Below are 51,384 nucleotides of genomic sequence, written 5' to 3' on the forward strand. Positions count from 1 at the left end.
CTGTTACAACAGATAGGTCATCCTTCATCCCTTAATGGCCCTAATAGCTTGTATCGTGAATGAAATCAAGGGCGAGCGACAGCGAGGGCTTTGCCTTTACCCTTGATGAAATGAGCGATACAAGCTAGCATCCCTCAAGGGATGAAGAACATCTAAAAAAGTGACAGAATCACTGACGTTTTAATATGACATTTTCACTGACGCTTGACACATTTAAATTGCGATTTGGACAACATTGCCTGATCCTGAAGTCTCGGAATCATCTTTAGAGGATTTTTCCCTTACAATATAGAATTTATATAAAGGTTTTTCCCGTATTTTATGGAAGGAATCTTAGTTCACTTATAAAATCAAGAAACCAGAGATAAGTCGTAGTTATTTTCAATGGGTAAACTTATGAAAGTGAAATAAAGGAGATGGACCCATGTCAACTGGAATGGACCGTTTATTCGCCCTTGATATAGGAACTAGAAGTGTTGTCGGCCTTGTACTGGAGCGAAAAGGGACACAACAATTTAAGGTGCTGGGCTGTGAAATAGAAGAGCATAACGAAAGATCCATGTTGGACGGTCAAATTCATGATGTCATTGCCGTGGCTTCTGTCATCCAAAAAGTAAAGAATCAGCTGGAGAAAAAATTAGGACCCCTTTCGGATGTCGCAGTAGCTGCTGCCGGTCGTTCATTAAAAACGACCCGGTCTGTCATTTCAAAAGATATTAAAGGAAATCCAATTATGAACAAAGATGATGTTCTTACATTGGAACTGTCAGCAGTCCAACAGGCACAAGCCCAATTGGCCAAAGAGGAAGACCTTCTTCCGTCGACCCAATACTATTGTGTGGGTTACAGTGTCGTCAATTATAAGCTAGATGGCGAGATCATCGGAAATCTGATTGATCAAAGGGGTAATGAAGTCAGCATTGAGGTCATTGCCACTTTTTTGCCCAGGGTGGTTGTAGATTCTCTGTTAGCTGCTCTTGAAAGAGCTTCTTTAAAAATGAAGGCATTAACCCTTGAACCGATCGCTGCCATTAATGTGCTGATTCCACCTTCCATGAGAAAGCTGAACATTGCCCTTGTGGATATAGGGGCAGGAACTTCCGATATCGCAATTACTTCCGATGGAACGATAACCGCCTATGGAATGGTTCCTGTCGCCGGAGATGAAATTACAGAGTCTATCAGTCAAGCTTATTTATTAGACTTTCCCGTTGCCGAGAAATTAAAAAGGCAAATACAATCCAAGGATGTTCTGAAGTTTGTTGACATCCTTGGAATGGAACATCATTTAAAAAAAGATGAGATGCTTTCTGCCATTGAAAAAGATGTTCTTGCATTGGCCAAGCAAATCTGCCAAAAGATCATAGAGTTAAATGGAAAGGCTCCCCAGGCGGTCATGTTGGTGGGAGGAGGCAGTCAAACTCCTCTTTTGCCTGGAAAAATGGCCGAGATTTTAGGTCTTCCGGAGAGCAGAGTAGCGGTTAGGGGAGCAGATGCCATCCAATCCATTATCGGCAAACATCGCAAACTGCAAGGACCTGAAGCGATAACACCGATAGGAATCGCCGTTGCCGCTGAAAAACATCCGATCAAGTATATGACTTATCATGTGAATGGGGCCCAAATCCGTGTCTTTGATTTAAGGCCGATTACCGTTGGTGAAGCTCTGCTTTATTCCGGATTAGATATGAGAAAGCTCCATGGAAAACCGGGGATGGCTTTGAGTATAACCGTAAATGGAAAAATTCGAATTATCCCAGGTGAACACGGAACACCGCCGGTTATCGAGAAAAACGGAGTGGCTGCTTCTTTGGATGAGACCGTTCAAAACGGGGATCAAATGACCGTGGAACCTGGTCGAGATGGAAAAGATGCTTCTGCGACCTTAAAAGATTTTATTACTGAAATTGACACCTTAGACGTTTTTCTCGATGATAAGCCGGTATCGGTTCCGCCTCTCTTTTTGGTAAACGGAAGCAGACAAGAACTCTCCTATTCTTTGCAGGACAGAGATGAAGTCACCATCACCTTTCCAAACCGCTTATTGGACGTATTGGAACACTTGCAATTATACTCATCGGATATGATGAAGAAAAACTGGATGGTAACGGTAAATGGGAAAACAATAAATCTCTACCACCAGAAGGTTCTTGTTTTGTTAAACGGCAAGGAAGTTCCACTAACCGTCAGAGTCCGTCAAGGGGACCGCATTCACTTGAAAAAAAACCAACAAGTTCCCCTCATTGGAGATATTCTCAAACAGGATGAATGGAACACTGGAGTCATACACATCACGTTTAACGGAGAGCCTTTATCCATTAACAATTCCAACTGCCTTATAAAAATGAATGGTAAAGCCGTTTCTATCGATACCCCCATTGAAGAGGGTGCCAACATAGTTATAGAAACCGTTCAAAAGCCCGCCATTTTCAGTGATGTATTTCGCTATGTAGAAATTGAATCACCTGAAATTCATTCAGGAAAAAAAATGATTACATTGGTCAACCAGCAGCCAGCAAGATTTGATACGGAGATAAAAACAGGGGATGTGTTGGAGCTTCGGTGGGAATGAAGACAGCCTGCTACAAATATGCGGCAGGCTGGGGCTTAGCACCACTTTTCTCGTTTGGCTGGTTGGAACTAATAAATTTACTAACATCGAAATACCCAAATGCTTTGGAGGCTCCGTTCTTTGCTCCCGAAGAGGACTTTGATTACTTCTCACAGAACCCGACTCGCTGACGTGTAAATTCATTAGTTCAATTGGCCTTATTCGTAGCGATTTGCCATCGAGCTAATGTGGGTTAACTTATTGATTTATTCTTTTCTTTGCACGGTTCACACCAATAAACATCCATGCTAAAAGTATCAGTGGCACAGCAAAGGATCCGATTAGACCACCTAATGCAATGATTTGATCTGAACTCATAAAACCACCCTTTCTTTTACCTTCCCCTATCTGATATTTATTATTAATTAAAACATATATTTATTTATCTGTCTATAATTCGGGGAAGGGGACACACGGGTATTTCGAAAAAGTTCAAATTTTTGTCAAAAATTCGAATCACATCGTTTGGCAATTTCTGAAGCAAATCTTGCAACCAACTCATCACATCCTGAACATTAACTCCCATATATTCCGGGAGAAAGGAGTGCAGATATTGTTGAGCCGATACAGCCAACTTCCGGGCGCCAGCAATCTTCCCTCTGTTTAACTGATGCATGATAGCCGCAATTTGAATTAAACCATGATAAAAATCGTTTTCCCTTTCTTTCTGCCACACTTCTTCCAACACTTCGTGGGCTTCCCAGTATTCTCCTATATGATAGTGTTCAAAAAACTTTATATATCCTTCTGGATAAGATGAATCATGAGTCAATGAAAACACCTCCTCAGCCCTATGATACGTCCTTCATATTTTTCTTTTCCAAAAGCGAACCGTTATAACAGCTAACGCGGCGCCAATGGTATCATTCATTAAATCGAAGAGATCGGGACTGCGGGAGGGAACAAAAGATTGATGCCACTCATCGGTGATCCCATATAAAAAGGAGAGAAATACAACCACGAATGGAACCCATTTTTTCTCCCTTTTCGGCCATAGGGCATAGTAAAAAAGAAGCCCTAGTATGAAATAGGCAATGAGATGCCCCCAATCAAATTGCGTAAAAAAGGGGAACATACTTTGTAGTTCCCCGCCTGTCCTAGAGGAAAGATAATAGATGACAGACATCCAAATCACTGATGGAATCCACCTTAACCACATGGCTGCAACCTCCTGAATGATGAACCGTGTATTTCCACCATTAAGTATACCTTTCCCTATGAATAATTTCCATTCACTTTGAAGCATTCACCGCAAACTACAACTTTTTTTGATTTTCCTCTTTCATCTTCCACATGATATCCGCTGAGTGTCGGATGGCCGCAGTAAAGACAATCCAAAGAAAAATCCATGTCATATGCAGCCTTCCAGTTAATCGGTTGAAAAACGGTTCCTATCATGATTTGCTCCACATCATTCCCTCCTTTTATCTTTCAATATGCCCATTTTTCAGAAAAATAGAACACAGCGCCCATTATTGTAAGAAATAGGCAAGTGCCGTTTCCTACATAACAAAATGCCATATGATATACTGTGAGCACTTTAGGCTTACCAATCACAAACTGCACAAAGGAGGAAAAAAATGAGCGGAGGAATTTTTAATGGATTAGATGAGTTTGGTTTAATCCTCGTGCTGTTTATCCTATTAGTGATCGTTGGTGCTTCTGACTAATGTCTCATTAGAAGGAAGGGGGACCTAAGTCCCTCTTCCTTTTTTTTGGGATTTATGCACAATAGCCACTATGCTGCTAAAGATGGGCAAATGCCAAATAGCGAGACATTAGCCTTTCACATAAGATATCAGGTGAAACCACAAGCTAAGGGAGTGAATCTATTGAAACGGAAAAAAACTTATCAAAGTTTCTCCATGGCTTCCCTTCATCCAGCCAATTACTTTGTACCTATTATAAAAGAAGTAAAACATAGTATTGTTTCGATAGAAACCGAGGAATTGGCGGGCTTATCTTCTTTTGATGATCGCTTATTAGAACTTCTCTTTCCAGGTTTAGAACTAAAAAATGCTCCATCCAAAAGCTTTGGGACTGGATTTATCATCCATCCCGCAGGATATATATTAACGTGTTACCATGTCGTTGAAAAAGGGGAAGAAATTCTTGTAAAGCTTGCAAATAAAAGCATCCTGAAAGGGAAACTAGTTTACGTCAATAAAAATCTGGATTTGGCTATGGTGAAAATTCCAACAAAAACATCCCTTCAACCCATCTCATTGGGTGAGTCAAGTTTATCCCAGGTTGGTGAATGGGTTATCGCTGTCGGATCTCCGCTGGGATTGGATAATACAGTGACCACCGGTGTCATTAGTGCAAAGAACCGACCATTGAAAATCGGCAAAAGAATGTATACCGATATAATCCAAACGGATGCGGCGATTAACCCAGGAAACAGCGGTGGACCGTTAATCAATATCTTAGGTGAAGTGATCGGTATCAATGTCGCCATCATCAGACCCTCACAGAGTATTGGTTTTGCTATTCCCATTGATAGCATCAAACCCTACATTCGCCAGTTTTTACCATGAATGATCTTTATTCTGTCAAACGCAAAAACTCCCTCACATCAGATGCCACTATGTCAATGGCACTCTGCCAGAAATCTGGCTTTGTTAAATCTACACCGAGATGGCGGGCTGCGAGGTCTTCCACCTTCATCCGTCCGGTATCTCTTAAGAGAGAAACATATTTCTCTTCAAATGCCGATCCCTCCTGCAATGCTCTGGCATATATACCAGCACTAAACAAGTACCCAAAAGTGTAGGGAAAATTATAGAAAGGAACTTCGGTAATATAGAAGTGAAGTTTAGATGCCCAAAAATAGGGGTGATAGGTTTCTAAAGAATCCCTGTATGCTTTTTTCTGAGCTTCTTCCATGAGCTCGTTCAATCGTTCCACACTGACAAGTCCCTTCTTCCTTTCTTCATAGAAACTTAATTCAAAGATAAACCGAGCATGTATATTCATTAAAAAAGCAATGCTGTTTTGTATTTTATCCTCCAGTAAATTTATTTTTTCTTCAGTAGTTTTTGCATGTTTCACACTCGCATCAGCCACAATCATTTCTGCGAAGGTGGACGCTGTTTCAGCCACATTCATGGCATAGTTCTGAATCATTTGGGGAAGGTCATTCATCACATGTTGATGGTAGGCATGCCCCAATTCATGGGCTAACGTGGATACTCCTGATGCCGTGCCACCGTAAGTCATAAAAATTCGCGATTCTTTTGTCAAAGGAAAACTAGTACAAAACCCTCCTGGGCGTTTTCCTGGACGGTCCTCCGCTTCAATCCAACGCTCTTGGAAGGCTGTCTTGGCAAATTCCGCCATTTTTGGACTAAAACGATGAAATTGATCTACAATCAGTTGGGCCGCCTTATCGTAGCTGATTTTGGGGGATTTTCTGCTTAATGGAGCATCCAGATCATACCAACTACAATGATTAAGCCCAAGCAATTTTGCTTTTCTTTGAAGATAGGATACAAAAATATCCTTGTTTTGATCGATTGTTTTCCACATGGTATTTAAGGTTTGTTCGGTCATCCGATTATAATCCAATGGTTCTTTTAGTATCGAATCCCATTTGCGGTTTTTATATAGATTGATTCGAAATCCAGCCAAGTGGTTCAAAGCATGGGCACATAGTTCCGCATCCTTCCCCCATGCTTCTTCCCATTTTTTAAAGATCTCTTTCCTAACGTCACGATCTCCGTCAGACATTTTATTTTGAGCTTGACCAACAGATAAGTCTACCTTCTTGCCGTCTTGTTCAAATGGAATACTTATTCTACCGACAACGGTATTATATAATTCTTCCCATGCATGATAACCGTCTACAGCTAAATCATTAACCAATTTTTCCTGTTCATGGGGCAGTTTTTCTTTAGCAAGGGTTCGTCTTTCTTCCAACGGAAAAGATATAGGTTTTATATCATTTTGCTCCAATAACTCTTCCCATACATCCTGGGGAATGGATAAAATTTGATGATCTAAACTAGTTACAAGAGATGCAAAAGATGATGAGATCTGCATGAGCCTACCCAATAAAAGTTTTGCCTTTTGATCTTTTACATTTTGTGCAGTTAAACAGGAAACAAAGGCTGAAGCTTCTCTGATCCGCTTCTCCAGATCTTGTATACGATCTAAGTTATTGCTCCATTCCTGAGCTTCCTCCATATTTTGAGGTACTTTTTCTCCTGATATTTTCTGTTGAAACAACAAAAGATCTTCTTCAAGTTGTTCTAAAAATCCCTCTAATTTTTCCGATTCACTTCCACCGGGGAAAATGTTTTCCAATTTCCATGTTGGATTTAATTCGTTTAGCATTCCTTCAACTCCTTTACATTTTTTAAATATATCATTGTATCTCTTTGACAGCCCTATCAATTATTTTATCAATAAATTCCAAATCATGATATGGAATAGTGGTTGAAAAATACATATTCTTCTATAACCTGGTGAACATAAAAAGAAAAACAAACCTTGAATAGTAATAATTACAAACGTATAATAAAAGTGGACAAGTAAATTTTGGAAGGGGGCTTACCATGGGAGACTTTCAAGCACTATCTGATATCTTTACTCGGACCAAGGATCATGTTGTTCAATTTATGGATATGCTTCACCCCGTCATTGACCAGGCAGAGGATGAACATGAACGCTTATATTTTCATCACATCCTTGAAGAGGAAGAACACCGGTTTGACCGGTTAAATGAACTTTTACCCAAGCTTAGAGACTACGTGAATGGACATCATGAACCGCGGGATTATGTCCGTCTCCTTCAAGATATTAATCTGGAGAAATTTGGACTTCATAACTTTTTGGAACACCTTGATTTAGCTTTATTTCATTTTACCGACGAATCTCGTCAGCAATTTTTGAAGAAATTAAGAGATATTACCCACGATGACTATCAATTTGTTAAAGCTGTTTTAGATCATTTAAGTGATGATATCCCTTTTACGACCCAATCGGCAGAGGAAAAAATTCACGAAAAGGAAGAACGGTTGGCACCTGCAACAGAACAAACGGGGTATCGAAAAGGATTAACGATTGGAAGTTTGATTGGAAAATAAAAGGAGGAATGTGACGTGAGTAAAACACATATTTATGGAGATTCTCCTCTCTCAGAGAAGGATTGGCACCGATTGGATGAAACCGTTGTTGATATGGCGAAGAAACAACTAGTTGGACGCCGTTTTATTCCCATATACGGCCCACTTGGACAAGGAATCCAAAGTGTCGCTGTGGATATTTATGATGAGCAAACCGGAGGTTCCCTTGATTTACGGGGGGAAAGTTCTAAAATTACCAACCCAACCAGACGGATTCATTTGACCATTCCATTAATTTATAAGGACTTTATCTTATATTGGAGAGATCTTGAACAGGCAAAAACCCTACATCTCCCTATTGATTTAAGTGCTGCTGCCAATGCTGCTGCCCAGTGTTCCCTTTTGGAAGACTCCTTAATTTTTCATGGCTCCGACGATTTTGGCCTTCCCGGCCTGATGAATGTAAACGGCCGTTTAACTCATATCCGTGGAGATTGGATGGAATCAGGAAATGCATTTCAAGATGTGGTAGATGCAAGAAATAAACTGCTTCAGCATGGACACACAGGGCCCTATGCCATGGTGGTATCACCCGAGTTATACTCCCTTCTTCATCGGGTACACAAAGGAACCAACGTATTGGAGATTGAACACGTTCGGGAGTTGATTACTGAAGGGGTTTACCAATCTCCTGTATTGAAGGCTGGCACTGGTGTGATCATGTCTACCGGATCACATAATATGGACCTGGCCATTGCAGAAGATATGGATACCGCTTATCTTGACCATGAAAATATGAATCATGTATTCCGTGTTTATGAAGCCTTGGTTCTCAGAATTAAACGGCCCACATCCATTTGTACTCTGGAACCGTTAGAAGGCTAATCATCTGCGTTAATAAAGCGGTAGTCAATTTACGTAACATTTAAGCCCTTGCCATGAAGCGAGGGCTTTTACATTAATTACTATGCAATTCTGATGACCTTTCCGTTACAACATTCAACTTTGGAAATTTCCAAGGAATTTGCTGCTTCTTCCCCAATATCTTCGACGATGGCTGCCAATTCCGCTTTAAAGGTTTTGGTATGACATCCTTGGTTCACTTCACATAATCGTTTTAAGTATTTTAACTTCTCCTCAATTTTTTGCTTTTTATAGGAAGAATTTTTCATATCTTTTATATATTTGTGTGTAGGTTGGACAATGATACTGATGTCATCAATGTTTACGATATAGCGTTTTCCTTCTGTTGTGTAGAAACCCAATGTACAATGAATGGTTCCAGTTCCTGAAATGCTAATGATCACAGGATTAGAAAATTCCTCCCCTGATCTCAGCTTAATTTTTTCAGCCTCTATTACTCCACCCAACTTTCTTTCATTGGAAAGAACTGTGTCAATGTCAGGCAAACCGTTTACGTCATATAACATTTCCAACCCTCCACTGATACTAATTATCAATTTCATTTTACAGGAATAAATGCCGAATGGTCAACGATAAAAAGTAAAAAATTAAAAAATAAAAGAAAGGGTTGTCCACCCTTTCCAGATATTAAAATTCAAATTCAGTTTCAGTTAACCGTTTTTTGATTTCACCTATTACCCGCTTTTCTTCTTCAATTCCCTTGGCCTGGAATGTGACGGAAAATCGAACAAAATGTCCGGCATCATCCCAAGGAACAGTAGAGATCAACTTTTCTGTAATCAAATATTGGGAGAAATCCTCTGCCGATTCAAAACGGCGACCTCCTTTAATTCCTTTCGGAATTTCAACATACAGATAAAAGGAACCCTTTGGCTTTTCCACATCAAAGCCGACTTCCCTTAATGCCTCAACCAACATATCATGGCGTCTCGAATATTTGGCGGAAATTTCTTCTGTAATCTCAGGATGTTCCAGTGCGTGAACCGCCGCTTTTTGAATCGCCATAAACTGACCGGAATCATAATTATCCTTTACCGTTGCAAATCCCTTAACAATTAATTCATTCCCTACGACAAATCCCATCCGCCAACCAGTCATGTTGTATGCTTTAGAAAGGGATTGTATCTCTGCCCCCACTTCCTTGGCTCCGTCTACGGACAAAAAGCTTAAGGGTTTTTCACCATCAAAGGTTAACGCAGCATAGGCAGCATCATGAATCACGATCACACGGTTTTCTCTGGCAAAATGAACTACCTTTTCAAAAAATTCCCTCGTAGCGCTCGCCCCGGTAGGATTGTTGGGATAGTTTAAATATAATAGCTTTGCCCGTCTCTTTTGATCTTCTGTGAGGGTATCCAAATCGGGCAGGAAGTTATTTTCCTTTAATAGCGGGAGATTTACCACTTCCCCTCCCAACCATTTGGTATGGGTGCCCATCACAGGATAACCGGGTACTGTCATAATCGTGATATCACCTGGATTGATAAATATTTGAGGAATCATGGCCAGGCCAGGCTTTGAACCAATGGTATGGTTCACTTCCGTTTCCGGGTTAATCCCTTTTACACCAAAAATCTCTTCCATGTATTTGGCTGCGGCCACCTTAAATTCAGGGATGCCATTATCGGCGTAAAACCGGTTTTCAGGTTTCGCAGCCTCTGTCTGCAATGTCTCAACAACACCAGGAAAAGCCATTTCATCCGGTTCACCGACACCCATATCAATCAATTCCACATCAGGGTGAGCCTTCTTGGCTGCCATTTTTGCTCTTTTTATTTTTTCAAACTTATAAAGAACGGTATCTTTTCCAAATTGATTTCCACCAATACGTTCTGCAAACAATTGCTGAATATAACTTTCTTGTGACACAACTTCCAACTCCTTTTTATTTTAACTCCAATAATAAAACAATTTTACAGAAAAAATGGCATTTAGCCAACACCTTAAATTTAACTTGTAGGGTCAAGGATGTTTAGTTCCGCATCAATAGGAAATTCAGTTTTTCCATAATTTATCTTTTATTTTTTCCAGGATCTGATTTCGGTCCAACTTCTCTTGGAAAATTTCATATTCTCCCCGTTTAAAAGGGGGAAGCAGCATAGTCGCCAGATCAATATCGACTTGTCGAAGCTCCCCCTTCTTAAATTTAAGATGGCTAAAATACACCAGTCTGCTTTGAAACGAATCCATGTTTAAAACTTCTGACCAAACTCGAAGTTTTTGATCTATATCTAGATGGGAGCACGATTTGAATAAATGTTCCCCTTCCTCCATTACCCAAAAATATTCAGCAAGCCTACTTGGAATCCTAATTTCTTTTTGTTCCCCCTCAATGAAATGTTTAAAATAGATTTCCGAAGCTTTTTCCAAATATCCTTCCATCTCTAGAACCCCAAATTTTACTCCTCTTTCGATGGCTTTCTCGACAGCTTTATTAGCCCACTCCACCAATTGTTCATCGGAATATTGTGAGTATAACTGGAAATGAGATTTTAAGTAAGAAACATACTTTTCCTTTGTTTGGACTAATTGATCTTCCATTTCATTCACCTCACAATGATTATATGTTCTTTCCCGGATTTATTTCTCCGTTCTGATGATATTATACATGACCTTCTAGTATGTGTCGTTAAGAATAAAACCGCAATTGTGAGATGTGATCTTGGACAAAAAAAGCTTCGATCTAATTGACCGAAGCTTTTTTGTCCTTTGATTTTAATAAGCAAGAAATGTAATTTACGATACGCTGTGAATGATCTTTTTAAGATGATCGATGCCCACACGATTAACAAAACGTGAAAATTTTTCTCGCTTTTTCCCATGCTGCTGGAAATATAGGATTAGCTCTTTCACAACATCTATTAGCTTTTCTTCCGGCACACCGATTGCAAGTAATTGGCCAGTATGAGCGTTTAAGGTCTTAGCTTCTCCCCCTACGTAGACATCAAAAACTTCTTTATTTTTCACAACCCCAATATCCTGCAGTAACGGCTCACCGCAGGCATTGGTACAACCGGTATATCCAACCCTTAAAGCACTGGGAGCTTCCATACCAGCTATAGCTTTATTTAACGCCGCGGCAACATGAAGTCCTTCTTCCTCAGCACCTTGACAAAAACTGCAGGTTTTTAAACTTTTTACGTAAGGACCAACGGGGTAAATTTGTAGACCCGCTTCTTTTAACTTTTTTGTTACTTCTTCCACTTGATCCTCGTTCATTTCTACATACAATTGCTGAAAAGAAGTCAGTTCAATTTTAGCATTTTTTCCAACAATTGAACCTAATAAAGCTAATTGATCAGGCTTAAATAAACTTCCTCCCACTTCAAAACCAGGTGTTACAGCAAATTTTTTCATAGACATAAATCAAACCTCCATTCATTAATACAGTTTGAATACATTTCTGATCTATAAGCGTTCAAGTTTGTACCTATGATACCTTCTCAGAATGAATGGGTATTTCTACCTTTGGTGCCCTTGGGTCAAGAAGCCAACAGGCTGCACGGTGATGTTGGGAGAGAACCCACTGATCAGGATTGTATTGCTCGCACACATCCATGACATATGGACATCTATCAGAAAAGGCACATCCAGATGGTGGATGGGATAAATCCGGAGGGGTCCCTTCAATGGCCCTCAAAGGTTGAGCATCATCATTATCTAATCTAGGTACGGATTGAAGTAGCCCCCAAGTATAAGGATGTTTAGCCCGATAAAAAATATCTTCTACCGTTCCGCTTTCCACCACCTTCCCCGCATACATCACCATAACCCGATGAGCGAAATTGGCCACCACTCCAAGATCATGGGTAATCAATATAATGGACATCCCCAATTTTTTTTGCAAATCCCTTAGCAGATCTATGATTTGAGCCTGGATGGTCACATCCAGCGCTGTTGTTGGCTCATCTGCAATCAATAATTCCGGTTGACATACTAAAGCCATGGCGATCACAATCCGTTGTCTCATCCCTCCACTTAATTGATGAGGATATTGTTTGCATCTTATTTTTGGATTTGGAATTCCAACCATCTCCACCAATTCTACTGCTTTCGCCATCGCTTGGTGCCTTGACATTCCCCTGTGAATGATTAGTCCCTCGGCAATTTGTTCTCCTACTTTCATGGTAGGATTGAGAGAGGTCATTGGATCCTGAAAAATCATCCCCATTTTAGAGCCCCTTAGCTTGGCCATTTCATTTCGGTTTAGCCTGGTTATATCTTTTCCATCAAAAAGGATAGAACCTTTAGTAATACTGGCAATGCCCTTCGGCAGAAGCTGCATAATACTTTTTGCCGTCACAGACTTCCCACATCCTGATTCCCCTACAATGGCCAAAACCTCCTGTCGCTCCAAGTGAAAGGATACCCCTCTCAGTGCATGGACTTTTCGGGAATGGGACTGAAATTTAACATTCAGATCACTAACTTCTAATAACGGAGCCATGTTTTCCCCTCCTTATCTTCTTAATCGGGGGTCTAAAGCATCCCTTAAACCGTCTCCAAGTACATTAAATGCGAACATCGTTAATGAGATAAAAAAAGCCGGGAAAAATAATCGCCATATTTGACCGGTTAAAAGGGTAACCAACCCTTCGGATGTCATCGTTCCCCAACTGGCCAATGGAACAGGAACCCCCAAACCCAAAAAACTTAATGTTGCTTCTGCAAAAATGGCATTTGGAACGGTTAAAGTCATATTTACAATAATAGGGCCCATACAGTTAGGGATCAAGTGTTTAAATAAAATGCGCCGGGATCCAGCACCGAGAGTTTTGGCTGCCAGTACAAATTCATATTCCTTTAATTGAAGAATTTGTCCACGGACCAATCGGGCCATTCCGATCCACCCTGTAGCAGTCATCGCAATAATAATGGTAAATAATCCCGGTTTCAAAACAACCATTAATAAAATCGTTACAAGCAAGTGTGGGAGCCCATATAAAACATCTACAATTCTCATCATCACTTCGTCAGTTTTACCGCCCTTGTATCCGGCTATCCCTCCCCAAATCACTCCAATCAGCAAGTCTATAAGGGCTGCGGCAATTCCAATGAAAAGTGATATTCTTGCTCCCACCCATGTTCTGGCAAACATATCACGCCCCAAATCATCGGTCCCAAACCAATGGGTTGAAGACGGGGCTTCATCTGCCTCCAGCAAACTTTGATCAGAGTAGGAATAAGGGACAAGGTAGGGACCAATTACTGACAGCAGAATTAATCCTATAATGATAAAAAAACCTAACATTGCTAACTTATTTCTCTTTAGTCGAAAAAAAGCATCTTTCCAGTAAGACAGACTGGGTGCAACGGCTGCTTTTGGTTTTTCAGACCCTCTTTCTTTAAAGCGAAATAAGTGATCTGGGATCGTTTGCATGTTAATCCCTCCTTGTCAGCTTGATGCGTGGGTCTATTAAGGTATAAGCAATATCCACTACGAATATAAACAAAACCAGGATGGTACTGTAAAAAACGGCTGTTCCCAGAATAACCGGATAATCCCTGTCTGTAATCCCCATGACGAAGTACCTTCCCATTCCAGGTATACCAAATATTTGTTCAATCACGAAACTTCCCGTCAAAATTCCAGCGGAAATCGGCCCCAAAACGGTTACCACCGGAATTAAGGCATTTCTGAGAACATGGCGGAAAACCAGGCGAAATCCTATCACTCCTTTGGCGATGGCTGTTTGCACATAGTCCATGGAAAGAACCTCTAAAATACTGGATCGGGTTAATCGTGCAATATATGCCATAGGTGCCAATGCCAAAGCAACGGACGGGAGCACCGTATGTTTCCATGTCCCCCAAGTTGCCACTGGAAACCAATCCAGTTTCACCGCAAAATAATTAATAAGAATTGTTGCCATAATAAAGCTGGGTACAGAAATTCCAATGATAGCAAATATCATGGACAGATAATCTAACCATCCGTTATGCCGCATAGCAGCGATGATTCCAAAAAATATGCCAAACACGACAGCAGTGAGAACTGCCTGGATTCCCAGTTGGGCAGATACGGGAAATCCATCGGCAATTAATTGGTTGACTCCCCGGGTTTCCGATTTGATTGACGGCCCCAGGTCAAAAGTGACGATCCCCTTTAAATACTTCACATATTGAACGATCAGAGGATCATCCAGTCCGTAATAGGCACGGAGATTTTTTAAGACCTGCTCGGGAATGCGATTTTCGCTGGTAAAGGGATCTCCAGGTATCGCATTCATCAGCAGAAAAGTAATGGTAACAATTACAAATAAAGTTACAATGATTCCTATAAAACGTTGGATCAAAAATTGTTGCATAAACTCCCTCCTCTTCCTAAAATAACAGGCCTAAAACATAACGGAGCAAGTACAAGATCAAGAGGAAAATAGAGAGGAATGTGATGTCACATCCCTCTCCCACGGAGTTGTTTTCAATCTTTTACTCTACATAAGCTTCACGAAAATCAATGGCCTGTATGGGATAACGATAGATGTTCTTTACATTTTCTTGCTGCAAATACACTTTGGTACCGAAGTACAATGGGGCTAAGGCCATTTCATCAATCAGAACTTTCTCGGCATCTACCATTAGTTGAGCTCTTTTGTTAAGATCCAATTCCACTTCTGCGGCTTTAACCAACCGATCATATTCCGGAATAGATACCCTGCTGTAGTTATAAACATCACCGGTTGTAAATTGTCCCATCAAGTTATGGGCATCATCATAGTCGGCACCAGTACTATAAATCGCTAACTGATAATCTCCACCTTTAACGGTTTGGACAAATACCTTGCGCTCCATTGTTTTTAATTCAACTTCGATCCCAAGATTCTTTTTCCACATTTCTTGCAAAGCCTGACTTAACTTATTGTAAGTATCATTTGTGTAGAAGAGCAGTGACACCTTTGGCAAGCTGGAAATCCCTTTTTCCTTAAGTCCTTCAGCCAATAAAGCTTTAGCGGTTTCCACATCATTATCTTTATAAAGGGCATCTCCGGCCAGTTTCCTGAATTCTCCGGCCCCACTGCTTAACCCATAAGGAATAAAGGCAAGGGCAGGAATTTCTCCTCCCTGGGTCACTTTGTCAACAATTAACTGTCGATTGATTGCTAAACTAAGGGCTGATCTTATCTTTGGATTATCAAATACATCATCTTCGTGGTTAAAGCGTAGGTATACCACTCTGGGCAGAGGTATGGACCCTGCTTTTCCTTCTGCAACCAGTTTGCTCCGAATATTGGTTGGCGGGTTATCCGACACATCTAATTGCCCAGATTGGAACAGTTGATATTCGGTATTTTGATCATTTACCATAATCCATCTTAATTTTTCTAATTTTACTACGTCTTTGGCCCAATAATTTTCATTTGGAATCATCACGATCTCTTGATCGTGCTTCCAGCTTTCCATCTTGAAGGGTCCGTTTGAAACAAAGGTGCTGGCTTCTGCCGCCCAATTTGGATTTGACTCGGCAACATCCTTGTTAATTGGAAGCAATGTAAAGAAAGCGGTTAATCCCAGGAAAAATGAAGTGGGCCGTTCTAAAGTAACTTCTAGCGTATATTCATCAATTGCCCTTAGCCCTAATTGGGAAGGATCTGTGAGTGTTCCTTCATTGTAAGCGACTCCATTTTTAATAAAGAAAAGATTGCTCCCCAATGGGGCAGCCGTTTCAGGTCTTAAAACCCTTTCCCAGGAATAAATGAAATCTTCAGCTGTCACCGGATCGCCATTGGACCATTTTGCATCTTGATTTAAGTAGAAAGTATAAGTGGTTCCGTCATCGGAAATTTTCCATTCCTTAGCAACCCCTGGCACAATGTTGCCGTCTTTATCAAAGCGAACCAATCCTTCAAATAACTGGTTTGCAATATCTCCGGCAATTTGATTGTCAATTAACGCAGGGTCCAGACTGGGGGGCTCGGATAACGCATTAACAGTAATGACTTGCTCCTTTGACATTTGAACAGGAGCCTGGACATTATTCTCTACCTTCTTATTTCCATTGTTATCTGAAGGTGCACTGGTTTCATTTGCTCCCTTTCCGCAACCGGTTAATATCAGCATCAAGCTCATCACGATTAGAAAATAATAGATAAGTTTCTTTTTCATAATAATCCCCCTTTTAAATATTGTAAATAGTATGAATTTTTGGTGTTCATCTCCTCCTTTTTTGCCTGAGATAAACAGCGCCATAGTGTAAAAATGACAGGTCCCATAAAAAAAAGCCACGAATTGAAGAGGCGGCACTACCACCTCCTGTCGCAGCTCCATTCTGATTACTAAAAAACTGTATGGCGCTTATGTTGATTGTTAAAATATAAAATTATTCAAAAACATAATAACAATGTTAAATGTTTCTTGTCAAACTTTTTTACTTTTTCATTTTATTCTGCATAGACTTTATTTGTTTCAGCTGCTTTTGATTTAAATTATATCCCATTTTTTTCGCCATTTCGCGCAATTGATGATCATCAAATGACATATTGGTCATCTGTTTTTTTAAGTATTGGACTCCTCCAAAAAAACCGATGGCAATACCAACAACTCCTGTTACGATGGGAAGCACAATATTAACCCAGCTCATTTTATATCACCTCAAACATTGGTATCATAACGTACTTAGTTTATCAGGTTTTTGCAATAGCGAAAAGACAAACGGCCGCTTTTTTGGCAGCCGCTTTTAACCAATTTTGAGGATTAGTTATTGAACTTTTTTTACTCTATTTTTTCATTCCATTCCCTCAATCACTTCAGATACATCACCATGCCAGTTATGGTACCAAACGGAACCTGTATAACTGCTTACACTTAACATTCCAACGGTCTTTCCATCCTTCTCAACATGAAGAGTATAATATCCATAAAACTGATGGCCATCATCAGTCGCAATTAAATCTTCATCTACCCTTGAAAGGTAATCATTAGCCAGTTGAACCGCTTTATCCATGGAAATCCTTACGTTTTCTTCAGCGTTCGTGTCGCCGCCATTTTGTCCGTACCAGTAGCCTGAACCCATCATACCGCCCATTCCTCCACGACCCATCATGCCGTATTTTTGATTCCACATCATGTTGGGTCCTTGTTCAGGATATATCGCTCCAGTGTATGGGTTTACCAACAGTTCAAATGCACCCCTGCCGGTATCCTGTTCCATCACTGAAACATAGTAGTCGCTATTGGAAAACTTGAAAAGATCCCCAATGACCAAATCACTATTGAAATACTCAATATATTTCTCTACCTTATTAATCAGCTCATCATCACTTAAGGGTTCTCCGGTATAATCTTCATATGAGCCGTACCCACCCATCATGCCATAGCCACCATATCCTCCCATCATTCCGTACCCACCGGAACCGCCCATCATTCCGCCCATACCACCATAGCCATTCCAGTTTTCATCGTTCCAGTCATTCCAACCATTCCATCCATTCATCATGTTACCAAAAAATCCACCCATCATATTTCCAAATCCACCGTAAAATCCTGATGCATACCCCGTTGATCCAAAAATAACCAAACCCGCAACAAGAAGCAAAATTAGTAATACATTCCTGTTTTTCATTGTTCATTTCCTCCTCTTTTAATTTATAGCTGCTTTTTGTGTTTGATGCTTTTCTTATTTATACTATACGGGGTATTTATTAATTTCTTATGAAGGAAATTTGAACAATTGTGAACAAAAAATGAATTCTTTATCTCCGTCTAAACAGGTTACTTGGGCTATTTCGTTTCCTCTCAGATTGTTTTCTCTAATTTTGTTGCTTTACTGATCCTGTTTCAGATATGTCCACCCATCCTTTTGGTATACTTTTCCTTCCTTCAGCAACTTACCTAAAGCCCTTTTAAAGGCCGCTTTACTTAAATTAAATTTTTGCCTGAGCACTTCTGGGCTTGTTTCATCGCTGTATGGCATCATGCCATTCCTTGACTGGAGGTGTTGAAGAATCAATAAAGCATCCCTCCCATAACGTTCTTCCTTTTTGGGGAGAAGGGTAAGATTTACTTTTCCATCAGGTCGTACCCACTTTACCCGAGCCTTCAGTTTTTCCCCTAATCTCACTTTATAACCCTCAGCTTCATCACGATGAAGGAACGCAATGTAACCATCTTCAGTCAATAAAAAAGCTCCTAGATGAAACACATGATAAATGGTACCTGTCACAAATTTATTCACCAAAGAAGGGGGAGCTTCTTTTGACAGAGGCAGAATATTTTCTTCCTTTCCCAATATGCCAAGCATCCTCCCCTGCTTATCATAGGAAATCCCCACAAACAATATGTCACCTGCTCTAGGCCACTGCTCCTTATCCGTAGGCATTTCATCCTTTGAAACCAGCAAATCCTTATGAATTCCTATATCTACATATACCCCGAGCCTGGAATTCACATCAGCAACCGTTAAAAATTTATATTCCCCTTCTGTGATTTTTGGCGTTAACATGGTGGCAGCCAAACGATTCTTGGAATCGTGATATAAAAACACTTCCAGCAGCTGACCCAACTTCACTTGTCCAACTACTTCAGATTGATGAAGAAGAACATCTTCCTCGCCATTGGACAAAAAATAACCGAAAGGAGCTTGCCTTTCTACCTTTAACTTTACTTTATTACCTGCTTTCAATTTCTCCATGAAAAATCTCCTTAAATCAATGTTATAGATGTGGATTTATCCCTTCTATAGTATGTCTTTTCTTAGCAAAAAGCAAAAAAAAGCGGGACTTTCTAATGTCCCAGCCGCTTTTTCTTATTGTTTCCCAGCATTTTATTCAATCTCTGGGCAAACGCGAAATCCTTCCCGGTCATTCCCTGTACATCCCATGTCCTTAGGGTAAGACTCACTTTATTATAGTTGATGGTGATCAAAGGATGATGGTTCATATCCCTGGCCAGTCCGGCAACCTCATTCACAAAATGCATGGCTTCGTCAAAATTTGAAAAATCAAAGACTCTTTCGATTGCATCCATATCCTTCAGTTTCCATCCCGGAATATTTCCCAGATTATATTGGATTTGCTCAGGGGAAAGTCTTGACATGCAACCGCCTCCTTAAGAAAATGTGGTTTATCTACTTATTCCCACTATTTATTCATTTGAAACCTCCGTATAGTTATTCTTATGAATTTTATAAAAAAGCCTGTTGTTCCAGGCTTTTTAGTTTCTATTGAACTTTCTATTGAACTTTATCTTGATCTTTTAAATGTTCTTTCTCTTGATCTCTCTCTTGGTCCATTTGCTCCATCGGATGAACTTGATCCGTTTCTTCAGCAGCTTCCATCGGTTGATACTGCATAACTTTCGGATATTTCGCTTCCATTGAATGACAAAGATATGCGGCATACGCCATTGGATTTTCGTACGTTCTCCTGAACGATGCATGTTCCTTGGCAGATTCGAAGGAATACCGCTGGTCCCTTACATTCACTTCAATAAACCAGGGATACCCAGTCCTATCTATACCCATATCCAATCCTAAATCTGCAATATTTTCATATTCCTGATTTAATGTTTCTGCAATGAGAAGAGATGTTTTTTCTATTTCTTTCAACAGTTCTTCTTTTTTCTCATGAAAGGAGCTCTGCTCCAAGACTTTTTCCAACGGAATGGCCTTGCCTCCTCTGGCAAGATTGGTTACCTTTTTCCTTAAGGCTGCTACTTTAGCCACCATTCCGGCAACCATCCATTTCCCATCCTGGCCCTTCTGGACAGAGACCCGGATATCAAAGGGGGAGCCATTTATTTTTGCCAGCCTTACATCCTGCTGAATAAGACAGTTTCTGCGAAGGGTCCGAAGAAACCGGACCAATTCCCTTTTTGACCAAACTTTTTCAGATCCATCCCAAAAGGAAAGCTTATACGCTTTGTATTCCAATTTCCTGATCCGAATGATTCCTCTTCCCACACTTCCGATCACCGGCTTCAGATAAATGGCGTGATGCTTCTCTATAAGAGAGAAGACATCCTTTGCTTTTCTTAGTGGAATGGTCTCGGGGAGGTAAGGCCTGATTTCTTCATTTCTCAGGAGAACCGTATGAACCATCCATTTGTTTCGATTAATCATCGGATTAAAGAGACAAACATTCTCCATGTTTTGCAAGCGATACAATTTTCGATTCAGGCTTGGATTGGTTGTCAGCATTCTGTTATGAATGACACATGGAATCGGCTTAACCGCTGGAAAATACCCCTGTCCGTCCCCTCGCATAAATCCTTTGACCCGCCCTTTATTCAGATCAATTCCGCCAATGTCAAAGAAGAGCACTTCAAGATCATACTGCCCGGCTAAATCGGTATACCAATTTACCCGCTCAAAAGAAGGTCTTCCCAGCAAAGCACGTCGCAAAATAAACCGGTCCAATAAAACCCCAACAACTACCCTATCCATTTCCATTCTCCTCCTTCAACTTACCTTATCCTATTCAGATAAAAGGAGGGAATAAATAGAACAGGAGCCCAAAATACCGCCTATTCAACCAAATCAGACTATTCTTTGGGATCTAATGCATCCCTTAGACCGTCTCCGACAAAATTAAATGCTAGTACTGTTAATAAAATCATTAGTCCTGGTAAAAATGGATACCACGGAGCTTCCAACATGATTGTAATACTTTGAGCACTTTGTAACATATTTCCCCAACTAGGCGTTGGTGGTTGAATTCCTAAACCTAAATAACTTAATCCAGATTCTGCCAATATTACCCCCCCTACGCCCAAAGTGGCAGAAACAATGATCGGTCCCATAGCATTCGGTAATAAATGACGTACAATGATCCTTGCATCAGACATTCCTATTGTCTTTGCTGCTAAAACGAATTCCCGTTCCTTTAATGAGAGAAATTCACCTCTAACCAAACGCGCTGTGCCTGTCCAACCAAGAATCGCAAATATGATAATAATATTTTTTAAATCAGGTCCTATTATGGATACAACTGTAATCAATAGAAAAATAGAGGGAAAAGATAAAAGAATATCTACAATTCTCATCAATATATTATCAATCCATTTCCCATAATATCCAGCGATTGCCCCAACAACTGTACCGATCAGGATGGATCCTGTTACTGATACGAAGCCTACTAACAATGAAACCCTGCCCCCATAAATTACTCTTGTAAACAAATCTCTTCCAAACTCATCAGTCCCAAAGTAATATTCTGAACTGGGAGGATGCAGTCGTTTTAATAGATTTTGTTGATCAACCTCATAGGGAGTGATGAAATCAGCAAAAAGGGAAAGTAAAATAATAAATACAATAAATATAAGGCTAGAAACAGCCAACTTATTTTTCCGAAATCTGCGCCAGGTCATTTTAGCTAAACTGGTATTTCTAGACTTGTTAACGGGAACTGAATCCGACGGATTGGTTACAGTTTCCAAAGTTTTCCCTCCCCTTTTATTTATAGTTGATCCGTGGATCAAGTAATGCATATAGAATATCAGCGATTAGATTTCCAATGACCACCAATACAGCTGAAATCATAGTTATGCCCATAATAACGGGATAATCTCTCATAAACACAGAATCAATAAACAATAATCCTATCCCGGGCCATCCAAAAACTTTTTCTGTTAATACTGCTCCACCAAAAAAAACAGGAAGGGTTAAACCAAATATTGTTACAAGGGGAATCAATCCATTTCTTAGTCCATGTTTATAAATCACGAGATGCTTTTTCAATCCCTTTGCACGAGCTGTTCTCATATAATCCTGATTTAATACTTCCAACATACTGGCCCGAGTGTATCTTGTTAATCCTGCCATATCTGCCGTACCCAAAGTGATCATAGGAAGAATCAGATGCTGTATTCGATCCCAAATACTAAATGGAGCATTTAATGTCTGGGCACCACCTGCCGGCAGCCAATCAAGATATACAGCAAATGCCATTATTAGCATTAACCCAAGCCAAAAATTAGGAGTTGCTAGTCCCAAAAAGGCAAAAAATGTAGCGGCATTATCAACGAATGTATTCTTCTTTCTAGCGGCTAATACTCCAATTGGTATAGAGAGGACGGCAGCAAAAATAAATGCCGCTCCCATTAATAGAAGGGTATTAGGCAAACGAGCTAGAATTAAATCGCTAACCGGAACATCCCTTACAAAAGAAATGCCAAAATCTCCAGATACAAAATCACCTAGCCAACGTATGTACTGTATATAAAATGGATCATTTAAACCTAATTCCTGTATAACTGCTTCCCGATCCTCTTGTGCGATGGAAGGATCCAATTGTAATTCGATAGGACCTCCGGGAGCCAGATACATGACACCAAAGGAAATGAGGGATATTCCAATCAATAGTGGAATAGCCTGTAAAATTCTTCTAAAAATATAACCTCCCATTCGAATCCCCCCTTACTTTATTAAAGGAGGGCCGGGTAAAGCCAGCCCTCCTCCATAGTGTATTTACTTTTCGATCCACCACTTATGGGGCTGATAAATCTGAGATTTTGGGTGGAAGGTATATCCCTTAAATCCAACTGGGAAGGCACGATTTCCAATAGGATAGTAAAGGAAAGTATAAGGTTGTTCCTCTGAAATAGCTGCTTGAATCTCACCTAGTACCTTTTTCCGTTCGGCCTGATCCAGAATTTTTGTATTCTTCTCCATTAATTTGTCCAGATCTGGACGGTTGAATGATACAAAGTTAAATCCTTCTTCAATCTCTTTCGAATGCCAAAGATCGGTTGGGTCAGGATAGGTGGAAAGGCTCCAGCCCAAGATGATCGCATCAAATTTCTTAGGCATGACATAGTCGTTGATAAATGCACTCCATTCCATCAAGCGTGGCTTTGCCTCAACCCCTACTTCCTTCAACTGCTGTTGAGCAATTTGGGCAATCATCTCACGGGATTTATTCCCTTGGTTTGTCATAAGTTCGAATGAGAACTTTTTTCCGTCCTTTTCTCGAATACCGTCACCATCCGTATCTTTCCAGCCTGCCTCTTCTAAAAGTTGCTTTGCTTTTTCCACATCATATTTGAACTTTGGTACATCCGGATTATAAGCCCAACTTAATGGACTTTCGGGAGTATGGGCTACCTCCCCTTGCCCATTAAGGACAGCATCAATAATTGCTTCCCTATCAAATGCATAAGTTAATGCTTGTCGTACTTTTTTATCCGCAAACAACGGATTAGCACCATTCCATCCAATATAGGTATAGGCAAGATCAAGACCACTAAATACCTGAATCTTTCCTTGCTCCTTCATTTTATTCCAGGTGTTAAATTCTGAGGCCGGGAGTTGACTCATCACATTAATCTCTCCCGATTGCAACTGAGCTAATAACGCATTTTGATCAGGAACAATTTTCCAAGTTATTGAATCTAAATAGGGTTTTCCTTCAAAATAATCGTCAAAACGTACTACTTTTACATATTCCCCTTCTACCCATTTGTCAAATTTAAATGGCCCAGTACCAATAGGGGATTTCGTATTAAATTCATTCTTTTCCAGCTCCTTCACCGGAACATCAGCAAGAATATGTTTGGGTAAGATTGGATAGCCTGGTACACGTTGTACAAAGTCAGCATCTACTTCTTTAATTTTGATTTGCACGGTATATTTGTCCAATGCGACTATACTTTCCACATTTTCAAAATCTGATTTACGGACGCTGACAAAGTCATCACTTAGGGGAAGAGTATAAGTGAATACCACATCGTCAGCAGTTAATTCTTCTCCATCATGCCACTTTACTCCTTGCTTTAGCTTAAACGTCCAAGTAAGACCATCATCTGTTATCTCCCAACTTTCTGCCAAATCGCCCATTGGTTCTAATTTCTCATTAACAGATGTCAATGAATTAAACATAGCAGCAATAATATCTCCGCTGGCTGTGTCACTAGCATAGAGAGCATTAAACGTGGTCGGCGCACCAATTGAACCAATAATTAAATCTCCCCCATACACAGGCTCCTGTTCAGCAGGTTTTTCGGCTCCTTTTGAGCTAGATCCGGTTGTTGTATCTGAAGCTGAACCTGTCGCATTTGAATTACTCTTCGGCTGATTAGTCTCTTCTGAAGATGAACAAGCTGTTAAGAGAATTGAAAACAACAAAATCCCAAATACCAAAACGTATCTTCTTAACTTCATCCCTTTACGTTCCCCCTTTTTTAATTACTCCAGAATTTTTTGAATGAAAAAACAAAAATTCACCTCCCGTATTTATTATAAGACTCTCGGAAATTCATTCCCGTTGTAGACTCTAGCTTTTCAGCCAGGGTCTTTTTTTGTTTCACCCCCAAAACAGAGATGTGAACAAACTTTCCTATTGACATTTTCAAAAACGCCCAACAATCGCCGAGGAGGCATTTTTTACTGCCTATCTCTCTTAAAGAATTGGGGTCTTACACTACTGCAGCAGTTTTACAGCGATTTAATTTTCTGGATCACTCCCGTCGATTTATCCGCGACCGCTTCCTTGATGCGCTCAAGTTACTCCCCGAAAACCAAAGGCCGGAAACCTCGCGACCCTGCAGACATGTTGCGCAGCTTGCTCATCATGACCAAGCTGGGGATGAGCGTTGATGACTGGGTTCGTGCGCTTCGCACCATGCCTGTTTATGCCATCCTCAGCGGCTTCACCCCTGACGATACGCCCGGCGTCGGCACGTTCTATGACTTCTTCCGAAGGCTTTGGAAGGCATCCTCTCCCCATAAGACAGGACGCTTGAAACGCCGCTTGAAAAAACCGCGAAAGAAAGGTAAGAAGAACGAGAAGCAAGAACCCAAAAATCCGAAGATTACACAGAAGCTCGTCTCCCGCATCCTGCCCGAGGGCAAGATCCATTACACGTCCAAAGAACATGATCTGTTGCAACACCTGTTCCAGACGTTGTTCGTCCTGCCTTCTGCGGCAAAAGGGTTGATTGGCGACACCCGTCACTTTCGTGTCATTGGCGATGGCTCCCCGGTAGCAACCGGAGATCGTTCTTACGGAAAGTTCCTCTGCGACTGCCGCAAGACAGGCAACTGGCAGTGTGTCTGCAAACGCCAATTTTTCGATCCCGATGCCGACTGGGGATGGGACAGTTACCGCGAAAGATATTACTACGGCAGAACACTGTATATGTTCTGCGCGGCGGATAGCCCATACGATCTGCCGGTCTATCCCCGATTGTTCCGTGCCAGCCACAATGACACGGTGTCCTGGATTTGCGGATACCGCGAACTTCGTCACTGGTTTCCGGATTAGAAAGTGGGAGTGTCCTCATCCCTGTTCGGAATCAGAGTACGGACGAACCGTGTACACTTCCACAAAAGATAATCCGCGTTTCTTTCCGCGCATTCGTCGCGATAGCAAAGAATGGGCGGAACGCTATGCGCTGCGAACCGGAGTAGAACGATGCATCAAGCGTCAGAAGATCGATTACAAGTTGGAATCCTCCCGCGGCCGCAGCTCCCGGCATTGGAACATCCGGGCCTATCTCATTGCCATGTTTCAGCACACGGATGCATGGCCCGAATAAGCGAAGAAGCAAAACCAGCTTACGTCCGTTGCGGAATGGCTAAAAACCACAGCCTCCTTGGCCGTGTAGCTTATTTCTGAATACATACTTTTTTAAAAACCGATAAACTTCGGTGTTTTTGACATGCACATTTTTGAAAACAGCTTTCATATTTGCCTTCACATCGACATTTTTGCCTCATTCACCCCTCATTCGGACTCAGAACGATCGCTTTATTCCGAGCCACTATTTATGATTAAAAACAAGATAAAAGTGATCTTGCTTATTAAGCAAATAGCGTTTTATACGTATAGATGGCAGGCAACAAAATGTTCCTCATCCTTTAAAAACATTTTTGGAAGTTCTATTTTGCAACGCTCATGGACTTTAGGACATCTTGGATGAAATGAACATCCAGAAGGCGGATTGGCTGGGCTTGGTATATCGCCAGTCAATATAATCCTTTCCCTTTTTGCTCTTGGTTTTGGAACTGGTACAGCGGACAACAGGGCTTGTGTATAGGGATGTGCCGGATTTTGGTACAGGTTTTTTTTCGGTGCCAATTCCACGATCTTCCCCAAATACATCACACCGACATGATCACTAATATGCTTTACGACACTTAAATCATGGGAAATAAACAAATAGGTTAATTTGAACTCTTTTTGTAAATCCTGTAACAGATTAATGATTTGTGATTGAATAGAAACATCCAATGCCGAAACAGGTTCATCAGCAATAATTAATTTAGGTTGTAAAGCAAGTGCCCGGGCTATACCGATACGTTGACGTTGACCTCCTGAAAATTCATGGGGATATAAATCCGCATAGGAAGGTTTTAAGCCAACAACTTCAAGTAGATGGTACATTTTTTCTTCTTGCTCTTTTTTCCCTCCAATGTGATGTACCTTCAACGGTTCTTTTATCATCTCTCCAATCGTCATTCTTGGATTAAGAGAAGCAAAGGGGTCTTGAAAAACCATTTGCATCTCCCTTTTTAATTGTTTTTGTTTTGTCTTTTGTTTAGTTATGTTTATTCCATTAAATAAAATTTCGCCCTCTGAGGGTTCATACAATTGAAGTATTGTTCTCCCAACCGTACTTTTACCACAACCGGATTCCCCAACTAACCCCAAAGTTTCACCTTCACGTATTGAAAAGCTGACACCATCAACAGCTTTTATTAGCCCTACTGTACGTTGCATAAATCCTGACTTAACAGGAAAATATTTTTTAAGCCTCCTGACTTCTAACAGATTTCTCATTAGCTAAACACCTTCTTTGCCAAAAAACACCTTACCCTGTGGTTAGGACGTATAGTCTCCAAGGGAGGAACCGATACCCAACAGAACTTTTCCTGCCATTCACATCGCGGTGCAAAAGAACAACCATTCAGGAATTGATCCCCAGTAGGTACTGTCCCTTTAATAAAATTTAGCCGCTCTGTGTCATCTTCTAAGTTTGGTACCGATTTCATGAGACCAATCGTGTAGGGGTGAGAGGTATAACTATAAATATCCTCTACGTTAGCTTCTTCTACGACTTTACCGGCATACATAACGGCAACACGGTCTGCTAATTCAGCAACTACACCTAAATCGTGACTAATTAAAAGAATTGAAGTATTCATTTTTTCCTTTATCTTTTTAAGCACTTCAATGATTTGAGCTTGAATGGTAACGTCTAAGGCAGTGGTAGGTTCATCAGCAATAATTAGTTTAGGATTACAGGCAAGAGCCATTGCAATCATCACCCGCTGCCGCATCCCCCCAGATAACTGATGAGGATATTCATCAACCATTTCCTCCGCCCTTGGCAGTCCTACTTCTTTTAATAATTGAATCGTTCGCTGACGGGCATCCTTTCTATTCATATTCAAATGATATCGAAGAGATTCTGAGATTTGTTCTCCAATACGAAGGACCGGATTAAGAGAGGTCATAGGCTCTTGAAATATCATTGAAATCTCATTGCCACGTATAACATTCATCTCTTCATCAGATAATTGGGACAATTCTTTTCCTTGAAAAATAATAAAGCCATTTTCCACCCTTCCAGGAGGAGGGACTAATCCCATAATTGAAAGGGAGGTTACCGTTTTCCCACAGCCTGATTCACCTACTAATGCCAATACTTCTCTTTTTTGAATTGACAGGTTCACTCCATCCACGGCTGGAATTACCTTATTATCATCACAGTAGAAATAAATTTTAAGATCCTTGATGGATAATAAAGGCTCTTGCACTGAATGCCCTCCTTGTCGAAAAATGATTAAAATTGTCGTGAAATGTAGATATTTGTCGAAATCATCATTTTTTTCTAAATTTTAATTCCATGTTAATATTACTAAATAATTATTTAAAAGTAAATAATTTCTACCAAAGTTAATATCCTATTACAAAAAAATCTTGTATTTATGAAACACAAAAAAATAGCCCTGGTATCAAGGCTATTTATCAAGGCGATTCTATGCTAAATAGATCTTCCGTATCTTTTCTAACTGCTGATTTGTACAACCTCTTTTTGATTTCTCTGTAAAAGATATACGATAACTAGCGCGCCAATGCCAATCATATCCGTCCATAAACCTGGGTTAATTAATGTTAATCCGGCAACGAGTAAAATCAGCCGTTCCAGCCAATTACACGACCTTCGCAAATATCCCATCATGGCTGAACTGACCCCAATCATCCCCAACATGGCGGTAATTAAGGAGAAAATCACCTTTAAAGGAGTAGCTCCAACCAAAACCAATTGAGGGGATAACGTAAACATATATGGAATCAAGAATGCGGCAATGGCGATTTTGACCGCAGTCACTCCGGTATCAAAAGGGTTTGACCTTGCAATCCCTGATCCAGCGTAAGCGGCTAATGCAACCGGTGGAGTAATATCAGCCACAATTCCAAAATAGAACACAAAGAGATGTGCTGCAATCACCGGAACTCCCAATTCCAGGAGAGCAGGAGCTGCCATGGTTGCCGTGATGACATAATTTGCTGTCGTTGGTAACCCCATCCCCAAAACAATACTGGCGATCATTGTGAAAAAGAGGGTTAATAGAAGAATTCCTCCGGCCAAGTCAATAATACCCCCGGCAACTTTTAAACCTAATCCGGTTAATGTAACCACTCCAACGATGATTCCCGCTGAAGCCACTGCCGCAATCACCGACAGGGCAGACTTGGCCCCCTCCTCAAAAGTATGAAGGATATCTCGAAAATTCATCCGGGTTTCCTTTCTGAAAAGGCTTACGATAAAGGCTGTTAATATGCCCATATAAGCGGCCTTCATAGGAGATTGACCCGAAACCAAAATTGCAATGATGGCAATCAATGGAAGAAATAAATACCCCTTCTTGATGATCAGGTCTTTCAGGTCAGGAAGCTGTTCCTTAGGCAATCCCAAAATCCCCATCCTTTTCGATTCCAAATGGACGGAGATAAAAATTCCGGTAAAATAAAGGACTGCTGGGATTGCTGCCGCCAAGGCAATTTGACTATATGGCATATTGGTAAATTCAATCATTAAAAAGGCAGCTGCACCCATAATGGGTGGCATCAATTGTCCCCCCGTGGAAGCAGAGGCTTCAACCGCAGCAGCAAATTCTGGTCTGTAACCTGCTTTCTTCATTAAAGGAATGGTAAAACTTCCCGAACCAACCGTATTGGCAACAGAACTTCCTGTCACGGTCCCCTGCATGGCACTTGCCACAACGGCTGCCTTTGCCGGACCCCCAACGGATTTTCCTGTCAAAGCAAAGGCCAAGTCATTAAAAAATTGTCCTATTCCAGTTTTTCTCAAAACGACACCAAAGAATAAAAACAAATAAATAAACGTAGCAGATATCGCAATTGGAATCCCCAAAATCCCCTCGGTGCTTAAATAGGAATGGGTAATAATTCTTTCGATACTAAACCCGCGATGGGCCAAAAATCCCGGCATATAGGGTCCAAGATAAGCATACAGCAAGGCCAGGGAAGCAACCACGACAATAGGAAGTCCCACTGCTCTTCTTGCCGCTTCCAAAACCAACAAAACTCCTAATGCAGCCACAATGTAATCCTGTGAAATATATGCCCCGGTTCGGAAAATCACTTCTTTGTAAAAGATGACCTGGTAAAATCCAACCCCAACTCCCATAAAAGCAAGAAGACCATCATACCAAGGAATTCCCCACTTCGATTTTCCAGAAGCTATTCGGCTGATCAAAAATAAAGTAACGAATACAAGAACAGCAAACAGCGTTGGCAGATTGATTTGTTCTGAAATATAGAAATAAAAAGATATCAATATATACCCAATCGACAATAAAATGGAGAACCAAGGCAGTTTTCGATGCGCATCTCCTTTATGACTTGGATACAAAAGAAAAATTAGCCCTAATCCTAATCCAAGATGAAATCCCCTTTGTTGTTGGGATGGAAGAGTACCAAAAATGGCAGTATATAATTGGAAAGCAGTTAAGCTGATCGCCAGAAAACTGACGATGAATGCCCACTTCCCGATTTTTTTGCGAAACGCATGTTCCTTGTCGTATTTCTCCAATAGTTCTTCTTCGTTGAGAACTTCCTCCACTGCAAGATTCTTATTCAATTCTTCCTCCCTCCTCACTGATACGGTTGTACCCTCATCTTGACATAAGTCCCTCCCGGGACGATATCTTGGAAAGAAAGCCTTGATCCATCTGAAAAAAACAGTTGATGATTCGCTATTACCTGACCTACTCGCAAAGGTATCGCATCAAATACTCGATTCTCATATACTACACGATAGTATCCTTCTTCCGAAATAAATGAGGTGGTTTCTTCCGCTAATTTTTCCGGTCCAACAGGCAAATTGGCACCAAAGGAGTCATACCTCATCTCCTTCATCGCCAAGGTATTGGCATCCTTTACATAAAACACCTCTTCTACCGGCTGATTGGTGACGGAATGAATGTAGTTTAATTTAAAAGATTCACCGATTTTCATCGTCTTCGAGAAAACAATGTTCTTGGTTTTGGCATCCTCTATGACAAATTTAACCAAAAATGTCCTCTGATAAAAAAACAAACTAATTCCTAAAGCAATCATAAGAAAAAAAAGGACGAATAGTCCAATAAACCAAGGAGATTGAGCACCCCTAAGGGCACTCAATCCTTTCTGTTGAACCACTTATTTCAATCCCTTTTCCTTATAATATTTCTCAGCACCTGGATGAAGGGGCAAGGTAACACCATCTAAAGCGCTATCCAGGTTGATTTGTTCACCACGGGCATGCCCCTTGGCTATTTCATCCTTTTTCTCGTACATCAACTTTGTCAAGTTGTATACCACATCTTCAGGCAGATCTTCCAAGGCATACATCACTGCTTTTTCCGCTACCGTCTGTACATCCTCAGTTTGTCCCTTATAGGTGTTGGCAGGTATGGTATAAACCGCATAGAAGGGATGATCAGCCTGTAATTTTTTCAATCCATCTCCAGTGATACTTACAATATTCACATCCTTGGATGTAGCGATATCTTCCACATTACCGGCAGGAACGGCCAGAATGGCAAAAGCGGCATCTAATAAACCATCCTTTATCTTTGTTGCTGCATCGGCAAAAGTATCATTAAACGGTTCCACATCAGAAGTACTCATCCCGTAAGCTTGAAGAATCTGCTCGGCAGCCACGGCAGTACCGCTCCCCGGAGGTCCTAAATTAACCCTTTTTCCTTTCAGATCATTTACGGTCTTAATGCCGCTGTCAGCCGGTGTGATAATCTGTACTACTTCAGGATAAACGACACCAATGGCACGAACATTCGTGATTGGCTGATCAAATTTTCCTTTTCCATTGTAAGCATCTGCAGCTATGGCATTGATCGCCATCGCCAATTCTGTTTCCTTGTTACCAAGAAGTCTCATGTTTTCTACTGAAGCACCTGTTGACTGAACCGTTACGTTTACATTGTCAATGTTTTTGCTCCAAACGCTGGCAATGGCCCCGCCAAGCGGGTAATAGGTTCCTCCTGTTCCCCCTGTTGCCATGAGAAGTTCAAGGGTTTTTCCCCCTGAAGACTTTTCTTCTTCAGTTACTTGAGTCCCTTCAGTGGATTTGGCTCCTTCCGTTGATTGACCCCCTGCTTCCTCCTTTTTTCCACACCCAACCAGGGCAATGGAGAAAATAAGCAGCAGCGAGAACAGCAGAACAAGGTGTCTCTTCACGAAATCATCCCCCTTATTAAGTATTCATCTTTATGTCAAATCCAATAAGGATTTGCCACCTTCTTTCATTTTATTGCATTTTACAATTGGTTAAAAAAGCTGAATTTTCCGCTTTCTACATCATACCATATTTTCCACATCTGAAAAAGAACAAATGCTCATTGGTTCAAATGCGCATCGGTTTATTTTGGAAGAGTTGCTCGTCATAAAAAAGGATCGGGATCAACCCAATCCTTTTATTTTTCATCGTACATCTATTACTCTTACATCCAATTTTACGCCATTGCAGGCGTTTGAAGCTGCTGTAATGAAAATTGGCATTCTTCAATGCACAAGTCTAAATGATGGGCAGCTTCTGTCAATGTTGATTTAACCATTTGATTGTTTGTCTGATTTGCCATGCTGCGCAATTGTTGTGAGGTCTGCTGGCACTGCTGGATACATTGTTGAACATCATTAATGGCATTCGGCATTATTACTCACCTCTTTTTAATATTAAAGATTACCTTGTTATTGGACCTGCATCGAGGCTTGTTCACACTGACGGATGCACGTCTCGATATGATGTGCCCCTTGAGTAAGCATATCCCTGATTGCAGCCTTCGGGACGGTATTGGTTGCTGACCGAAGCATATTGGCCGCATTGGTGCAGTCCGTAATGCACTGTTGAATTTGTTGTCTGGTTGCCATGTTGTCACCTCCCTTAGAAACTAGTTTTAGTATCATGTAAGAGAACAAAATCTATGCAAATATCAGGATTATTCATAAAAAAAAAGAAAACCTTCGATGTGAAGGTTCTCCGTAAGTTAATTCCTGTGAAAATCTCCGCTTTTTCCACCTGATTTGTGAACTAAATAGGTTGGACCCAATTCCATTCCTTTATCCATGGCTTTACACATATCATAGATAGTTAATGCAGCAACACTGGCGGCGGTAAGAGCTTCCATCTCCACCCCTGTTACCCCTTTTGTCTTCACTGTTGCTTCAATCTGAATGATATGGTCGGCTTCCTCATGAAATTGAATATCCACTCCGCTGATGGGAATTGGGTGGCACATGGGAATAAGATCCCATGTCTTTTTGGCCGCCATAACTCCTGCCACCTGAGCCACTGCCAATACGTCTCCCTTACCAACCTTTCCCTCCCGAATCCGCCTCATGGTTTCCGGTTTCATCACGACACAGGAATGGGCAACCGCCACTCGATGGGTTTCCTGTTTTTCTGATACATCTACCATTTTTGCCCGATTTTGTTCGTTAAAATGTGTCAGCTGGCTCATTTCTATCCCCCTATTTGTGACATCCTTCGAATGGTGGGCTGAAACGTAGTATCTTCACCAATCAATTTCTGGGCCATCTCATGATTTTCAGGCTTTATGTTTAATGCCTTTTTAAATACATCTGCAATAGCTTCTTCATTACCGATATGTCGGCGGACAAACAATTCATCCTGCCAAAAAAGACAGGGTTTAATATATCCATCTGCGGTCAAACGAAGTCTCGTGCAAGTTTGGCAAAAATGGTCACTAACCGGATGAATAAAACCGACATTTCCCTTTGCATCGGGATGTTTCCAGTAATCAGCAGGGCCATTCCCAGGAACTGTTCCCTCCGCCACTGGTTGATACCCCAACTTCTTAATATGATCCAGCACATTTGATAAGGGAAAATAGCGGTTTTTCCACCCATCATCGTCATGACCGATCGGCATATATTCGATAAAGCGAATATGTACCGGTTTTTCCATCGCTAATTGGAGGAAATCATCAACCTCACCGTCATTCATTCCTTTCATCAAGACCACGTTTATTTTGACAGGAGCAATCCCTACTTCAAAGCAAGCTTCCAAACCGGCTATCACTTTGCTTAAATCTCCACCCCTGGTTATTTCACTGAATGTAACCGGATTCATGCTGTCCAAACTTAAATTGACACGGGTTATCCCCGCTTCCTTTAATCTTTTGGCCTTTTTTGCCAGGAAAATCCCATTGGTGGTCAACGCAATATCCTTAATTCCAGGGATTGCAGACAATTTCTCAACTAATATTTCAATATCCTTACGAACCAATGGTTCCCCACCAGTTAATCTTAACTTGCTTACTCCCAATTTAGCAGCTACCTTAACCACTTCTTCTATTTCTTCATAACGCATAATCTTTTCAGGGGGATCAAAGACCATTCCCTCTGCAGGCATACAATAAACACAGCGGAGATTACAGCGGTCCGTTACCGAAATCCTTAAATAATCGTGAATCCGTCCATACTGATCCACCAATTGGGTCATGATGAACATCCTCCTTCCAAAAATTCTGCTGTCAAAGCCCGTCTTACGAAATGATTTTAATTATTATACCATATATACATCAGAGAAAGTTGCATTTTTTGTGAAAAGGAGAAAGTGAAGGAGATGAAGAATACAATACAAAAAACGGCTTGCTTATGACTAAGTCAACCAATTATATGAGGAGGTAAAAAATGGGTGATTTATTTTATCGGAAACACTGGACCGTTGAAAAGCCGAAGGCGGTCATCCTTTTGATTCATGGGGCAGCGGAACATTGTGAACGATATGATCATGTCGGACAATGGTTTAATCAACAAGGGATTTCCCTCTATTCAGGCGATTTGCCTGGACATGGAAAATCCCCCGGCAAAAAGGGGGATATCGAATCGTTTCAGCAATACATCTCAACCGCCAACTTGTGGTGGGATGAAATAACTTCATTAATTCCTCAAGTCCCTCATTATCTGATGGGACATAGCATGGGGGGATTGGTGGCAGCAAGGTTAATGGAAACCACCTCCCTGTCTGTTTTGCCGAGGGGCGTGATCCTTTCCTCTCCCTTATTTGAGCTGCAGCTGGAAGTTCCTGAATGGAAGGACAAAATGGCCCGCTTGATCAGGAACATCTATCCCCAACTGCAGATGCCATCAGGAATTCAACCGGAACAGGTAAGCCGGGATCCCCAGGTGGTTCAATCCTACGCCAGGGATCCTCTGATTTCCCATAAAGTAAGCATCCGCTGGTATATTGCCCTGCAGAAAGAAATGAAGCAATTGTGGGAAGAGATTTCCTCGATTCCCGATGTCCCCTTCCTGATTCTTCAGGCAGGAACCGACAAACTGGTCAAGCCGGAAGCCGCTGAACGCTTTTATCAACAATTGCCGGTAAGGCGTAAAGAACTTAAAATCCTTCCCGATTTATACCATGAAATTTTAAACGAACCGGAAAAAGAAGAAGTGCTGCAGATGATACGCTCCTGGGCAGAATCGTTACAATGAGGTTTTGTTTCAATCATGCTCCACATGCCGATATCCCTGAAGCCCAGGCGAAATTCAACAATTTGATCCAACAAATCCATGAGAACAGGTATCATCGAGGGTGATCCTTCTATCCTACTCAATTAACCGTCTGATCATTTATTTTCCCCTCTCTCGACCAGCTTTATCTTTCTTTAACCTTCAATCATTTACTCTACCTACAAAGAAATAAAAACCACTTCAAGAGCTATGCTTCTCACGAAGTGGTTTTGTAATAAACAATCATCCTAACAATCATCCTACATGCTGGATCAAAACCATGATGCTCATTCTATATCGCGCAACACTCGTCCCTGTTCTTTATCATATTCTACAACAATTCGGGTCCCCAATCCCCCTCTGGCATTCCAATAGGCTTCTATCTTCATGTAGATGGGGTCACAAACCTTTACGAGATCCTCCAAAATCCGATTCGTGGCATGCTCCTGGTAAATTCCCACATTTCTGAACGAGGTGAGATAAAATTTCAGGGATTTCATTTCAATCAGCTTTTCATTGGGGATATAGGAAACCGTGATATCTGCAAAATCAGGCAGTCCCGACCATGGACAGACCGAGGTAAATTCATTGGTGGGAATCTCTACCCAGGTCGGTTTTCCCGGATATTCATAAGGAATGGTTTCCAGTATATGTGTTAAAATCACATCTTCTTCTTGAATGTCAAACCGTATGTTTTCATATTTTGAATGGTCCACATTAACTTTAGTCACAAAAAACATCCTTTCTGTAAAATTTTAACTAACTGGAATAGGGATCCTTTCCTCAATGATCTGTTCTATTTTTTTGACACCCTCATCCATTTCTGTTACATCAATATGAATAAAGGCTCCCCCATATTGCTGGGTGCAATAATCATACCGAGGATCGTAATAATAGATGAGCAGGATTTCAACCAATTTATGATAATTCATCTGTTCAATGGCTCCCTTAGCCTCTTTTTGAACCTCGGCAGGAAGCCTTTTTTGAATCACTCGAAATGATTCTGTTACCCTCTCTTTAAAATGTTCGCCCCCCGCTTCATTCCCCATATACTGCTCAATAATTCTTTTTACCCTTTTGGCAATGGGAGCCTCAAGCATCAGGTGAATACCGGTTCTTTTTGCATCCATTATAAAATCTGGCAAATGGATGTGGCCGATTCGCTTGCTTTCGGCTTCTATAATAACATATAGGGAATCTTTGATTCTACTTAATTTCTCAAACAGGAGGGCATCGAAGGTTTTTTGATTGTTCGGTTTTCCCAAACCGATGGAACCGAAAGCAGACCCTCTATGGTTAGCCAGTCCTTCCAAATCAATCACTGGATTTCCCCTTTGCTCCAATTTGTGAAGAATCTTTGTTTTTCCTACCCCCGTCATTCCGTGCAACACAATCACATGGGGTGGAAGCAATTCTGCAGTCAGCTTGTCCAGGATCACCTGGCGGTATCTTCTGTATCCTCCTGTCAGTCGATAGACAGGTAATCCTGCCAAATCGGCAAAGGTAACCATGGACTTACTTCTCATTCCTCCCCGCCAGCAAAAAACTACGGGTTGTTTTCCCTCGTCCAGCCATTCCTTAAGCCGTTTCATGAAATATGGGATTTTAGGAGATACCAGTTCCATGGCCATCCATCTGGCAGCATCAGGACCCACTTGCTTATAAGCGGTTCCCACCTGTTTCCTCTCTTCATCCGAAAAAATAGGAAGATTGACGGCCCCTGGGATAGTGGCCCCATTAAATTCCTCTGGAGAGCGTACATCCACCCATAAAATATGATTTAAATGGATTGCTTGCTCAATATCAATTTCTTTATTCAATGTTTTCACCTACTTATAGAATGACCCTTCCGCATAGAACGAATTTGAAAAAATTTCATCGCAAATCTTTTGCTGCAACCATTATAGGACTGATTTTCTATATCCGTAAAGAAGTGTATACTAGTTAACGAAAGGAGGCAATATCATGTCACAAGATAAAGTAAAGTTAACATCTCTCTCCAGCAAAGGAGGCTGAGGCTGCAAAATTGGTCCAGAGGACCTGGCGCAGGTGCTGCGCCATTTACCAAAAACGGCTGCTGACCCCAACCTTCTTGTGGGATTAGATACATCTGACGATGCCGGTGTTTACAAAATATCGGAAGACTTGGCCTTAATTCAGACCGTTGATTATTTTACACCTATTGTAGATGATCCCTATATGTTTGGGCAAATTGCCGCTGCAAATGCATTAAGTGATGTTTATGCTATGGGGGGAAGACCCCTCACTGTACTTAACATTGTCGGGTTTCCGGTAAAAAAATTGGGAATGTCCATCCTGGCTGATATTCTCAGAGGTGCTGCAGATAAAGTGGCAGAGGCAGGAGCTGTCATCGTAGGAGGACACTCCATTGATGATCAGGAACCTAAATTTGGGCTGGCTGTAACTGGAACCGTACATCCTGAGCGCATCCTTCCCAATAACCAGTCAAAACCAGGAGATGTGCTGATCCTCACAAAGCCTATTGGAATTGGCATACAAACCCAGGCGATTAAAAAGGATCTACTCAGTGAAGAAGAGATGGAACGGGTCATGTCCGTCATGGCTACCCTTAATAAAACGGCTGCTGAAGTCATGGAGTCTTACCCTGTTCATTCCTGTACGGATATTACCGGTTTTGGCCTTTTGGGACACACCAAGGAGATGGCTGCAGGAAGCCAGGTGGGAATCGTCATCCAGAACCATCAGGTTCCCGTTCTTCCTAGATCCCTTTCGTTAGCCAAAGAAGGTGTAATTCCGGGTGGAAGCAAGTCTAACCATCATTGGCTTGAAAACTGTGTGACCTATGACTCATCATTATCATTGGAAGAACAACTGATTTTATGCGATGCTGTCACTTCAGGAGGACTGTTGATTTCCTTGCCCGAAAAAGAAGGAGAATCCCTTCTTCAATCCCTGAAAAATAAGGGGATTTCAGAAGCGGCCATCATTGGTCATGTTGTTTCGGATCATCCCGGATGTATTATTGTTGAAAAATAAAGAGATTGGCGCGTCTTATGCGGCGAAACTTGACTTCAGGTGGTAAAAACAATCCACCTGAAGTTTCCACCCTTATCGTAAAAGATCATATGCTTTCATACAGATATAAATACCGCTTCGCTTCATCTAAAGGACTGTGTAGCTGGTTCATCCGTTCTCGTCCTTTATTTCCCATACTTTTCCTCAGTTCAGGGTCAAGGATTAGCCTTTCCGCCAGTTGGTAAAATTCATCTTCATTTTGATACAAGTAACCTGTTCCACCATGGACTACAAGACTTCGGTTACCAGGAATATCACTGGCTAATACAGGCAGTCCTGCTGCCATCCCTTCCATAATTGCCATGGACTGCCCTTCCGATAAGGAAGTATTCAAAAGAACATCCGACTGCAAATACCATTCCGGCATTTTTTCAAAGGGAACCTCTCCGGCATAAAAGAACCAATCCCACATCCTTTCTGCCATTTTCACTTGACGATAGATATCTTCAATTAATTTGGTTCCCGCCAATGTCAGTCTAATACAGGAGTATTTTTCATGCAGTCTTTGAAATGGCTTTAACGGAAATAGAACATTTTTTACAGGGCGCAGCCCGGCAGGGAGAAAGAAGTGAACATCTCCTTCTTTCTCTTTCAAATATTTTTCTTTTATTTTTTCTTCAGGCAATGAAATCCATACCCCCTGAGGAATAACGATTACCTTATCGGTCAACGATGGAAATTGCTCAATCATTTTATCCTTCTGCTCTTCAATAAAGACCGTAACCCATTGGGCATTTTCCAATAAAGGTCTCATAATCTCTCTTTTTGCCGGATCAAAGATATCGTAATTAACGTCTGTTCCCGTCATCGTAACCAGATAAGGAACCTTCAGGGGAGGGATTTTATTCTCCCGCTGCCAAAGGGCAAACCGGTATCCATTTAGAACATGGATGATGGTTTTTTCATTGTTTGTGCTTTGGCAAAAGCGATCTTTGAAATGGTCGCTGGTTAAGTCCCCTTCCAAATAAGGAAAAACCTCTACAGACAGATCCAATTGACTTAAATGCAGAAATAAGCGTTTGGCCGTAATGGAATTCCCCCGATGCTGATACAGATATGGTGTAGCCAGTATGATTTTGTCCCAACTGCGATTCCCCATCTTTTCCTTCCCCGCCCTTTTTTAAAATGTGTTACTATATAGTCCTCCCTCTATTCGTCTGTTTTTGTTGTAATATTCATCTGTACAAAGCGTTGAATTGGGATTTGGACAAAGGTTTTTATTGGATTATGCTGTTTGATCTCTTTGATCTCGCCAATGACGATTTTCCCCACTTGATAGGTTTTTGCTAGCTCGATTATTTTTCTGCTTGCTTGATGGAGATAATTCTGAAGGATATGATGTCGTTTGATTCGTATAGATTGGTAGTGTGCAATTCGTTGATTTATGTAACCAAGTGAGAGCAAAAGATTTCCGTCTATTTTACGAATAGTCTTCCAACGCTTTAAAATAGCTTTTCCAATTTTGTTCGAGAACTTTTAGACATTGTTGATAGGTATGCGAATGGAGATATTCCTTATGAGGATTATACCATAAGAAAAGGTGTCATGGAACATTTGTTTGTAATCAGTCAGCATTCATCTCCCACTATAGAAGATGGGAGTCTTCTGCTAAGTAATGATAAAATCACATCGAAAAAAATAAAAATTTATAACCGCTTAACTATTTGTCCACATACAGTCCATTGTTGTGATTTGATGATTATTGCCAATAAATCCTTGTCTTTCCTTAAAGATAGGGTTTTTTTCTTTGCTCCACTTGTCTTTCAACTATATGGACGGAACTAAATAATTTACTAAGGATTGCCTTTAAAAATGCTTTAAAAACTTGCGATTCATGACAATCTCCATTACATTAAATAATAAATTGATGGAAAAAGAGGATACAATTCATGGATACAGAAACCAAACAATTGCTAAGAAAATTGCCTGCGATACATACATTGCTGCAGCATCCTGACCTGAAGGAATGGGCAGAAAAACAGCAGTTAAATCACACTTACCTTTCCCAAATGACAGGAACTTTCATAGAAAACTGGCGCCAGCAGATTTTGTCCGGCGACATTCATACCATCCCACCCGTTGATGATATGATAAATTCTCTAATGAACTACCTTGATTCTTTACTTTCACCTCACCTCAGAAGGGTGATCAACGGAACCGGAGTGGTTTTGCACACCAATTTGGGACGGGCGGTCTTAAGTGATGTCGCTACCAATCACGTGATACAAGCTACAAAATATTATTCCAATCTTGAGTATCGGGTAAACGAGGGAACCCGAGGGTCCAGGCATGACCATGTTGAACAGATCATCTGTCAATTGACAGGTGCGGAAGCCGCCATGGTAGTGAACAATAATGCGGCAGCCGTTTTCCTTGTTCTTCGTGAATTGGCCAAAGGAAGGGAAGTGGTCGTATCGAGAGGTCAATTGGTCGAGATTGGAGGTTCCTTCCGCATCTCGGAAATTATGTCTGAAAGCGGAGCCCTTCTGGTTGAAGTGGGAACAACAAACAAAACCCACGTCCGGGATTATACCCATGCCATCACAGAAAATACCGCTCTCCTGTTAAAAGTTCATACCAGCAACTTCAAAACCATTGGCTTTACCCATTCTGTCTCTGCCGAAGAATTGGTTTCCATTGGCAAGGAATATGGAATTCCCGTATATGAAGATTTGGGAAGCGGCGTATTATTTGACCTTCGTTCCTATGGCATCGGAGAGGAACCGACCGTAAAGGAAATCATCCAAGCAGGTGTGGACCTTGTTTCTTTTAGCGGAGACAAATTGCTGGGAGGGCCCCAGGCGGGGATTATCGCTGGAAAAAAAGAATACATCCAACGTTTGAAAAGAAATCAGCTGGCCAGAGTACTTCGGGTGGATAAAATGACCCTTGCAGGTCTGGAGGCAACGCTAAAATTATATTTGGACCCCAACAAGGCTGTTAAAGAGATACCCACATTGCGTTCCTTGTTCATGACGAGGGAAACCATTAAAGAAAAGGGCCAGAAATTCATTCACCTTGTTTCTTCCCTGGTACCTGGAACCATTGAAATGGAGGATGGATTTTCCGAAGTGGGAGGCGGAACTCTTCCTGGTGTCTCTATTCCTACTTGCCTCGTCAGTATCCATTCTCTTCCCTATCCGATTTACAGGCTGGAAAGGGAGTTAAGGCGCCAGTCCCCTCCCCTGATCGGCAGGGTCTCTGAAGAAAAGTTCCTCATTGATTTCAGAACCATCCCAGATGAGGAGATTCAATTATCAGCCCAGGTGTTTATAAAAGCCCTTGAAAGTCTTAATTCCAAAAAACTTCACCCCAGAAAGGAAGATCTCCATGTTGAATAAAACGGGCCATTATGTTTTGGGGATTGCCGGGCATATCGATCACGGAAAAACCACATTAACCAAAGCCTTGACTGGAAAAGAAACGGACCGTTTAAAAGAAGAAAAAGAACGACAAATCTCCATTGAGCTCGGTTTTGCTTCATTTCAATTGTCAAATGGGATGGAAGTTGGGGTTATTGACGTACCCGGACATGAACGGTTCATCCGTCAAATGGTAGCAGGAGTTGCCGGGATTGATATGGTTTTATTAGTAGTTGCAGCAGATGAAGGAGTCATGCCTCAAACAAGGGAACACTTGGACATTCTTCATCTTTTAGGGGTGAAACGAGGAATCATCGTGTTAAATAAGGCAGATTTGGTTGACTCTGATTGGCTTTCCCTGGTTGAGGAGGAGATAAGAGATGAGGTTCGTGGAACTTTTTTGGAAAACTCCCCTGTCATTCCTGTAAGCGCCAAAACGGGCGAAGGTATTCCCAATCTGGTGCATCAGGTGGAACAGACGGTATCCGCCATCCCTGCCCGTTCCACACAGGGACCTTTAAGAATGCCGATTGACAGAGCCTTTAGCTTAAGAGGATATGGAACAGTAGTGACTGGAACGATCTATGAAGGAATCGCGCAATTGGGAATGGAATACATGATTCTCCCCTCCTCCATCCCTATTCGGGTAAGGGGAATTCAGATCCATGGAAAAGGAACTGACCGTGCTTTTTCTGGTCAGAGGGCAGCGATCAATTTGGTTGGTGCAGAGGTGGATGAAATTCATAGAGGGGATGTCATTACAGAAAAGGGAATCTTCCAACCCACTCAAAGAATGGATGTATCTTTATCCATGCTTTCCCATCTCTCATTCTCCCTTAAACAAAGGTCTCTGGTTAAGGTTCACATCGGAACCTCTGAAGTATTAGGTACCATCATTTTTTTTCACGGCAATCAATTGGATCCTGGAGAGCAAACATGGTGCCAATTGCTGCTGAAAGACCCAATTGTGGCTAAAAAGGGAGATCATTTTATCATACGACGTCCTACTCCTGCCACAACCTTGGGAGGCGGGACAATAATTGACCCCTACGCGAAAAAACATAAATTCGGAGATAAAACCATTATTCAGCTCAAAGAAAAAGAACAGGGGGATGAATCTGCCCTTCTGTTAAATCGGTTAGAATCCGAAGGAATAACTACAGGAGAAAATCTGGTGAAAGAAAGAGGAGAAAGCTGGGATTTGTTGAAGGAAATTCTTCAGCCAATGATCTCAAATAATTCAATCATTGTTCTGGGGACAGGGAGTCTTCAACCGTCCAGTATGTTAATCACAAAAAGCACCTGGCAAAATTGGCTGGTTAAAACCCTGCAATCGTTAAAGGAGTATCATAAAACATATCCGTTAAGGCGCGGCATCAGCAAGGCCAAATTAAAATCGGAGCTTTTCCCCAAGCTGACCCAAAAAGAATGGCAAGGGTTGTTTCAGGATTGGGAAAACAAAGGTGAGCTGTCAACGGAGGATGAATGGGTCTTCCTGCCATCCTTTCTTCCCCAACCATCTGCAGACATGGAAAAACTCTTAACCTCTTTTGTCCAACATACCATTCAAATAGGTTATGAGATTCCCAAATGGAAAGATTGGTTGACGCAAGAAAAGATTCCAAATTCCATCCATGAGGATGTCACCCAGTATTTGCTTTGGAAAAAGGTGATTACTTCTTTTGGTGATGATCGATATTTGTCCCTGGACGTAATTGAAAATACCATTGCCCAACTAAAGAAAGAACTTGCCCAACCAAGTTTTACCGTACAAGATGTGAAGGAGATTGCGGGACTGTCCCGGAAAAATCTGATTCCGCTAATGGAATGGATGGATAAGCATGGGCTAACCGCTCGCAAAGAAAATGAGCGACGGTGGGTTGATTAACCCACCGCTTTTTTTGCATTACCCATCATGCTTTCCCATTAACAGATAAACTGAAACAATTCCTCGGGATAATCCGGATGGGAGGCCTCATTCCTTTTAAAGAGATTTTTAATTGATAGATTGTCATTTTTTTCACACTCCTGATATGTTTGATAATATATTTCTACAATCAGAATATACCGCAACGAATGCTTTTTTTAATCTTAATTTAAGGTATTTGTTATAAAAATTTGATAACATAACTGGTAATGATAATTATTATTATTTCTACATGAAAACTACGATAACCTAAGGTCAATGTCCTATGAAAAGAAATTATAAGGAAGGAGTAGATTGAATTGATTGGATTAAAATTATTTACAATTGCCGGAATTCCAATCTACACACATGGTGTAGGGATTGCATTAGCGGCACTTCTGGGCATGTGGTTAGCCCAACGACAAGCGAAGGCAAACGGTTACAATCCAGAAATCATTTTGGACTTTGTCGTTTATGCATTAATTGGAGGAATATTAGGTGCTCGCATATGGTATGTCATTTTTTCTTGGAAAACCTACGTAAACAATCCAATTGAAATATTTTTTATTTGGGAAGGCGGTTTAGCAATTCAAGGAGGACTTCTCGGGGGAATACTTATTGGAATTTGGTTTGCAAAAAAACGGAACATTCCTGTATGGACATTAGCCGACATCATCGCTCCCGGACTCATCCTTGGGATGGCAATTGGAAGAATAGGAGACTTTATGGCTGGGGATGATTATGGAATTGCCTCAGAAGTTTTTGGCGTAATTTATCAGCCTGATTCAATAGCTTATAAAGCAAATGGTCCTGTCCCTCTTTTTCCTACAGCCTTGTTTGAAGCAACAGCAGATTTAATCATTATGGGGATTTTACTTATGCTGAAAAAGCGAAAATTGTATGAAGGTTTTCTTTTTCTATGGATGCTCACTTTATACTCCTTTGCTCGATTTTTCTTGGAATTTTTCCGTGGAGATAGTTTACGCACGTTTTTCGATCTAAGAACCGCTCAGTTAACAGCTGTCGCAACGATTATCATTAGTGTTATTTTCATGATAAGACGGACAAAAGAGAGGTGATCAAATTGAAAAAAAATCTGTGGATCATACTCATTGCTGCCATAGTCATAGCGAGCTATCTCGCGTCACTATCCATGTTCTCGCAGTCCAGTCTCGGACAACTTAACGTGGAAGGAATCCGATTTTCATTTAAGGATGGGAAAACAGTTGTAAACTTTACCACGGATCAACCGGGTTTTTGTCAGGTTTTAATTGGAACAGAATCAGGAAAATATCAGCGTGTAGCTGTAGAAAGTATGCCCGAAGGTCCGCACAGGGAACATTATAACGTGATTGACGGATTAGAACCAAATACATCCTATTTTTACCGAATTAATTTCAGCACGTCAGATGGCAGAATATCTCAAAGCAAGGAGAACCGTTTTGTGACTTCAGAAGATATAATTTCCAACATAGAAAATAAACAGGTTGAGAAGCCGAATGGAATCAACATAGCAAATATAAAAAACGGCGGAAAAATCTTAGGGGTCAGTTCCAATTACGGAAACGTATCAAATGATCAACAATGGGGGGCAAATATGGCGATTGACGGAAATCCTGCAACTGAATGGTCCTCAGCAGGGGATGGAGATGATGCTTGGATTAATATCGGATTTGATAACGAATATAAGGTGAAGGCTTTTGGCTTTTGGACTCGAACAATGGGAAGCAGTGCAGAAATTAATCGATTTCGGGTATTAGATGCCGATGGAGTGGAGCTAGGTGTTTTCTCTTTGAAAGGGGCCGAACAAATACAGTACTTTTCCTTAGATAAACCGGCAACCACGAACTCACTTCGCTTCGAAGTGCTGGATAGTACTGGAGGAAATACTGGAGCCGTAGAGATCGAAGTATATCCTGAAAAATAAAGAAAAAGCGCTATCACTCACCGTCTAATAGGCGGGAGAGTTCTCGCGCATGAGTTTATAAATAGAGTCTTTCATCTGCTCAGCTTTGGAACCGCTATCGATCACAAATTGTAAACACCAATCCGTATTATTGAAGAGAGGATGATGATTGCCTTCGGGAAGAATATGAAGCTGCCAATTGGGACGCCCTTTCATTAATTTTTTTACTCCTTCAAGCGGTGCCGTGGGATCTTTGTCTCCATGAATGCAAATGACGGGAATTCGATCAGGTAACCTGTCAGCTTCTTTTTCTAAACCCACCCGGTAAATGACTTCCCACAAAGTAGAGGTGAAAGAACGCCATGTATGTTTTACCATATCCTTCACAACTTCTTTGGGTAGACTGGTTAAAATGAATGGCAGTATCCAACCAAATACTCTTCTGGTAAACACACAAGCTAGAGCCGCTATGGTATAGTTTGTAATAAACCACTGATTCCGCTGCCTAAAATAATGAACTGCATCCTTTTCGCTTCCGTAAAATGGGATGCTGAGCAAAATTAACTTATTCACTTGATCGGGATAACGCGCAGCATAGCCAATTGCTAGAATGGTCCCTAAAGAATGTCCGACTAAAGTGACTTCCCCATGACACTCTATAACCGAATGTAATTCTGTCAAATGTCTTTCTAAAGTATATTTAGTCCAGGGCTTTGGAGAGTTTCCAAATCCTAATGGATCGACTAAAATAAGCTTTTGATCTGCAGACAAATGTTCAACTCTGCTTTTCCAATACCGTGTGGTTCCCCCAAGACCGGGTATAAACACCACTGGGGAACCATTTTTCCCCAAAACCTCGTGATACAACTTATGATTTGTCACTAAGCCCTCATCCTCCCTCAACTACGATTGCAGCTATCCCTATACAAATACGGAATATTTTAAATCTCCGGCTCAAATCAGTAACCATCACACTGCCGTTTTCAGATAATAATTCCATGATTCTTTTCCTACGTTCAACCGCTAGCATGTTTACCCTTCTTCCCAGGCTCTCATTCCGCCTTCCAAGTTATATACTTGCTTATACCCCTTGCTGATAAGGAATTGTCCTGACGCTTCTCCCATGGGTCCCATATGGCATACCAAGATAATTTTTTTATTCTTGTCCAATTTTTCGTATTCCTTTTCAAATTCAGCAAATGGGATCAGGATTGCCCCAGGAATATGGTTTTCCTCGTATAGAAACGGCTCTCGTACATCCACAATGACCGTATTTTCATCCAGACCCGCATCCAATTGTGCCCTCAACTCTTCGGCCGTAATGGGTTGAACCTTCGTATTGGCAGCAGACAGATCCGTTGATTCACCTTGATTGGCACATCCGGCGAGAATGATCGCTAGAAGGACCAAAGCAAAAATCAGGAACGTTTTTTTATTCACAATGTTTCCTCCTTCCTATGGATATGAAAATGGCACCGAAGATCAAAAATATCCAAGAGAATAGAGAAAGTACCCAAAGCTGGCAAAAGTAAGTCCCGTTGATACCCATAATATGATTCTTTGCTTGCGGTGTACAAGGGACCTTCGTCTCCAGGTTACCCAATGGGCCAATCCCAAAAGAACAAAGCTTAATCCAATAAACCACCACTGATATTTTGCAAAAAAGGCTAATGTGGACAGCATCGACCCGCCCAGACCGAGCGGTATCACCAATACAGGAAGCAGTCAAGCGAGACAAGCAAAAGTGGCCGAAATCATGGTGAAAGTTTGGGTAAATTTCTCTTTCCAAGAGGCCATCTATTCTCCTCCTTCCCTTGTTTTATATGGACGGAACCAAAAATTCTTATTTATTTGGACTGATTTCCATCAATCTCATAATGTCCATCATCAAAAATTTTTGCCGAACCACCTTCATTCCCGCCTTTTCAATATTTTCAACCGTTCGTCTATTGATGTTCGCTCCATAGAAAGTGACTGGAATGGGATTTAGCCAATCCATTAGCGTGCCTAGAACTGGATTTTCACTCCTCATGTGTTCCAGCATGATCACCTGTCCATCCGGTTTGCATACCCTGCGAATTTCTTTTAATCCTTTAACTGGATCCGGAACAGAACAATAAACACAAGTAGTCACTACCGTATCAAACGTATTATCCGGAAAATTCATCTGCTGGGCATCCATCTCCAGAAGTTGAACTTTTGCTTTTATTCCCTCCCCCTTCTCCAGCTTCCGACGGGCATATTTCAGCATGTTGGGACTGAAGTCAATCCCTGTTACCTCTGTGTCAGCAGGATAAAAAGGAAGATTGGCACCGGTACCCACCCCAACCTCAAGCACCCGTCCCTTGACAAGGGAGAATACGTCTTTTCTCCATTCCTCTTTAATCATTCGATCCATCACGTCAAAAATGGGAGCAATTCTGTTATATCTTCCTTTGATTGTCTCGGTCAGCTTTACTTCTTCATGATTCATATTCCATTCTCCTTAAATCGAAAATTATATACCCGTGCCCCTATTTTATCGTAAATTGAATAAATATTAAAGGAACACAATTATTATCCTTTTGCCTGACTTTCTCATAGATTATAGTGTGGAACTAGAGATTTACACGCCCGCTAGCCAAGTTATAGGAATGCATACTTTGCCGAAAGGGAGTGTTCATGTGGTTTATTCCTATCCTTTTCCGTTTCGTCAGTCTCAATCAGTCTCCATTATTTCCCATATGCACCAGGGAGATATTTACACAGAACTGCTATGCTCCTATTGGACTCAGATTTTAGTTGTTGCTTCATTTCAGTCTCCGTATATTTCAACCTTTGAGTCAGCCTTATTCCATTTCACTTACGCAAGAACAGGGGCGAGGGGATCCCTTCAGAGATATATTCAAGGGAATCAATCCAGAGCCATTAAACTTACCCTGATTCACTGCTTAGTCATGTCACAAAGATACCTGACGGTTTTAAAAGAGACCCTCCCTAAGGTGCAAACAGAAGCTTCATCTCCATTTTCTAATCCACTTAAAAAAATAGAGCTTCTTTTGAATCAGATTGAACCTCACCTTCAACAAACCATTTCCTTAGCAAAAAACATGCTGGGAGAAGACGAATGGGAGCATTCAATACCCTGATTCCTCCAGTTTTTTGGTTTCCTTACGAATCACCTGAATGCCCTGTTGGTATTGGATGTCGGAAATCAGCTTCATTTGATATAATTCTCGAAGTTCTTCTTCCATTAACCATAAGTCTCCCAAGGGATCTCCCGTATAGATAAGCACCCGAAATTCTCTTAGCAATTCTTTTAGATGAAAGATGCTTAAAATGGTCTGATTGGGTTTCAAAACTAATCTACTCCTTTATCAGAAAAGATAAATTCTTCGATCATCCTGATCATGATTATATGGAGACAGTATAGCAAAAATTAAATCCTTTCGCGATCCTTGTTAGAAAAACTTGGCTTATCGCCACGTACTTAATAGCGAAAGCTTTAGTTTTTTTTATACTTTTTTCCTTTAAAGAAATTAAGCTTTCTTAAATGTATAAAAAAGAAGGACTGGACCCATTATCATGATCCAGCCTTTCCTATTGATAAACCATCGGTTCAAACCGCTATCTGCTTCTGATTCTTTTCACAGTATCCTTATCCAGACGTTTCACTGCAGCAATCAGCAGTTTTTTCGCATTTTCGTAATCATCATAATGAATGATCGACGCATGGCTGTGAATATACCTTGCCGGAATGCCAATCACTGCCGATGGCACCCCTTTTCCGCTCATATGGACCCTTCCGGCGTCTGTTCCTCCCTGGGAAACAAAAAATTGATAGGGAATCCCTTCTTCCTCTGCCGTATCTATTAAAAAGTCACGTAATCCGGGATGTGAGATCATGGACCGGTCATAAATACGCATCAAAGGTCCTTCCCCCAACTTTCCGAACCCTTCGCCAGAACCTGGAATATCATTCGCTGGCCCGGCATCCAAGGCAAAAAAGATATCCGGTTTAATCATATCGGCAGCTGTAGCCGCCCCCCTTAATCCTACTTCCTCCTGAACAGTGGCTCCTGAATACACGGTACATGAAAGCTTTTCTTCCTTCAGTTCCTTTAACAGTTCAATGGATAAAGCACATCCATAACGGTTGTCCCAGGCCTTGGCCATGATTTTTTTGGGATTGGCCATCACTTTAAAAGGACATACCGGAATGATTGGCTGACCTGGACGAACGCCAATTTTTTCTGCATCTTCTTTGCTGTCTGCCCCGATATCAATAAACATTTTCTTCATATCCATCGGTTTTTTCCTGACTTCATCCGTTAACACATGGGGAGGAATGGATCCGATGACCCCCTCTACCGGTCCATTGGGAGTGATGATATGGACCCGCTGGGCCAACATCACCTGAGACCACCAGCCGCCCAAATTTTGAAACTGGATAAACCCCTTTTCTGTGATTTGCGTGACCAAAAAGCCAACTTCATCCATATGACCGGCCACCATGATCGTCGGGCTGTTCTCATTCCCGGTTTTCTTGCCGAAGATGCTTCCCAGATTATCCTGGACCACTTCATCTGCGTACGAAGCCAGATGCTTTCTCATGATCTTTCTGACTTCATCTTCAAATCCAGGTGCCCCTGGAGCCTCAGTTAATTCTTTAAATAATTCCAACTGCCAGCTCATGGTACAACTCCCTTCATTCATCTTTCTTCCACATTATAGCAAATAATTTCGAAAAACGAAAATCGTGATGACCACAAACAAGAAGGAATTTACAATTTCTATGATTCCCGTTTGAATCGGTTTAAATTGGACATCAAGGGGAATGACCCATGACTTGATCGCTGACGGAACAAAGGAAAGGGACAGCATCGGAAGCTGAACAGCCAACGGAAACAGCAATATCAATAGATGATATGCCCTGGACCACCATTTAAACGGATGATTGTTTTTCTCTCGAATGAAACTCTTCACATGAAAAACACTTCCCATAAAATATAATACGTTGGTGAACCAGAGCAAGGAAACAATTCCATTCCATTCTCCCGTGCCAATATAAAATGCCATGATTCCAACAATGGACATCCCGCTAATGGCAAAAAAATCATTCCACACGCTTCTTTCATTTCTTATTTTTGCAAAATAGAGATTGATCAGAAGAAAGGGAATAATACTAAGGGCCATTAAGATAAGTCCGGGAAATTTTATGATCGGAAAAAGCCAGAAAAGAAAAGCAACCCCAAAATATATGGACATCCACATCAATAGCTCCTTGTCCCATTTTTTCTGGCGAAACATCATTAAAAGTGGTGTTATTCCTATATAGCCCAAAATTGTTCCGACAAAGGCAAGGATCTGAAAGAAATTGAATCCTCCAATGCCCAGTCCCAATAAAAATGGGACAATAACCATGGCCCATCCACCGTGTTCTCTTGGGATAATGACGTTCATATCGTTCACTCCAATGACTAATATGTTAGATATATCCTATTCTATCCTGAAAATTAACTCGTTGCACGAACCAAAAAAAACAATACAAAACTAACCCTAGGCCTTACAAAATATGGTTAGGGTTGAAGAGCGATGATTCCTATCGTTTGTGTCAAGATGCTTCTGATT

At 41.2% G+C, this 51,384-nt stretch carries 54 protein-coding genes; 14 read left to right on the forward strand and 40 right to left on the reverse strand.

What is annotated here, in order from left to right; all coding sequences use genetic code 11:
• Positions 1–424 precede the first annotated feature (424 nt).
• Positions 425–2,572: a cell division protein FtsA gene (locus L1765_RS09080; protein WP_236406478.1), complete on the forward strand. Its 2,148-nt coding sequence runs from the start codon at positions 425–427 to the stop codon at positions 2,570–2,572.
• 421 nt (positions 2,573–2,993) lie between these two features.
• On the opposite strand, the gene L1765_RS09085 is transcribed toward L1765_RS09080, so the two are convergent.
• The 3 genes from L1765_RS09085 to L1765_RS09095 are packed head-to-tail and all read right to left on the reverse strand — an operon-like array spanning position 2,994 to position 4,021.
• Positions 2,994–3,383 (reverse strand): DUF309 domain-containing protein, encoded by a 390-nt coding sequence (locus L1765_RS09085; protein ID WP_236406479.1) that lies wholly within the window; start codon positions 3,381–3,383, stop codon positions 2,994–2,996.
• Positions 3,384–3,416: 33 nt separating this feature from the next.
• Positions 3,417–3,770: a VanZ family protein gene (locus L1765_RS09090; RefSeq protein WP_236406480.1), complete on the reverse strand. Its 354-nt coding sequence runs from the start codon at positions 3,768–3,770 to the stop codon at positions 3,417–3,419.
• A gap of 56 nt (positions 3,771–3,826) precedes the next feature.
• Positions 3,827–4,021: a hypothetical protein gene (locus L1765_RS09095; protein ID WP_236406481.1), complete on the reverse strand. Its 195-nt coding sequence runs from the start codon at positions 4,019–4,021 to the stop codon at positions 3,827–3,829.
• Positions 4,022–4,191: 170 nt separating this feature from the next.
• Here L1765_RS09095 and L1765_RS09100 point away from each other — a divergent pair, with 170 nt between their 5' ends.
• Positions 4,192–4,281, forward strand: coding sequence for a YjcZ family sporulation protein (locus L1765_RS09100; RefSeq protein WP_236406482.1), 90 nt, complete (start codon positions 4,192–4,194; stop codon positions 4,279–4,281).
• Between the two features lie 162 nt (positions 4,282–4,443).
• Entirely contained in the window at positions 4,444–5,148 is a 705-nt protein-coding gene (locus L1765_RS09105) for a S1C family serine protease (protein WP_236406483.1), read from the forward strand.
• 7 nt (positions 5,149–5,155) lie between these two features.
• Here L1765_RS09105 and L1765_RS09110 read toward each other — a convergent pair whose 3' ends face one another.
• Positions 5,156–6,946, reverse strand: a complete 1,791-nt coding sequence (locus L1765_RS09110) for a M3 family oligoendopeptidase (RefSeq protein WP_236406484.1) — start codon at positions 6,944–6,946, stop codon at positions 5,156–5,158.
• Positions 6,947–7,167: 221 nt separating this feature from the next.
• Between L1765_RS09110 and L1765_RS09115 the strand changes: the two genes are divergently transcribed.
• A complete protein-coding gene (locus tag L1765_RS09115; protein ID WP_236406485.1) occupies positions 7,168–7,698 on the forward strand; it encodes an IMEF encapsulin system ferritin-like cargo protein in 531 nt (176 codons plus the stop codon).
• A 15-nt stretch (positions 7,699–7,713) separates the two neighbouring features.
• Positions 7,714–8,562, forward strand: a complete 849-nt coding sequence (locus L1765_RS09120; RefSeq protein ID WP_236406486.1) for a family 1 encapsulin nanocompartment shell protein — start codon at positions 7,714–7,716, stop codon at positions 8,560–8,562.
• Between the two features lie 80 nt (positions 8,563–8,642).
• On the opposite strand, the gene L1765_RS09125 is transcribed toward L1765_RS09120, so the two are convergent.
• From L1765_RS09125 to L1765_RS09200, 16 genes are all read right to left on the reverse strand, one after another.
• Positions 8,643–9,107, reverse strand: coding sequence for a hypothetical protein (locus L1765_RS09125; protein ID WP_236406488.1), 465 nt, complete (start codon positions 9,105–9,107; stop codon positions 8,643–8,645).
• Between the two features lie 121 nt (positions 9,108–9,228).
• Positions 9,229–10,470: an LL-diaminopimelate aminotransferase gene (locus L1765_RS09130; RefSeq protein WP_236406489.1), complete on the reverse strand. Its 1,242-nt coding sequence runs from the start codon at positions 10,468–10,470 to the stop codon at positions 9,229–9,231.
• A 126-nt stretch (positions 10,471–10,596) separates the two neighbouring features.
• Positions 10,597–11,142 (reverse strand): CdiA family toxin C-terminal domain-containing protein, encoded by a 546-nt coding sequence (locus L1765_RS09135; RefSeq protein ID WP_236406491.1) that lies wholly within the window; start codon positions 11,140–11,142, stop codon positions 10,597–10,599.
• A gap of 195 nt (positions 11,143–11,337) precedes the next feature.
• Complete coding sequence (locus tag L1765_RS09140) at positions 11,338–11,964, reverse strand: nitrite/sulfite reductase domain-containing protein (protein WP_236406493.1); 627 nt, start codon at positions 11,962–11,964, stop codon at positions 11,338–11,340.
• 67 nt (positions 11,965–12,031) lie between these two features.
• The gene (locus tag L1765_RS09145; RefSeq protein ID WP_236406494.1) at positions 12,032–13,048 is read right to left on the reverse strand and encodes an ABC transporter ATP-binding protein; all 1,017 of its coding nucleotides are present in this window, start codon (positions 13,046–13,048) and stop codon (positions 12,032–12,034) included.
• A 12-nt stretch (positions 13,049–13,060) separates the two neighbouring features.
• The gene (locus L1765_RS09150; RefSeq protein WP_236406495.1) at positions 13,061–13,981 is read right to left on the reverse strand and encodes an ABC transporter permease; all 921 of its coding nucleotides are present in this window, start codon (positions 13,979–13,981) and stop codon (positions 13,061–13,063) included.
• 1 nt (position 13,982) lies between these two features.
• Positions 13,983–14,909 carry an ABC transporter permease gene (locus tag L1765_RS09155; RefSeq protein ID WP_236406496.1) on the reverse strand — a complete coding sequence of 309 codons (927 nt, stop codon included), beginning with the start codon at positions 14,907–14,909 and terminating at the stop codon, positions 13,983–13,985.
• Between the two features lie 121 nt (positions 14,910–15,030).
• A complete protein-coding gene (locus L1765_RS09160; RefSeq protein WP_236406497.1) occupies positions 15,031–16,704 on the reverse strand; it encodes a peptide ABC transporter substrate-binding protein in 1,674 nt (557 codons plus the stop codon).
• Between the two features lie 262 nt (positions 16,705–16,966).
• Entirely contained in the window at positions 16,967–17,179 is a 213-nt protein-coding gene (locus L1765_RS09165; protein ID WP_236406498.1) for a YneF family protein, read from the reverse strand.
• 144 nt (positions 17,180–17,323) lie between these two features.
• Entirely contained in the window at positions 17,324–18,160 is an 837-nt protein-coding gene (locus tag L1765_RS09170) for a hypothetical protein (protein WP_236406499.1), read from the reverse strand.
• 201 nt (positions 18,161–18,361) lie between these two features.
• The gene (locus L1765_RS09175) at positions 18,362–19,228 is read right to left on the reverse strand and encodes a CvfB family protein (protein WP_236406501.1); all 867 of its coding nucleotides are present in this window, start codon (positions 19,226–19,228) and stop codon (positions 18,362–18,364) included.
• A 92-nt stretch (positions 19,229–19,320) separates the two neighbouring features.
• Positions 19,321–19,632 (reverse strand): 4a-hydroxytetrahydrobiopterin dehydratase, encoded by a 312-nt coding sequence (locus tag L1765_RS09180; RefSeq protein WP_236406502.1) that lies wholly within the window; start codon positions 19,630–19,632, stop codon positions 19,321–19,323.
• 136 nt (positions 19,633–19,768) lie between these two features.
• Positions 19,769–20,980 carry a YheC/YheD family endospore coat-associated protein gene (locus tag L1765_RS09185; RefSeq protein WP_236406504.1) on the reverse strand — a complete coding sequence of 404 codons (1,212 nt, stop codon included), beginning with the start codon at positions 20,978–20,980 and terminating at the stop codon, positions 19,769–19,771.
• 98 nt (positions 20,981–21,078) lie between these two features.
• Positions 21,079–21,903 carry an oligopeptide ABC transporter permease gene (gene opp4C / locus L1765_RS09190; RefSeq protein ID WP_407942243.1) on the reverse strand — a complete coding sequence of 275 codons (825 nt, stop codon included), beginning with the start codon at positions 21,901–21,903 and terminating at the stop codon, positions 21,079–21,081.
• Between the two features lie 85 nt (positions 21,904–21,988).
• Positions 21,989–22,939 (reverse strand): ABC transporter permease, encoded by a 951-nt coding sequence (locus L1765_RS09195; protein WP_236406507.1) that lies wholly within the window; start codon positions 22,937–22,939, stop codon positions 21,989–21,991.
• A gap of 63 nt (positions 22,940–23,002) precedes the next feature.
• Entirely contained in the window at positions 23,003–24,694 is a 1,692-nt protein-coding gene (locus L1765_RS09200) for a peptide-binding protein (protein ID WP_236406508.1), read from the reverse strand.
• A gap of 178 nt (positions 24,695–24,872) precedes the next feature.
• Between L1765_RS09200 and L1765_RS09205 the strand changes: the two genes are divergently transcribed.
• Together L1765_RS09205 and L1765_RS09210 are read left to right on the forward strand one after the other, a co-directional pair.
• The gene (locus L1765_RS09205; RefSeq protein WP_236406509.1) at positions 24,873–25,796 is read left to right on the forward strand and encodes a transposase; all 924 of its coding nucleotides are present in this window, start codon (positions 24,873–24,875) and stop codon (positions 25,794–25,796) included.
• Between the two features lie 150 nt (positions 25,797–25,946).
• Positions 25,947–26,150 carry a hypothetical protein gene (locus L1765_RS09210; protein WP_236406510.1) on the forward strand — a complete coding sequence of 68 codons (204 nt, stop codon included), beginning with the start codon at positions 25,947–25,949 and terminating at the stop codon, positions 26,148–26,150.
• Between the two features lie 201 nt (positions 26,151–26,351).
• Here the strand turns inward: L1765_RS09210 and L1765_RS09215 are convergent, their stop codons facing one another.
• The 9 genes from L1765_RS09215 to moaA form a co-directional block, all read right to left on the reverse strand.
• On the reverse strand, positions 26,352–27,314 hold the full coding sequence (locus L1765_RS09215; protein WP_268928820.1) for an ABC transporter ATP-binding protein: 963 nt from the start codon (positions 27,312–27,314) through the stop codon (positions 26,352–26,354).
• A complete protein-coding gene (locus L1765_RS09220) occupies positions 27,314–28,294 on the reverse strand; it encodes an ABC transporter ATP-binding protein (RefSeq protein ID WP_236406511.1) in 981 nt (326 codons plus the stop codon). Before L1765_RS09220 ends, L1765_RS09215 begins: the two co-directional genes overlap by 1 nt.
• A 251-nt stretch (positions 28,295–28,545) precedes the next feature.
• A complete protein-coding gene (locus tag L1765_RS09225; RefSeq protein ID WP_236406513.1) occupies positions 28,546–30,645 on the reverse strand; it encodes a TRAP transporter permease in 2,100 nt (699 codons plus the stop codon).
• Between the two features lie 14 nt (positions 30,646–30,659).
• Complete coding sequence (locus tag L1765_RS09230) at positions 30,660–31,205, reverse strand: DUF1850 domain-containing protein (protein WP_236406515.1); 546 nt, start codon at positions 31,203–31,205, stop codon at positions 30,660–30,662.
• Positions 31,206–32,243 carry a TAXI family TRAP transporter solute-binding subunit gene (locus tag L1765_RS09235; protein WP_236406516.1) on the reverse strand — a complete coding sequence of 346 codons (1,038 nt, stop codon included), beginning with the start codon at positions 32,241–32,243 and terminating at the stop codon, positions 31,206–31,208.
• A gap of 275 nt (positions 32,244–32,518) precedes the next feature.
• Positions 32,519–32,716, reverse strand: coding sequence for a hypothetical protein (locus L1765_RS09240; RefSeq protein WP_236406517.1), 198 nt, complete (start codon positions 32,714–32,716; stop codon positions 32,519–32,521).
• Between the two features lie 37 nt (positions 32,717–32,753).
• Positions 32,754–32,933, reverse strand: coding sequence for a hypothetical protein (locus tag L1765_RS09245; RefSeq protein ID WP_236406518.1), 180 nt, complete (start codon positions 32,931–32,933; stop codon positions 32,754–32,756).
• A 116-nt stretch (positions 32,934–33,049) separates the two neighbouring features.
• On the reverse strand, positions 33,050–33,523 hold the full coding sequence (gene moaC, locus L1765_RS09250; protein ID WP_236406519.1) for a cyclic pyranopterin monophosphate synthase MoaC: 474 nt from the start codon (positions 33,521–33,523) through the stop codon (positions 33,050–33,052).
• A 2-nt stretch (positions 33,524–33,525) separates the two neighbouring features.
• Positions 33,526–34,527 carry a GTP 3',8-cyclase MoaA gene (gene moaA / locus L1765_RS09255; RefSeq protein ID WP_236406520.1) on the reverse strand — a complete coding sequence of 334 codons (1,002 nt, stop codon included), beginning with the start codon at positions 34,525–34,527 and terminating at the stop codon, positions 33,526–33,528.
• A gap of 191 nt (positions 34,528–34,718) precedes the next feature.
• Between moaA and L1765_RS09260 the strand changes: the two genes are divergently transcribed.
• On the forward strand, positions 34,719–35,525 hold the full coding sequence (locus L1765_RS09260; RefSeq protein ID WP_236406531.1) for an alpha/beta hydrolase: 807 nt from the start codon (positions 34,719–34,721) through the stop codon (positions 35,523–35,525).
• 305 nt (positions 35,526–35,830) lie between these two features.
• Here L1765_RS09260 and queF read toward each other — a convergent pair whose 3' ends face one another.
• Both queF and mnmH read right to left on the reverse strand, forming a co-directional pair.
• Positions 35,831–36,274: a preQ(1) synthase gene (gene queF / locus L1765_RS09265; protein ID WP_236406532.1), complete on the reverse strand. Its 444-nt coding sequence runs from the start codon at positions 36,272–36,274 to the stop codon at positions 35,831–35,833.
• Positions 36,275–36,298: 24 nt separating this feature from the next.
• The gene (mnmH, locus tag L1765_RS09270) at positions 36,299–37,363 is read right to left on the reverse strand and encodes a tRNA 2-selenouridine(34) synthase MnmH (protein WP_236406533.1); all 1,065 of its coding nucleotides are present in this window, start codon (positions 37,361–37,363) and stop codon (positions 36,299–36,301) included.
• A gap of 145 nt (positions 37,364–37,508) precedes the next feature.
• On the opposite strand from mnmH, the gene selD reads away from it, so the two are divergent.
• Positions 37,509–38,561 (forward strand): selenide, water dikinase SelD, encoded by a 1,053-nt coding sequence (selD, locus tag L1765_RS09275; protein ID WP_268928822.1) that lies wholly within the window; start codon positions 37,509–37,511, stop codon positions 38,559–38,561.
• An 85-nt stretch (positions 38,562–38,646) separates the two neighbouring features.
• On the opposite strand, the gene L1765_RS09280 is transcribed toward selD, so the two are convergent.
• Together L1765_RS09280 and L1765_RS09285 are read right to left on the reverse strand one after the other, a co-directional pair.
• On the reverse strand, positions 38,647–39,699 hold the full coding sequence (locus tag L1765_RS09280) for a glycosyltransferase (protein WP_236406534.1): 1,053 nt from the start codon (positions 39,697–39,699) through the stop codon (positions 38,647–38,649).
• Between the two features lie 50 nt (positions 39,700–39,749).
• Positions 39,750–40,004 (reverse strand): hypothetical protein, encoded by a 255-nt coding sequence (locus L1765_RS09285; protein ID WP_236406536.1) that lies wholly within the window; start codon positions 40,002–40,004, stop codon positions 39,750–39,752.
• Between the two features lie 485 nt (positions 40,005–40,489).
• Between L1765_RS09285 and selA the strand changes: the two genes are divergently transcribed.
• From selA to L1765_RS09305, 4 genes are all read left to right on the forward strand, one after another.
• A complete protein-coding gene (gene selA, locus L1765_RS09290) occupies positions 40,490–41,941 on the forward strand; it encodes an L-seryl-tRNA(Sec) selenium transferase (protein WP_236406537.1) in 1,452 nt (483 codons plus the stop codon).
• Complete coding sequence (gene selB, locus L1765_RS09295) at positions 41,931–43,850, forward strand: selenocysteine-specific translation elongation factor (RefSeq protein WP_236406538.1); 1,920 nt, start codon at positions 41,931–41,933, stop codon at positions 43,848–43,850. The genes selA and selB overlap by 11 nt, the downstream gene beginning before the upstream one ends.
• 338 nt (positions 43,851–44,188) lie before the next feature.
• Positions 44,189–44,947: a prolipoprotein diacylglyceryl transferase gene (gene lgt / locus L1765_RS09300; protein WP_236406540.1), complete on the forward strand. Its 759-nt coding sequence runs from the start codon at positions 44,189–44,191 to the stop codon at positions 44,945–44,947.
• A 5-nt stretch (positions 44,948–44,952) separates the two neighbouring features.
• A complete protein-coding gene (locus L1765_RS09305; protein WP_236406543.1) occupies positions 44,953–45,795 on the forward strand; it encodes a discoidin domain-containing protein in 843 nt (280 codons plus the stop codon).
• Between the two features lie 24 nt (positions 45,796–45,819).
• Here the strand turns inward: L1765_RS09305 and L1765_RS09310 are convergent, their stop codons facing one another.
• The 4 genes from L1765_RS09310 to L1765_RS09325 all read right to left on the reverse strand — a co-directional run bounded on the left by L1765_RS09310 (position 45,820) and on the right by L1765_RS09325 (position 48,247).
• On the reverse strand, positions 45,820–46,656 hold the full coding sequence (locus tag L1765_RS09310) for an alpha/beta fold hydrolase (protein WP_236406544.1): 837 nt from the start codon (positions 46,654–46,656) through the stop codon (positions 45,820–45,822).
• 150 nt (positions 46,657–46,806) lie between these two features.
• Positions 46,807–47,214: a rhodanese-like domain-containing protein gene (locus L1765_RS09315; RefSeq protein WP_236406545.1), complete on the reverse strand. Its 408-nt coding sequence runs from the start codon at positions 47,212–47,214 to the stop codon at positions 46,807–46,809.
• Positions 47,215–47,256: 42 nt separating this feature from the next.
• A complete protein-coding gene (locus tag L1765_RS16120) occupies positions 47,257–47,571 on the reverse strand; it encodes a putative mercuric transport protein (RefSeq protein WP_329610004.1) in 315 nt (104 codons plus the stop codon).
• A 46-nt stretch (positions 47,572–47,617) separates the two neighbouring features.
• Complete coding sequence (locus tag L1765_RS09325; RefSeq protein WP_236406548.1) at positions 47,618–48,247, reverse strand: class I SAM-dependent methyltransferase; 630 nt, start codon at positions 48,245–48,247, stop codon at positions 47,618–47,620.
• A gap of 190 nt (positions 48,248–48,437) precedes the next feature.
• Here L1765_RS09325 and L1765_RS09330 point away from each other — a divergent pair, with 190 nt between their 5' ends.
• The gene (locus tag L1765_RS09330) at positions 48,438–48,902 is read left to right on the forward strand and encodes a hypothetical protein (protein ID WP_236406549.1); all 465 of its coding nucleotides are present in this window, start codon (positions 48,438–48,440) and stop codon (positions 48,900–48,902) included.
• Here the strand turns inward: L1765_RS09330 and L1765_RS09335 are convergent.
• From L1765_RS09335 to L1765_RS09345, 3 genes are all read right to left on the reverse strand, one after another.
• Positions 48,891–49,112, reverse strand: a complete 222-nt coding sequence (locus L1765_RS09335) for a YqgQ family protein (RefSeq protein ID WP_236406551.1) — start codon at positions 49,110–49,112, stop codon at positions 48,891–48,893. The two genes, L1765_RS09330 and L1765_RS09335, sit on opposite strands and share 12 nt — an antisense overlap.
• 268 nt (positions 49,113–49,380) lie before the next feature.
• Entirely contained in the window at positions 49,381–50,469 is a 1,089-nt protein-coding gene (locus tag L1765_RS09340) for a M42 family metallopeptidase (RefSeq protein WP_407942241.1), read from the reverse strand.
• A 12-nt stretch (positions 50,470–50,481) separates the two neighbouring features.
• On the reverse strand, positions 50,482–51,216 hold the full coding sequence (locus tag L1765_RS09345) for a YwiC-like family protein (protein ID WP_236406553.1): 735 nt from the start codon (positions 51,214–51,216) through the stop codon (positions 50,482–50,484).
• Between the last annotated feature and the right edge of the window lie 168 nt (positions 51,217–51,384).

The sequence above is a fragment of the Microaerobacter geothermalis genome (genome assembly GCF_021608135.1).
Classification (GTDB): domain Bacteria; phylum Bacillota; class Bacilli; order DSM-22679; family DSM-22679; genus Microaerobacter; species Microaerobacter geothermalis.

What these genes read in the sequence shown, in the direction of transcription:
- L1765_RS09080 (WP_236406478.1), top strand. Translation starts at nt 425, where the DNA reads ATGTCAACTGGAATGGACCGTTTATTCGCCCTTGATATAGGAACTAGA.
- L1765_RS09090 (WP_236406480.1), bottom strand. Translation starts at nt 3,770, where the DNA reads ATGTGGTTAAGGTGGATTCCATCAGTGATTTGGATGTCTGTCATCTAT.
- L1765_RS09100 (WP_236406482.1), top strand. Translation starts at nt 4,192, where the DNA reads ATGAGCGGAGGAATTTTTAATGGATTAGATGAGTTTGGTTTAATCCTC.
- L1765_RS09110 (WP_236406484.1), bottom strand. Translation starts at nt 6,946, where the DNA reads ATGCTAAACGAATTAAATCCAACATGGAAATTGGAAAACATTTTCCCC.
- L1765_RS09115 (WP_236406485.1), top strand. Translation starts at nt 7,168, where the DNA reads ATGGGAGACTTTCAAGCACTATCTGATATCTTTACTCGGACCAAGGAT.
- L1765_RS09125 (WP_236406488.1), bottom strand. Translation starts at nt 9,107, where the DNA reads ATGTTATATGACGTAAACGGTTTGCCTGACATTGACACAGTTCTTTCC.
- L1765_RS09135 (WP_236406491.1), bottom strand. Translation starts at nt 11,142, where the DNA reads ATGGAAGATCAATTAGTCCAAACAAAGGAAAAGTATGTTTCTTACTTA.
- L1765_RS09140 (WP_236406493.1), bottom strand. Translation starts at nt 11,964, where the DNA reads ATGTCTATGAAAAAATTTGCTGTAACACCTGGTTTTGAAGTGGGAGGA.
- L1765_RS09145 (WP_236406494.1), bottom strand. Translation starts at nt 13,048, where the DNA reads ATGGCTCCGTTATTAGAAGTTAGTGATCTGAATGTTAAATTTCAGTCC.
- L1765_RS09150 (WP_236406495.1), bottom strand. Translation starts at nt 13,981, where the DNA reads ATGCAAACGATCCCAGATCACTTATTTCGCTTTAAAGAAAGAGGGTCT.
- L1765_RS09155 (WP_236406496.1), bottom strand. Translation starts at nt 14,909, where the DNA reads ATGCAACAATTTTTGATCCAACGTTTTATAGGAATCATTGTAACTTTA.
- L1765_RS09160 (WP_236406497.1), bottom strand. Translation starts at nt 16,704, where the DNA reads ATGAAAAAGAAACTTATCTATTATTTTCTAATCGTGATGAGCTTGATG.
- L1765_RS09165 (WP_236406498.1), bottom strand. Translation starts at nt 17,179, where the DNA reads ATGAGCTGGGTTAATATTGTGCTTCCCATCGTAACAGGAGTTGTTGGT.
- L1765_RS09170 (WP_236406499.1), bottom strand. Translation starts at nt 18,160, where the DNA reads ATGAAAAACAGGAATGTATTACTAATTTTGCTTCTTGTTGCGGGTTTG.
- L1765_RS09175 (WP_236406501.1), bottom strand. Translation starts at nt 19,228, where the DNA reads ATGGAGAAATTGAAAGCAGGTAATAAAGTAAAGTTAAAGGTAGAAAGG.
- L1765_RS09180 (WP_236406502.1), bottom strand. Translation starts at nt 19,632, where the DNA reads ATGTCAAGACTTTCCCCTGAGCAAATCCAATATAATCTGGGAAATATT.
- L1765_RS09185 (WP_236406504.1), bottom strand. Translation starts at nt 20,980, where the DNA reads ATGGATAGGGTAGTTGTTGGGGTTTTATTGGACCGGTTTATTTTGCGA.
- opp4C (WP_407942243.1), bottom strand. Translation starts at nt 21,903, where the DNA reads ATGACCTGGCGCAGATTTCGGAAAAATAAGTTGGCTGTTTCTAGCCTT.
- L1765_RS09195 (WP_236406507.1), bottom strand. Translation starts at nt 22,939, where the DNA reads ATGGGAGGTTATATTTTTAGAAGAATTTTACAGGCTATTCCACTATTG.
- L1765_RS09200 (WP_236406508.1), bottom strand. Translation starts at nt 24,694, where the DNA reads ATGAAGTTAAGAAGATACGTTTTGGTATTTGGGATTTTGTTGTTTTCA.
- L1765_RS09210 (WP_236406510.1), top strand. Translation starts at nt 25,947, where the DNA reads ATGCATCAAGCGTCAGAAGATCGATTACAAGTTGGAATCCTCCCGCGG.
- L1765_RS09215 (WP_268928820.1), bottom strand. Translation starts at nt 27,314, where the DNA reads ATGAGAAATCTGTTAGAAGTCAGGAGGCTTAAAAAATATTTTCCTGTT.
- L1765_RS09240 (WP_236406517.1), bottom strand. Translation starts at nt 32,716, where the DNA reads ATGCCGAATGCCATTAATGATGTTCAACAATGTATCCAGCAGTGCCAG.
- L1765_RS09245 (WP_236406518.1), bottom strand. Translation starts at nt 32,933, where the DNA reads ATGGCAACCAGACAACAAATTCAACAGTGCATTACGGACTGCACCAAT.
- moaC (WP_236406519.1), bottom strand. Translation starts at nt 33,523, where the DNA reads ATGAGCCAGCTGACACATTTTAACGAACAAAATCGGGCAAAAATGGTA.
- moaA (WP_236406520.1), bottom strand. Translation starts at nt 34,527, where the DNA reads ATGACCCAATTGGTGGATCAGTATGGACGGATTCACGATTATTTAAGG.
- L1765_RS09260 (WP_236406531.1), top strand. Translation starts at nt 34,719, where the DNA reads ATGGGTGATTTATTTTATCGGAAACACTGGACCGTTGAAAAGCCGAAG.
- L1765_RS09280 (WP_236406534.1), bottom strand. Translation starts at nt 39,699, where the DNA reads ATGGGGAATCGCAGTTGGGACAAAATCATACTGGCTACACCATATCTG.
- selA (WP_236406537.1), top strand. Translation starts at nt 40,490, where the DNA reads ATGGATACAGAAACCAAACAATTGCTAAGAAAATTGCCTGCGATACAT.
- selB (WP_236406538.1), top strand. Translation starts at nt 41,931, where the DNA reads ATGTTGAATAAAACGGGCCATTATGTTTTGGGGATTGCCGGGCATATC.
- L1765_RS09325 (WP_236406548.1), bottom strand. Translation starts at nt 48,247, where the DNA reads ATGAATCATGAAGAAGTAAAGCTGACCGAGACAATCAAAGGAAGATAT.
- L1765_RS09340 (WP_407942241.1), bottom strand. Translation starts at nt 50,469, where the DNA reads ATGAATGAAGGGAGTTGTACCATGAGCTGGCAGTTGGAATTATTTAAA.
- L1765_RS09345 (WP_236406553.1), bottom strand. Translation starts at nt 51,216, where the DNA reads ATGAACGTCATTATCCCAAGAGAACACGGTGGATGGGCCATGGTTATT.